The sequence below is a fragment of the Halanaerobium sp. MA284_MarDTE_T2 genome, from assembly GCF_003337245.1.
Lineage (GTDB): Bacteria > Bacillota > Halanaerobiia > Halanaerobiales > Halanaerobiaceae > QPJE01.
On record NZ_QPJE01000009.1, the window covers coordinates 1 to 57,671 of the forward strand.

At 36.3% G+C, this 57,671-nt stretch carries 59 protein-coding genes and 1 pseudogene (1 of these 60 running past the window's edge); 1 reads left to right on the forward strand and 59 read right to left on the reverse strand.

Annotated features, from left to right (window positions below):
• The 47 genes and pseudogenes from DFR78_RS05685 to rpmE form a co-directional block, all read right to left on the reverse strand.
• Positions 1–165, reverse strand: a pseudogene (locus DFR78_RS05685) (reverse transcriptase domain-containing protein); the annotation flags it as partial.
• Between the two features lie 710 nt (positions 166–875).
• On the reverse strand, positions 876–1,808 hold the full coding sequence (locus DFR78_RS05690) for a hypothetical protein (RefSeq protein ID WP_114457877.1): 933 nt from the start codon (positions 1,806–1,808) through the stop codon (positions 876–878).
• Positions 1,809–1,826: 18 nt separating this feature from the next.
• The gene (locus tag DFR78_RS05695; RefSeq protein WP_114457878.1) at positions 1,827–2,834 is read right to left on the reverse strand and encodes a hypothetical protein; all 1,008 of its coding nucleotides are present in this window, start codon (positions 2,832–2,834) and stop codon (positions 1,827–1,829) included.
• Between the two features lie 475 nt (positions 2,835–3,309).
• Positions 3,310–3,933 (reverse strand): hypothetical protein, encoded by a 624-nt coding sequence (locus DFR78_RS05700; RefSeq protein WP_114457879.1) that lies wholly within the window; start codon positions 3,931–3,933, stop codon positions 3,310–3,312.
• 85 nt (positions 3,934–4,018) lie between these two features.
• Positions 4,019–4,456 (reverse strand): Holliday junction resolvase RuvX, encoded by a 438-nt coding sequence (gene ruvX / locus DFR78_RS05705; protein ID WP_114457880.1) that lies wholly within the window; start codon positions 4,454–4,456, stop codon positions 4,019–4,021.
• A gap of 1 nt (position 4,457) precedes the next feature.
• Entirely contained in the window at positions 4,458–5,783 is a 1,326-nt protein-coding gene (locus DFR78_RS05710) for a DUF3084 domain-containing protein (protein WP_233486991.1), read from the reverse strand.
• Positions 5,784–5,801: 18 nt separating this feature from the next.
• On the reverse strand, positions 5,802–6,902 hold the full coding sequence (locus DFR78_RS05715) for an LptF/LptG family permease (RefSeq protein WP_114457882.1): 1,101 nt from the start codon (positions 6,900–6,902) through the stop codon (positions 5,802–5,804).
• 16 nt (positions 6,903–6,918) lie between these two features.
• Entirely contained in the window at positions 6,919–7,638 is a 720-nt protein-coding gene (gene lptB, locus DFR78_RS05720; protein ID WP_114457883.1) for an LPS export ABC transporter ATP-binding protein, read from the reverse strand.
• A complete protein-coding gene (locus DFR78_RS05725; protein WP_114457884.1) occupies positions 7,628–8,257 on the reverse strand; it encodes an LptA/OstA family protein in 630 nt (209 codons plus the stop codon). The genes lptB and DFR78_RS05725 overlap by 11 nt, the downstream gene beginning before the upstream one ends.
• Positions 8,247–8,825 carry an LPS export ABC transporter periplasmic protein LptC gene (gene lptC, locus DFR78_RS05730; protein ID WP_114457885.1) on the reverse strand — a complete coding sequence of 193 codons (579 nt, stop codon included), beginning with the start codon at positions 8,823–8,825 and terminating at the stop codon, positions 8,247–8,249. The genes DFR78_RS05725 and lptC overlap by 11 nt, the downstream gene beginning before the upstream one ends.
• Positions 8,826–8,828: 3 nt before the next feature.
• On the reverse strand, positions 8,829–9,965 hold the full coding sequence (gene lpxB, locus DFR78_RS05735) for a lipid-A-disaccharide synthase (protein WP_114457886.1): 1,137 nt from the start codon (positions 9,963–9,965) through the stop codon (positions 8,829–8,831).
• Positions 9,953–10,795, reverse strand: coding sequence for an LpxI family protein (locus DFR78_RS05740; protein WP_114457887.1), 843 nt, complete (start codon positions 10,793–10,795; stop codon positions 9,953–9,955). The genes lpxB and DFR78_RS05740 overlap by 13 nt, the downstream gene beginning before the upstream one ends.
• Positions 10,796–10,807: 12 nt before the next feature.
• On the reverse strand, positions 10,808–11,620 hold the full coding sequence (lpxA, locus tag DFR78_RS05745; protein WP_114457888.1) for an acyl-ACP--UDP-N-acetylglucosamine O-acyltransferase: 813 nt from the start codon (positions 11,618–11,620) through the stop codon (positions 10,808–10,810).
• Between the two features lie 20 nt (positions 11,621–11,640).
• Entirely contained in the window at positions 11,641–12,090 is a 450-nt protein-coding gene (fabZ, locus tag DFR78_RS05750) for a 3-hydroxyacyl-ACP dehydratase FabZ (protein ID WP_233486992.1), read from the reverse strand.
• Positions 12,083–12,949: a UDP-3-O-acyl-N-acetylglucosamine deacetylase gene (lpxC, locus tag DFR78_RS05755; RefSeq protein WP_114457889.1), complete on the reverse strand. Its 867-nt coding sequence runs from the start codon at positions 12,947–12,949 to the stop codon at positions 12,083–12,085. The genes fabZ and lpxC overlap by 8 nt, the downstream gene beginning before the upstream one ends.
• Positions 12,950–13,031: 82 nt before the next feature.
• Positions 13,032–14,096, reverse strand: a complete 1,065-nt coding sequence (gene lpxD, locus DFR78_RS05760) for a UDP-3-O-(3-hydroxymyristoyl)glucosamine N-acyltransferase (RefSeq protein ID WP_233486993.1) — start codon at positions 14,094–14,096, stop codon at positions 13,032–13,034.
• Positions 14,080–14,487 carry an OmpH family outer membrane protein gene (locus DFR78_RS05765; RefSeq protein WP_114457891.1) on the reverse strand — a complete coding sequence of 136 codons (408 nt, stop codon included), beginning with the start codon at positions 14,485–14,487 and terminating at the stop codon, positions 14,080–14,082. The genes lpxD and DFR78_RS05765 overlap by 17 nt, the downstream gene beginning before the upstream one ends.
• Before the next feature lie 43 nt (positions 14,488–14,530).
• The gene (locus tag DFR78_RS05770; RefSeq protein ID WP_114457892.1) at positions 14,531–15,424 is read right to left on the reverse strand and encodes a hypothetical protein; all 894 of its coding nucleotides are present in this window, start codon (positions 15,422–15,424) and stop codon (positions 14,531–14,533) included.
• Between the two features lie 106 nt (positions 15,425–15,530).
• A complete protein-coding gene (locus tag DFR78_RS05775) occupies positions 15,531–16,022 on the reverse strand; it encodes an OmpH family outer membrane protein (protein ID WP_114457893.1) in 492 nt (163 codons plus the stop codon).
• Positions 16,023–16,166: 144 nt separating this feature from the next.
• On the reverse strand, positions 16,167–17,873 hold the full coding sequence (locus DFR78_RS05780; protein ID WP_114457894.1) for an outer membrane protein assembly factor: 1,707 nt from the start codon (positions 17,871–17,873) through the stop codon (positions 16,167–16,169).
• 27 nt (positions 17,874–17,900) lie between these two features.
• Positions 17,901–22,250 carry a translocation/assembly module TamB domain-containing protein gene (locus DFR78_RS05785; protein ID WP_114457895.1) on the reverse strand — a complete coding sequence of 1,450 codons (4,350 nt, stop codon included), beginning with the start codon at positions 22,248–22,250 and terminating at the stop codon, positions 17,901–17,903.
• 88 nt (positions 22,251–22,338) lie between these two features.
• On the reverse strand, positions 22,339–24,207 hold the full coding sequence (locus tag DFR78_RS05790; RefSeq protein WP_233486994.1) for a SpoIVB peptidase S55 domain-containing protein: 1,869 nt from the start codon (positions 24,205–24,207) through the stop codon (positions 22,339–22,341).
• A 22-nt stretch (positions 24,208–24,229) separates the two neighbouring features.
• Entirely contained in the window at positions 24,230–25,264 is a 1,035-nt protein-coding gene (locus DFR78_RS05795) for a rod shape-determining protein (RefSeq protein WP_114457896.1), read from the reverse strand.
• A 168-nt stretch (positions 25,265–25,432) separates the two neighbouring features.
• Positions 25,433–26,719, reverse strand: coding sequence for a cation:proton antiporter (locus DFR78_RS05800; protein ID WP_114457897.1), 1,287 nt, complete (start codon positions 26,717–26,719; stop codon positions 25,433–25,435).
• Positions 26,720–26,744: 25 nt separating this feature from the next.
• The gene (locus DFR78_RS05805) at positions 26,745–27,200 is read right to left on the reverse strand and encodes an HPP family protein (RefSeq protein WP_114457898.1); all 456 of its coding nucleotides are present in this window, start codon (positions 27,198–27,200) and stop codon (positions 26,745–26,747) included.
• Positions 27,201–27,203: 3 nt separating this feature from the next.
• The gene (locus DFR78_RS05810) at positions 27,204–28,154 is read right to left on the reverse strand and encodes a 1-phosphofructokinase family hexose kinase (protein WP_114457899.1); all 951 of its coding nucleotides are present in this window, start codon (positions 28,152–28,154) and stop codon (positions 27,204–27,206) included.
• Between the two features lie 102 nt (positions 28,155–28,256).
• Positions 28,257–29,507, reverse strand: a complete 1,251-nt coding sequence (locus tag DFR78_RS05815; RefSeq protein WP_114457900.1) for a UDP-N-acetylglucosamine 1-carboxyvinyltransferase — start codon at positions 29,505–29,507, stop codon at positions 28,257–28,259.
• Between the two features lie 103 nt (positions 29,508–29,610).
• Complete coding sequence (locus DFR78_RS05820; protein ID WP_114457901.1) at positions 29,611–30,171, reverse strand: YueI family protein; 561 nt, start codon at positions 30,169–30,171, stop codon at positions 29,611–29,613.
• Between the two features lie 120 nt (positions 30,172–30,291).
• Positions 30,292–30,729: a F0F1 ATP synthase subunit epsilon gene (locus tag DFR78_RS05825; RefSeq protein ID WP_114457902.1), complete on the reverse strand. Its 438-nt coding sequence runs from the start codon at positions 30,727–30,729 to the stop codon at positions 30,292–30,294.
• Positions 30,730–30,732: 3 nt separating this feature from the next.
• Positions 30,733–32,145, reverse strand: coding sequence for a F0F1 ATP synthase subunit beta (gene atpD / locus DFR78_RS05830; protein WP_114457903.1), 1,413 nt, complete (start codon positions 32,143–32,145; stop codon positions 30,733–30,735).
• A 24-nt stretch (positions 32,146–32,169) separates the two neighbouring features.
• Positions 32,170–33,057, reverse strand: coding sequence for an ATP synthase F1 subunit gamma (gene atpG / locus DFR78_RS05835; protein ID WP_114457904.1), 888 nt, complete (start codon positions 33,055–33,057; stop codon positions 32,170–32,172).
• Between the two features lie 2 nt (positions 33,058–33,059).
• Positions 33,060–34,679, reverse strand: a complete 1,620-nt coding sequence (atpA, locus tag DFR78_RS05840; protein ID WP_114457905.1) for a F0F1 ATP synthase subunit alpha — start codon at positions 34,677–34,679, stop codon at positions 33,060–33,062.
• A 1-nt stretch (position 34,680) separates the two neighbouring features.
• Entirely contained in the window at positions 34,681–35,241 is a 561-nt protein-coding gene (gene atpH, locus DFR78_RS05845) for an ATP synthase F1 subunit delta (protein ID WP_114457906.1), read from the reverse strand.
• Positions 35,238–35,738, reverse strand: coding sequence for a F0F1 ATP synthase subunit B (gene atpF / locus DFR78_RS05850; protein WP_114457907.1), 501 nt, complete (start codon positions 35,736–35,738; stop codon positions 35,238–35,240). The genes atpH and atpF overlap by 4 nt, the downstream gene beginning before the upstream one ends.
• A gap of 172 nt (positions 35,739–35,910) precedes the next feature.
• On the reverse strand, positions 35,911–36,168 hold the full coding sequence (gene atpE / locus DFR78_RS05855) for an ATP synthase F0 subunit C (RefSeq protein WP_114457908.1): 258 nt from the start codon (positions 36,166–36,168) through the stop codon (positions 35,911–35,913).
• Positions 36,169–36,205: 37 nt separating this feature from the next.
• Positions 36,206–36,613 carry an ATP synthase subunit I gene (locus tag DFR78_RS05860; RefSeq protein ID WP_114457909.1) on the reverse strand — a complete coding sequence of 136 codons (408 nt, stop codon included), beginning with the start codon at positions 36,611–36,613 and terminating at the stop codon, positions 36,206–36,208.
• A 14-nt stretch (positions 36,614–36,627) separates the two neighbouring features.
• Positions 36,628–36,885 carry an ATP synthase F0 subunit C gene (gene atpE / locus DFR78_RS05865; protein WP_114457910.1) on the reverse strand — a complete coding sequence of 86 codons (258 nt, stop codon included), beginning with the start codon at positions 36,883–36,885 and terminating at the stop codon, positions 36,628–36,630.
• Positions 36,886–36,915: 30 nt separating this feature from the next.
• On the reverse strand, positions 36,916–37,575 hold the full coding sequence (gene atpB, locus DFR78_RS05870) for a F0F1 ATP synthase subunit A (RefSeq protein ID WP_114457911.1): 660 nt from the start codon (positions 37,573–37,575) through the stop codon (positions 36,916–36,918).
• A 66-nt stretch (positions 37,576–37,641) separates the two neighbouring features.
• Complete coding sequence (locus tag DFR78_RS05875; RefSeq protein WP_114457912.1) at positions 37,642–37,860, reverse strand: AtpZ/AtpI family protein; 219 nt, start codon at positions 37,858–37,860, stop codon at positions 37,642–37,644.
• A 231-nt stretch (positions 37,861–38,091) separates the two neighbouring features.
• On the reverse strand, positions 38,092–39,135 hold the full coding sequence (locus tag DFR78_RS05880) for a glycosyltransferase family 4 protein (protein WP_114457913.1): 1,044 nt from the start codon (positions 39,133–39,135) through the stop codon (positions 38,092–38,094).
• Positions 39,136–39,257: 122 nt separating this feature from the next.
• A complete protein-coding gene (gene upp, locus DFR78_RS05885; protein WP_114457914.1) occupies positions 39,258–39,887 on the reverse strand; it encodes a uracil phosphoribosyltransferase in 630 nt (209 codons plus the stop codon).
• 91 nt (positions 39,888–39,978) lie between these two features.
• On the reverse strand, positions 39,979–40,476 hold the full coding sequence (locus DFR78_RS05890) for a low molecular weight protein arginine phosphatase (protein ID WP_114457915.1): 498 nt from the start codon (positions 40,474–40,476) through the stop codon (positions 39,979–39,981).
• The gene (locus tag DFR78_RS05895) at positions 40,473–41,546 is read right to left on the reverse strand and encodes an L-threonylcarbamoyladenylate synthase (protein WP_233486995.1); all 1,074 of its coding nucleotides are present in this window, start codon (positions 41,544–41,546) and stop codon (positions 40,473–40,475) included. The genes DFR78_RS05890 and DFR78_RS05895 overlap by 4 nt, the downstream gene beginning before the upstream one ends.
• A 155-nt stretch (positions 41,547–41,701) precedes the next feature.
• A complete protein-coding gene (gene prmC / locus DFR78_RS05900; RefSeq protein ID WP_114457916.1) occupies positions 41,702–42,559 on the reverse strand; it encodes a peptide chain release factor N(5)-glutamine methyltransferase in 858 nt (285 codons plus the stop codon).
• A gap of 2 nt (positions 42,560–42,561) precedes the next feature.
• Complete coding sequence (gene prfA, locus DFR78_RS05905) at positions 42,562–43,635, reverse strand: peptide chain release factor 1 (RefSeq protein WP_199505565.1); 1,074 nt, start codon at positions 43,633–43,635, stop codon at positions 42,562–42,564.
• Between the two features lie 5 nt (positions 43,636–43,640).
• Complete coding sequence (locus tag DFR78_RS05910; protein WP_114457918.1) at positions 43,641–44,219, reverse strand: thymidine kinase; 579 nt, start codon at positions 44,217–44,219, stop codon at positions 43,641–43,643.
• A 104-nt stretch (positions 44,220–44,323) separates the two neighbouring features.
• Positions 44,324–44,539, reverse strand: coding sequence for a 50S ribosomal protein L31 (gene rpmE / locus DFR78_RS05915; RefSeq protein WP_114457919.1), 216 nt, complete (start codon positions 44,537–44,539; stop codon positions 44,324–44,326).
• A gap of 253 nt (positions 44,540–44,792) precedes the next feature.
• On the opposite strand from rpmE, the gene DFR78_RS05920 reads away from it, so the two are divergent.
• Entirely contained in the window at positions 44,793–46,343 is a 1,551-nt protein-coding gene (locus DFR78_RS05920) for an L-lactate permease (RefSeq protein ID WP_114457920.1), read from the forward strand.
• Positions 46,344–46,437: 94 nt separating this feature from the next.
• Here DFR78_RS05920 and rho read toward each other — a convergent pair whose 3' ends face one another.
• From rho to DFR78_RS05980, 12 genes are all read right to left on the reverse strand, one after another.
• Complete coding sequence (rho, locus tag DFR78_RS05925) at positions 46,438–47,697, reverse strand: transcription termination factor Rho (RefSeq protein WP_114457921.1); 1,260 nt, start codon at positions 47,695–47,697, stop codon at positions 46,438–46,440.
• Between the two features lie 64 nt (positions 47,698–47,761).
• Positions 47,762–48,775 carry a sodium:calcium antiporter gene (locus DFR78_RS05930; protein WP_114457922.1) on the reverse strand — a complete coding sequence of 338 codons (1,014 nt, stop codon included), beginning with the start codon at positions 48,773–48,775 and terminating at the stop codon, positions 47,762–47,764.
• Between the two features lie 87 nt (positions 48,776–48,862).
• A complete protein-coding gene (locus tag DFR78_RS05935; RefSeq protein WP_114457923.1) occupies positions 48,863–49,717 on the reverse strand; it encodes a class II fructose-1,6-bisphosphate aldolase in 855 nt (284 codons plus the stop codon).
• Between the two features lie 19 nt (positions 49,718–49,736).
• Entirely contained in the window at positions 49,737–50,393 is a 657-nt protein-coding gene (locus DFR78_RS05940) for a hypothetical protein (protein ID WP_114457924.1), read from the reverse strand.
• Positions 50,394–50,777: 384 nt separating this feature from the next.
• The gene (locus DFR78_RS05945) at positions 50,778–51,500 is read right to left on the reverse strand and encodes an HAD family hydrolase (protein WP_114457925.1); all 723 of its coding nucleotides are present in this window, start codon (positions 51,498–51,500) and stop codon (positions 50,778–50,780) included.
• Between the two features lie 15 nt (positions 51,501–51,515).
• On the reverse strand, positions 51,516–52,292 hold the full coding sequence (locus DFR78_RS05950; RefSeq protein WP_114457926.1) for an enoyl-CoA hydratase/isomerase family protein: 777 nt from the start codon (positions 52,290–52,292) through the stop codon (positions 51,516–51,518).
• 102 nt (positions 52,293–52,394) lie between these two features.
• On the reverse strand, positions 52,395–54,002 hold the full coding sequence (locus DFR78_RS05955) for a CTP synthase (RefSeq protein ID WP_147267754.1): 1,608 nt from the start codon (positions 54,000–54,002) through the stop codon (positions 52,395–52,397).
• A 58-nt stretch (positions 54,003–54,060) separates the two neighbouring features.
• Entirely contained in the window at positions 54,061–55,728 is a 1,668-nt protein-coding gene (gene argS, locus DFR78_RS05960; RefSeq protein ID WP_233486996.1) for an arginine--tRNA ligase, read from the reverse strand.
• Positions 55,729–55,903: 175 nt separating this feature from the next.
• Positions 55,904–56,335, reverse strand: a complete 432-nt coding sequence (locus DFR78_RS05965) for a DUF1934 domain-containing protein (RefSeq protein ID WP_114457929.1) — start codon at positions 56,333–56,335, stop codon at positions 55,904–55,906.
• A gap of 71 nt (positions 56,336–56,406) precedes the next feature.
• Complete coding sequence (locus tag DFR78_RS05970; RefSeq protein ID WP_114457930.1) at positions 56,407–56,814, reverse strand: DNA-binding response regulator; 408 nt, start codon at positions 56,812–56,814, stop codon at positions 56,407–56,409.
• Positions 56,815–57,285: 471 nt separating this feature from the next.
• Complete coding sequence (gene trxA / locus DFR78_RS05975) at positions 57,286–57,606, reverse strand: thioredoxin (RefSeq protein ID WP_114457931.1); 321 nt, start codon at positions 57,604–57,606, stop codon at positions 57,286–57,288.
• A gap of 42 nt (positions 57,607–57,648) precedes the next feature.
• Positions 57,649–57,671, reverse strand: the 3' portion of a protein-coding gene (locus DFR78_RS05980) for a thioredoxin family protein (RefSeq protein WP_114457932.1). It continues 643 nt past the right edge of the window; 23 of the gene's 666 nt are visible here — the last part of the coding sequence; the start codon falls outside the window, past its right edge — the gene reads right to left on this strand; its stop codon occupies positions 57,649–57,651.

Here is a 57,671-nt window from a genome sequence, read left to right on the forward strand (position 1 = left end):
AATAATTTCTTTAACTACTTCATAAGCTCTTTTAGCTTTCCTTTTTGATTTCGTCATTACCACAAAATCATCAGCAAATCGCACCAGTTTATACCCTCTTTCTGTCATTACTTTATCGAACTCATGCAGAAAGATATTTGCCAGCAGTGGCGATATTACGCCACCCTATATTATCAGCCACGTTTTAGGTTATCACCAATCGCCCCCTCTGACATATTACTACTGAGGTTATGGTGTTTCTGACCTATCACCTTTGAGATTAGATTTCTCCCTCCGGCTACCAGCCTGACCCACTGCTTTAAGCAGTGTTTAAACCATTAAAATCTGTCTACCACTCCTGTATTATCTTCAACTTCGACTGCGCTGGCTGTCCTTTGCTAAACTGGCTTTATCCTCCTGCAGGTCACCCTGTTATCTAAGGACCAGTCATCATAGCTACTATTGACGCCATCTGAACTCTGTATCTACTTTATCTTGGTTTTCCCGTTCAGGTTATACCGCGACTTACTAAAACTAGTTTTAGTTTTAGACAAATACAGAACTCCTCCGGTCAATTATTCCATCTTTCTGTCATTCCAACCCTAATCACATCTGCAAATCCAGCCTAGATTGCATGGTTGTTATGCCGGCATTGAGCTTCTTCGATTTTTTGGCGAATCGCCATTTACAGATGCCACCTCTGGTTCACATAATGTTTTGGACTAACAGCACGTCTCAGACTCTTCAGATTCCACCTCACGGTGAACACCCTGTCACTGTTGACTTCTACATGATACATGCCACAACATAGATAGGACTTTCACCTATTATCAGAATAATTTACGGAGCACACAAAAAACAAACCTGCCCGCAGTTTCCCCGGACAGGTTTTTTGTCTAGTCATTATTTACGAGGAGGCCAAATGCTTCCTGGCTGCCGTTGCTCTGTATATAAAATTCCGAACCAGCTGGAATTTTTTCTTCTTCACCTTCTACAAAATAACCGGCAACTACACCGGGAAGTCCAAAGAGTGCTGTTCCCAGCAGACTAGCTCCAATAGCAAGCTTTTGTGATTTATTCTCTTCCTGTGCCTCTTCATTTAATTCAACAGAAAGATAATTTCCATCCAGCTGCATAAGTTTTTTAAAACTTATTTTAATATCACCATCTTTACCCATTTTACCGGCGGATTTTATATCAGATACCTTCAGATATCCTTTCATGCCAGATGGAATTACCAGGCTGTCTTCTATAGTAATATCATTAACTACTTCATAGGGAATAAGCTGACCTGTATAAGACTGACCAGAGTCTATACTTTCGAGCAGTTTTATTCTTATCAGCTGATCATCAGGAATAGTTACCTTTTTAACCGGTATTTCTTTACCACTTATACTCACCTTATATAAATTTTTTATTCTGTCCCAGAGTGGACCTTCACCTTTTGTACCGGTTATCATCATCTCCAGATTTTCCAGCCGCTCTACAATTGTACCTCTTCCCACTCTGCCGTTTAAAGACCAGCCAACTGTATTGAGTAAAAAGAGGAGTGATGGCTCACCTTCTGAACTTATCATCACATCATTTATAATCTTTTCTGCTCTTTCTACAATAGAACCCGACTGTTTTTCACTATAAACTGTCTGCTCAATATCTGCTATTCTCTTCACCATCGGTATATTCTGAGGACTACCATAGAGAAGTTTTTCTACTTCTCCAATTTGTTCTAAAGGAATTATACCTGTGGCTGCAGTCGAGGAGACAGCAGTTACAAAACTTAATACAAAAATTAAAAATACAACAAAAAATGACTGTCTGAAAAAATTCAAATAACTTCACCTTCCCTATTAAAATTTAATTTCAAATGCTGCCTTAATATTGGATTCATTTTCTTCAGATTCATCTTCACTTTCTGTTACCTCATACCCAAGAGAAACTTTAGCCGCTTCATTTAAATTAACACCCAGACCAATATTCCAGGAGCTTTTTTGTGTATTTAGTGCAGATTCTATCTGAGCTGGATCAAGCAGCTTATATGATGCACTAAAAGTTGCTAGATCCTTAAAATCAAGTTCAATACCTGTTATCTGCTGTTTTACATTATTGGCTGTATCCAGCTGAAAGTTAGCCCTTATCGCTCCCAGGTCATCTGTAAAACTTACACCAAATATGGTGGAACTGCCTAAATAGTCTTCAAATTCATTGTTGCGTATATAATCAGCAGAAACAGTTATTCTATCATTTGTCTGATAGGCAATACCCAGACTCTGCTTCCTGTTTAATTCTTCATTGTAAACCGCAGTTTTATTCCCCAGTGGTGGTTCACTCTCGGTTATACTTCTTTCTAAAGGCTCAAAAGCTGTCTGCTCTATATCAAGACTGCCTGATTCCGGCATTGTAATACCATTTACATCCCACCATTCCCGACTGGCCAGAGAATATCCAGCTCTTATCAATGTATGGGAATTAACTGTATATTGAATATTAAGGTCTGTTTGAGTTTCAAGTTTATTATCATCATCAATCTCTTCACTATAATCTGCATCCAGCATAAGGTTAGGAAGAAGATTTAGCCCTTCTTTCATAGTTCTGCTCATGTTTTCTCCTGTCAGATCAAACGGTTCAGTTTCAACTTCTATTTCATCCACATTTATATTACTGTCAAACATAGATGCAATACCAAGCAGCTCTTTTCTTCCTTTATCCGAAAAAATTTTATCTTCTTCATCAGGCAGGTCGAGAGTTTTTAAATTCTTTTCAGCAGCTTTATCAAGTTTTTCAATATTTTCAGCTAATACACAAGAAGAAAAGCTCAGCAGCATTATAATCAGCATAAATATAACTGTTTTTTTCATCTCTCCCCACCTCCATTTAATACATATTTGTACATATTAATTATAACAGAAAAGGACAAAATTATCCAGAGAATAGTACAAAAGAATAATTTTAAAGTAATATTTGATGTGTCCACAAAAAGGGTATTTGCGGAACATTAGGCATTTTTCGTTAATCAATCTTAATGAGTAGAGACGCAAATAACCTTTTTGTGGGAGAATCATATTTAATTACTTCAAAATTAGGCACTATTCATCTGTGAGGGCAGACAAGCCCATCGGGTTTTCTTTTAATAAAATCTATAACTATACTGGCTTTAAGCCGGACACCATCTATTGATGCAGTTCTTTCGCCAAAATTATCACAGATTATATTGATATAATCAACACCATCTTAATGTGATATATTAAGTTTAAGTAATTTGATTTAAATTAAAAGTTATAAACTAATCCCAGATTATAGGAAAAACCATTACTGTACACATTACCTTCTTCTTCATCCATTAAAGCCCCAGTTTGCAGTAATCTCTTTTTCATAACCAACACCAAATCTGTAGCTTATTCCATCCAGGTCATATTTCTCATGATTTGGAGTCGGATTATGATCATTTACAGGGTCAACGGCCAGTAAATTATTTACTAAAATATCACCTTCAAAATCCTTTGTTTTGCTGCCATTATATACCCCTATTCCTCCACCAATAGTCCAGTTCTCATTAAGTTTATAATCTGCCATACCAACTATTCCATGCAATTTAACATCTATTTCTCCACCATGTTTCTGTAGTTTTCTTGATGAAGGACTCTGCATTATCGCTTCTCCCTCTACTGTACCAAAAATATATTCATATCTAATCTCTGTCGTCCATTTTTCATTAATATTTTTTCTTCCACCTAAAAATAACATTGGAACTTTTTCTATGTTATCCATTTCTTCTGTATTGACACCCTTATTTAAAACTTTATTTAAATTATCAATAGATTCATTCCAAACATCGAGGGTGGTATTTGTAATAGCCAATCCACCTGTCATTTCCCAGTCACTTTCTGCCTGTACTGTCACTGCAAAACTCCCAATAAACAACATAACCATAATCAATAAAACAATTGAACACTTCACTTAGAATTTCCTCCTTTAGTTTAATTTACCATTTTATTATTTTACACACAAAAAACCCCGAGGGAAATCCCCCGGGGTTCTTATCTTATTTGTTATTGTAATCATTTTTCTTTTGCTTGTCAAGTTTTGCAAGATATTTTTCTGCAATTATCACCGCTGCATAGTCATCTACGGGTGTTTTGGGCCGCCAAGAAACAAATTTGTGCAGCAGTTTCTCCAGCCTGGACTTGGGCTTTTCTTTAATATACCTTGCTTCTGCTTCTTCTGTGGTAGAACTTTCATCTATTATATGAATTTTTATATCTTTTTTTATATTGCTTATCTTTTTTTCTATTTTTTCTGCCTCTGTCCCATTTCCCAGCACTATCTCATCTATTCGGTAGTGTTTAAAAATCGCCTTTAAATGCTGACTCAATCTGTCGGCTGGAATTATCAACTGCTCTTTTACACCTGTAGTACTGTCAACAACAGCAACTCCAACCTTATCTTTACCGGGATCAACAGCTATAATCTGTTTATTCATCTCAGTCGATCTCCTTAATATTAAAGTCCAAATTGTTTGTCAGCCTATCTACTCTCCAGATATCCTCTGCAGCTCTGATGCTGACTTCTACCCTACCAGACATTGACTTGATTTTATTTAATATTTCATAAAAGTAGCTGAAGTTTATACTGCCAACCTGTCCGGAATTATTTGGCAGAAGGCCCTGGTTTATAGCCTTGTTGTTAACCTTATCCAGCAGAGCTTCAAGTTCTGCTTCTATCTGGTCTGGTGACTGATCTGCATCAATCTCCCTGCTCACAATAAGCTCATTTTTTTCGAAGACTATAAAATCCTCATTAAGGAGAAAATTGGCATAAAGCCAATCGTTTTTGGGAACATTGACTCTGGCTACCAGACTTACTATTACCCTGCTGCCTGGATCCATATTATATATAATTCTCGCTGCATTTAAAATATCCTCTGTCTGCAGTCTGAGAGCCATACCTGTCTCTTCATTTATCTCAATATCCTTCTGTTTTGCAACCTTATTTGCTTCCTGCAGATATTTATTCAGAGCAGAAATTGTCTCCTGTTCACTGCGCCCACCTTCCATGACATCGGTATAGATAATATCACCTTTTTGATAGACCATCTCCTCACCCATATAGTAAATGACACCTGCCTGAAGCTGGCCTGCCAGTTCTTTTAGCTCTTCATAATTAGCTGTTAAATTATTTATCTGCTCCTGAAGATCAGCTACTTTTTCCTCCAGACCTTTCCGCTGTGTATCCAGCTCTGATACTCTTTTTTTGAGGTCATCTCTGTTTGCCTCCAGCTCTTTTATCTCAGCTGCTGCCGTTTGTAAATTGCTGTTGGCTTCTTTCAGCTCCTGCTGCAGATTTTCCAGTTTTGCCTGAAGCTCATTGCGCTGTTTTTCCAGTTGATTAAGTTCTTTTTCACTTGCCTTAATTTCCTTATCTTTCTGCTGTATTTCCTGATCTTTTTTTTCTATAAGGGCATTTTTCTTATTTATTTCCTGCTGTCTTTTTTCTATTTCACTTTTTAGAGAGCTGAGCTCACTATCTCTTTCTGCAAGCTCTTTGTTTAGATATTCGAGCCTGTATAAAACATCATTAATATTAAATAATGCCTGTCTCAATTCTGAATAAACCGAAAGCAGTATAGTTACAGATATAAGTGCGATTAAAATTCCGGTAACAATAGTAATAATTATAGATGAATAGCGCGGGCGGAGACCAAAAAGTGAAACGCGTTTTTTCCCCATCTTCATACCTATTCTGTCGCCCAGATAGGCTATCAGTCCACTCAGAAAAGTAACAAGGACTAAAATTAATATACCATTCACCAGCCTCCACCTCCTCATTTAAGTTCTGGCTGTTCTGTAAATCATATAAGTGCCAAGTAGGAAAATTACAATATTCTGAAGCCAGGCCCCAAACCATGGTGGAATAGTTCCCTGACTTCCGAGAGCATCTCCCACTGTCATCAAACTGTAATAAATAAAAATAATGATAATACTTATTCCAAATCCTGTTGCAGAACCACCAGAACGCTGTGGCTGAATTCCCAGTGGAGCTGCCAGCAGTGCAAATATAAAGCTGGCCATAGGAATGGCAAATCTCTGATGCCACTTCACTCTTTCTTCATAGGCTTCCTTTCCCTGCTGCTGCTGCAGATCAATATATTCCTTAAGTTCTCTAATATTCATATCATCTATTCTTTTACCTAATTTGGAAACTTCCACCGGTGTATGAATAGCCTCTTCCAGCCTATATTCTGTAAACATCAGAGCTGGAGATCTATTTTCTTTATCCAAAAAATATATTATACCATTTTTGAAGTTCCAGCCATTTTCCAGCCAGACAGCACTATCGGCTTTGAGGACACTCTGCGGACTGCCATTATCAAAACTCTGTACAACAACATCGCTCATAGTTCCATTATCAGAATCAAATTTATGTGCATAAAGAATATAATCAGGTCTGCCGCTTTCATTATCAAGTGGAGTTAAAAAAAGATCATATTGTGTTTCCGGCCGTTTTTCTCCATGTTTGAATTCATATATAATCTGTTCTACCCGGTAATTTGCACCTGGCACCACAAATTCTGTAATACCAATTGTAAAAGCACTTGTTACAAGTCCCATTATCAAAGCCGGCAGTATAAGTGTAAAAATACTGATACCACCACTCCTCATAGCTGTTATTTCACTATCTCCAGAAAGACGGTTAAAAGCCATTATTGTACCAAGCAGGGCTGCCATGGGGAAGGTAAGTACAATAATTTCCGGCAGACTCAAAAAAAATAACTGTATAAGAGTAAGTGTATCAACACCCCATTTTGTATGATATTCTGTTAAGTCAAAAATAAGATTGGTTCCCACAAAAATTCCTGTAAAAGCTGCCACACCAAAGAAAAAAGGTGCAATCAGTTCTTTATAGATGTATTTGTTAATTATTTTCAAGAACATGCACCTCACTCTATATAGTAAAATTATTACCCAGATAAAATTTTCTTGCCAGCTCACTTTCTGCAATTTCCTGCGAACTGCCGGAAAGGAGTATTTTTCCCTGATACATAATATAGGAGCGGTCAGTGATAGAAAGTGTTTCCCGCACATTATGATCTGTAATCAGCACTCCCAGACCCCTTTCTTTGAGGTAGTTTATTATAGCCTGAATGTCATTAACAGCAATTGGATCTATCCCTGCAAAAGGTTCATCAAGAAGTATAAATGACGGTTCAGCTGCCAGAGCTCTGGCAATTTCTACCCTGCGCCGTTCTCCACCGGAAAGTTGAAATCCTTTTCTATTTTTTAAGTTTTTAATATGCAGCTCATCCAGCAGCTCATCTGTCATTTCTTCTATTAATTGTTCAGAAACATCCTGATATTCAAGAATGGCTTTTATATTATTTTCTACGGTCATTTTGCGGAAAATGGAGCTTTCCTGCGGCAGATAACCTATACCAAGACGGGCTCTTTTGTATACCGGCAGATGAGAAATTTTTTTGTCATCAAAAAAAACTTCCCCTGCATCTGGCACAATCAGACCCAGAATCATATAAAAAGTTGTTGTCTTACCAGCACCATTTGGTCCCAACAATCCTACTATTTCTCCTCTTTTAAGGTCTATATTCACCTCATTAACCACTTTTTCTTTGTTGTATTCTTTAACCAGACCTTCTGCTTTAACTGCCATCTGATTTTTCCTCCTGAGGAAAGACCACTGTGGCCTGTCCTTCCATATTAACTTTTTCTTCTACCAGGTCAACAGTCACTTTTTCTGCAGAAAATTTCTGGCCATTTCTGGTACCTTCTACATTACCTTCGAGTATAATTATTTCTCTATCCATATAATAATCTATCTTTTCCGAATAGGCCTGCAGATTTTGATAATCCAGATAGGTGTTTTCCCTTACTTCTATCTTTTGTTCAGCTCTGTAGACATCTATTTTATCACCTTTTAGATGTGAATCAGGTCCCAAAATTTCCGGATTTTCTCTCAGATGAAATACTTCTTGTTCTATATTACCATAAAGCAGATCTGAATAAGCCTCATAATCAAGATAAAAGAGTTCTACTTCATCTTCAAAATGAATATCACCTGTGGTCTGATCATAGCTCCCTCTGCCGACAGATCTAAGAGTGATATCATCATAAATTAATTCCACATTACCAACTGCAGTAAAAGAATAGCCTTCACCAGTAGGTATAAAGTCCAGCTTATCTCCGCTGAGTTCTCTTTCTGCCGATACTGAAAAAACAGCAGCTGTCATTATTAAAAATGTAAATAAGATGATCAGGCATTTATTCTTCATTTCTGCTCTCCTTAAAATTTATTACCGCTTTTTTCTCTTTACTGCGGAACAGTTCAAGATCTTCAATATTCAGATCAGACTTAAATCTGTGTCCCTTCCCTACAAAGTTTGGACCGTAGATTTCAACATCTTTTTTTCCTTTTAAAATATCTTCTTTAAGATCATATACTATTTCCATACAGTAAATAGTATACTTATTTCTATCAAAGTCCACCGGACCCTTAATATTTAAAATTTTATTATCAGTATAATAAACTCCGCTTTCACCATCCATAATATAAAGGAGTTCCCCTGTATCATCATTATATACCTCAACATGAACAGGTTTCAGCTCCATAAGTTTTTTTTGACTGTAATTTTTTAGATCTTCTGTCTGCAGTTCAAGGCGGTGACTTTCATCACTGTCATATACTGTAAAAAAAACTTCTGCCAGCTGCTGCTGTGGTTTTTCCGCTTCCTTTTCTATTTCGGGCTGACTGCTCATAGGATCCTGCCTTAAGCTGAAATAAATACCAAAAACAGTAATTAAAATCAAAATTATGGCTAAAATAAATCTGCTGTTTTTCAACTGTTATTTAAGGCCCCCTTTTTTGACAACCAGTTCAGCTGTCCGCTCAACAGCACCTCCACCACCGAGCTTCTTTCTTACTTTTTTAAGTCCATCACATATCTTATCTAATTTGTCGGGACTTTCTATAAACTCAGCAGCTTTACTGTAAATATTATTTACCGTAAAATCTTCCTGTACAAATTCTGGCAGCAGCTCATAGCCGGCAATAATGTTCGGCATGCCAATATGGTCAATTTTAAAAACTTTCTTTCCCAGCCAGTAAGAAGTTTTACCAGTCTGATAGCAGATTATCATGGGAGTATTTAAAACAGCTGCTTCAACAGTTGCCGTTCCAGAAGCAGTTATAATAAAATCCGCCCCTTTCATGATCTGATAGCTGTAGTCTTTTACAGTTTTAATATTGGAACCTGCTTCCATTTGATATTTCTCTATCATCTCTTCAGCAGCTCTATCAGCTGCTGCAATAACAAAATTAACTCTATCATATGTTTTTTTTAGCTTTTCTGCTGATTTAATCATTTTACAAAGCAGTCTATCTATTTCCGATTTTCTACTTCCGGGAAGAATGCCAATTAAAAACTCATCTTCTGCACAGCTGAGTTCAGCTCTGATCTCTTTTCTGCTTTCATCCACTTTAACCATATCTATCAGTGGATGGCCGACAAAAGTAACTTCTGCCCCTGCTTTTTCGTAAACATCCCTCTCCATAGGAAAAACAGCAGCAATTTCGGTTCCATATGCTGCCATTTTATCTGCCCTTTTTTTGCGATAAATCCAGGCAGTTGGTGGGAAATAATCAACAGCTGGTACACCAAATTTGCTGCAGGCTTTTGCCATTCTCATATTAAAAAATGAATAGTCAACCAGAAATACTACATCCGGTTTTCTTTCTTTAATCAAATTTTTCATCGTTTTTAAATTTTTTAGATGGGTCTTTAAATTCTTTACTGCCTCCATATATCCAATTGTGCTTACTTCAGTAGGATCTATAATAATTTCTGCTCCAGCTTCTCTAAGTCGGGTAGATCCCATACCAAAAAATTCACTGTCCGGGACTATATCCGATATTTTTTTCACTACCTCTGCCGCATGCATATCTCCAGATACTTCACCGGCAGATACCATTACTCTCCCCATGGTATTATCAGTTCACCTTCTTCTGTAAAAGAAGCGGCCACTACTTTAAGACCACCTTTTTCTGCCCTTAGGCAAAATTCTTCTTTATCAAGCAGAAAGGTTTTTCCTGCTTCAATTATCAGTCCATCTGCCCCTGCTTCAAGCAGCAGATTGAGTGTTTTTAAACCAACAGTCGGTATATCAACTCTGATATCCTGCTGTGGTTTGCTTGCTTTTGCCATTACTATTCCTCTGCCGCCGAATTTAGCAGCTCTTTTGATGGCTTCATCTGTTCCTTCAATAGCTTCAACAGCCATAACTGCTTTATCTTTAACAAGAACAGTCTGGCCGATATCCAGCCTACCCAAATTATGGGCCATGTTTAATCCATATTCCATATCGGCAGCGACTCTAAAATCAGGCTTTTCTGAAGTAATAAGACCTGCTTCAGGCAGCATATCTTCCAACAGATATGACTGTGGTAATACATCAATTCCTTCTTTTATGAATTCTTCAACAACTGCCCTCATTATTGTATCATCATTGTAATCTTCAAGTTCGGACAAAATAACCTTCATTCTGTCATCCAGACTGATACCGCTAAAAAGATGCGATTTCCTCACCTTACCAATCATTAGAACTTTTTTGATATTATTATTATGAATGAGTCCGATCAGCTTATCAATATGGCCGATATTTATACTTACTGTTTCTAATGATAGGTCAGCAAAGGATACTGTCTCTTCTTCAGCAAGTGTAAATACAGCTATGTCCAGCCCTGCTTTAGTTGCTCTTTCTGCCCACACAGCAGGAAGTTCTCCCCAGCCTGCTATCAGTGCTATTTTTTCCATATTTTTATCATCCTAACGACAGATACCGCGCTGTACATTTCTCAAAAATCTCAAAAAATGTTCTATTTCTTCACTTGCATCAAGCTCCTGATCCATCTTTTTAATTGCTTCATCTATATTTAGTTTTGATCTATACAAAATTTTGTAGGCTTTTTTGATTTCTCTCCTCAGTGCAGGTGTTACCCCATTTCTGCGCAGTCCTACTACATTGATACCATTTACTCCAGCTGGATGACCATCTACAAGTACATATGGAGGCACATCTTTTACAACTTTGGAATGTGCACCTGTCATACTCATTTTTCCAATTCTCACAAACTGATGAACTCCTACCATACCAGAAATTACTACATTATCTTCTATGATAACATGTCCTGCCAGATTGGTGGCATTAGACATTATAATATGATTTCCTAACTGGCAGTCATGGGCAACATGACAGTAGGCCATAATTAAATTATCATTTCCAATTCTTGTCTCCCCACCACCTTCAGCAGTCCCCCGGTGAATGGTCACATTTTCTCTTATCACATTTTTATCACCAATAAAGAGATAGCTTTTTTCCCCATCAAATTTTAGATCCTGGGGTTCCAGTCCTATTGAAGCTCCATGAAAAATCTTGTTATCTTTTCCTAGCGTTGTCCATCCATCAATAACTACATGTGGTCCTATTACAGTGTTATCACCTATCTCTACATGTTCTCCAATAATAGAATATGGTCCTATCTCTACATTTTTTCCTAATTTTGCTCCTGGTGCAACTACCGCTGTTTCGTGAATATTTCCCAGCCTGAGTAGTTTTGCTTTTTGCCCTGCTTCAGCCAATACTTTCGCCTCCTTTTCCTCTATTCTGCTTCAAAAGCAAACATTAGTTCCGCTTCTGCAGCCAGCCTGTCTTCAACATATGCTTCAGTTCTTACTTTAGAAATTTTACTGCGAAGTCTCATTACATCAACTTTTATTACCAATCTATCACCAGGTACAACTGTTGTTCTAAATTTGGCCTTATCTATACCGGTCAAATAGGGATATGTCTCTTTCATATCTTCAAAACTGTAATAAATTAAAACACCAGCGACCTGTGCCATTGCCTCTACTATTAAAACTCCAGGCATAATGGGATGGTCTGGATAATGACCCAGAAAAAATTCTTCATTAATTGTTACATTTTTTATACCTACAACGTGTTCTCCCTTCTGCAGTTCTTCTATCTTATCTACCAAAAGCAGTGGATAACGGTGAGGCAGAATAGAACGTATTTTATTAATATCAATAATTTCGTTTATATCACCCAATTTTTTTCTCCTCCTCAATCATTTTTTCTCTTATCAGTGCAGCCAATTCAACATGCAGGCTGTGACCTGATTTAACAGCAATTATATGCCCCTCTATTCGTCCATTCAAAGCCATATCTCCCACAATATCCAGAACCTTATGTCTGGCAAATTCATTTTTAAAACGCATCGGATTTATCGCTTTTTCATTACCAATCAAAACAGCATTATCCAGGCTTCCACCAAGTGCAAGTCCATTTTTATGCAGTCTTTCTATCTCCCTTTCGAAACCAAATGTTCTGGCCCGGCTTAGATCATCTCTAAAATCATCTTTTTTACTATCATATTCAAAAAAGCTTGTCCCTACAGCAGGATGATCATAATCCAGCGTATATGATATTTTAAATCCATCATATGGTAAAATTGTAATATAGGAACCACCATTTCTGGCAAACAAAGGTCTATCTATAGAAAATACAAACAAATTTTTTTTCTGTTCTTTTTTGCCTGCTGACTGCAGAAGATCGAAAAATGGTGCTGCACTACCATCTGCAACAGGTATTTCAGGTCCATCAACTTCTATCATAAGGTTGTCCAGATCTGATGCCCAAATTGCTGCCATCAGATGTTCAACAGTACTGATTCTCACATCTGTCTTATCTTTTCTCCCCAGAGTTGTACATCTGCGTGAATCTACAACTGAAGAAGGTTTTACCTTCAAATATGGCTTCCCCTGCAGATCCATTCTCCTAAAAATAATACCGCTGTCTGCCGGAGCTTCTTTTATCTTAATATATGCGTCAGCACCTGAATGAAGTGCTATTCCTTTATAATCTATTTCATTTTTTATCGTATGCTGTCTGTTTTTTTCTATAAACAAATGCTTCATCCCTTTCAAAAAAGAAACCTTTCAATATTATATTATATATTTATATCTTTTATAATTCAATAAAATATTTAAATTAATTGTTTTTTTCCAGTTCAGCCAGCTTTTTTTCCAGATTTTTTACCCTTTCCTGTAGATTTGGCAGCCTGCGGAGTAAAGCTCTTTCTTTTAATTCCTGTCTGTGGTTCTGGGCTGGAGCTCCTGATATAAAATCTCCTTTTTTGGTATCTGAAGTAACCATGCTTCTGGCTGCTGCTGTTGTTTTTTCCGCCAGAGTGATATGTCCTACTACTCCAACCTGGCCGGCAAGTGTTGTTCTTTTTTTAATTACTGTACTACCAGAAATTCCTACCTGAGCAACAATTAAGCATTCTGGCCCTATTTTTACATTATGGGCTATTTGGACCAGATTATCTATTTTAGTTCCTCTACCTACAATCGTTGAACCACTGGTGCCTCTATCAATGGTAACATTTGCTCCTATCTCAACCTCAGATTCAATTACAACATTACCAAGCTGTGGGATTTTATGATGTCCCTCAGAATCACTTGCATAGCCATAACCATCAGAGCCAATCACTGTAGAAGCCTCTATGGTAACATTATCTCCTATAATACTTCCTCTCTCAACAGTAACAGTGGGGTGAAGCAGACAATTTCTGCCGATCTCTACATTCTCAGCTATTACTGTTCCAGGAGCGATAACAGTACCCTCACCAATAACAGTATTTTCTCCAATAAAAACACCAGGATGAATCGACACATTTTTACCAATACAGGCTGTTTCTGCTATAACAGCTTTTCCGGATATTTTCCCATTTTTATAAGGTGTTTTAAAAAATAGTGAAGCAATTTTTGCATAAGCGGTGCGGGGATTTTCTGTCAAAAGAAGCGTTTTTTCTGTTTTAAATTCCATTTCATCCGGCACAATAATAAGATCTGCCGCTGAGTTTAATGCTTTTTTAAAAAACTTTTTGTTATCGGCAAATGTTATAGAGTTTTTCTCTGCTTCATCTATCCCTCTGGCAGAATTTACTCTAATATCCCTGTCTCCTATTATTCTACCGCCAACATAATCTGCTAATTCGGCTGCGGTATATTCTGAATTTTTTAACTCACTGCTGCTAACTTTCAACTTCAACTTTCCCCCTTAAATTTTTATCAAGCTCCATAATAAGTTGATCTGTAATATCAATTCCACCACTGTGTATAAATCTTTTGTATAAAACCACATTATAATTTTCTTTTTCGGCAATAGTATTAACCTTTTCTTCTATGTTGCGGCTGATCTTATTTTCTATATCATTTTTAAGATCCATAAACTTTTTATATTTTTCTTCTGCATCACCACTGGAGTTCTGCAGTTTTTTACCTTCAAAGCTGAGTTTATCCTGCAGTGAAGAAGCAAAACTACTTTCATTTAAAACTCTTTCTAAATCCACTACTGCTATTTGTTCCGGTTTTTCCAGAAAAAATCCCAAAAATAAAGCAGTTAATGCTATAAAAATTGCCGCTGCTTTTCGAATGGACATTATAATTTCACTCCTGTCTGTAAAAAAATTTATCTATCAAAATTTAGAAATATTTTTTTAAAGATTTTTCAGCCAGTTTATTTAAATACTCGGCTTTTTCTTCTGTTTTAAGATTCATAGACCGCCTCTGTTCTGCAATAAAATTATTGAGCTCTTTCTGCAGTCTAGACTCATGTGCCGCAAGTAGGCGGCTGTGTTCTGCTTTAATATTTTTCTGAAATTCCAAAAAATCCTGATTATAATTGTTGATAAGGACATTGGCTCTCTTTTCTATCTCCTGATTATATTTCTGGTTTTTCTGCTCCAGAATCTCATTCTGTTCTTCTCTTATTTTCTGAAGTTCACTTTTTAATCTCTCCACCTCATCCTGACCCTCAGCAACAACCTCAATTTTTATTCTCAAATTTAATATTTTATTATAGTTGTTTAAAAGAATCTGACTGTCACGACTTTTATATTTCTGTTTCAGCTCTGTCCTCAACTCCTCTAAATCTTCCATCAGTTTTTCTTCCAGCTCCTTTTCTTTCTCTGCTGTCTGTTCTTCATAATCTGCTGCAAGAAAATTTCTGTATTCATTCAGGCGGGCCTCATATTCTTCTCTTTTGCCTCTGATTTTCTCTATATGATTTATTGTAATAACAGATAGAGCAGAGTCTATAGCCGCCTGCATCAGTTTAGAATTTCTCTTTTTAACTCTATCTTTCATCAAAATCTGAACTTCTTTTCCTTCTGCTTTTTTCTGCATAAGTTGAGCAAATTGATCATCAGAATTTAAAGTTTCAGGTGCTGATGGTTTACCAATCTCCAGTGTTTTTAGATATATTCTCTCCTCTTCAACAGCTGGGAAAACAAATATTATCAGGAAGGCAAAGATGAGTCCAATTATACTGGCCGTCAGAAATCTAACAGTAATCATATGTTTTCCAAAATTTCTCATCTCCACCACCTCCACCTATATTTTTGCTGGGTTTTTAACTTAAATCGGCAAAATTTAACTCATCTGACCAAACTATCTGAAAAACAAAAAGATGGTTTTGTAGAGCTTAATTCTCTTCACTGCTTTCAGCTCTGTTTTCATCATTGTCTACAATATACTTTATTACTTCATCTGTCAGATCATAACCTCCATAAAGAACATTTCTCTTTTCCAGTACAAATTTGACCTCGTTTTGCTCAGCAACAGCTTTTATTGAGCTGTCTATTTCTTTAAGCAGATCTGACAGCAGCTTTGATTCTACATCTGTAAGCTGCTGCTGATATTCCCTCAGCATACTCTGCAGATTAGATCTTTCCACATCAGCTGACTTCTGCTCCATTTCCTGCTGCAGCTGAGAGGCTTTTTGATTGAGAAAACTCTCTGCTTCTTTTCTGAACGGGTGTGCATCAAATACAGCTTCCAGATCAACATATGCTATTTCTCCCTTATATTTACTGTCCAAAAAGATATTTTTTACAGGTACTAAAGCAGAAAGACCAGCTGCAATAAGCAGAATAACAGCAAATACTATTATCCATACATTTTTTCCCCATTTCATATTTCAAAATACCTCCTGTGATTACTGAATTATCGACTATTTAATTTATTTGTACATTTAATCTGTTCACCTATTTTTAAAAAATAAATACTGCTGTTATAGCTTTAGATCGTTCTCGGTCTTAATTAATTCAGACTGCAGATTCTAAAATGTATTTCCTATACTGAAATGAGGCATTCCATCTCCATCTTCATCCCAGCCGTAATCAAGCCGCAGCTGTCCAATAGGTGTATTCATCCTCAGACCAACACCTTGACCATAAAACATGTCTCCCAGATCAATATTATCTCTGTCATCCCAGGCGTTTCCTGCATCTGCAAATATTACACCACTGAAGTTATCACTGACCGGAAATCTGTACTCTAAATTAAAGAGCAGCATATTATCCCCTGTAAATGATTTGTTTTCATAACCGCGGAGTGATTCCGACCCACCAAGTTTATATTTTTCGGAATAAGGTATTTCTCCAGAATCAGCATAACCCAAACCTGCCTTCATTCTCAGTGCCCAGGCCTGTCTACCTTTAAAACCGGGGAAAAATCTCCTCATCTCCAGATTGTATTTTGTGAAATCATAATCTCCACCGAGAAAATTACCGGCATATTCTGTAGACAGCATATCAATACCACCATGTCTTGGATTGAACGGATGATCTGTTGTATCACGATTAAAGGCCAGTCTAATTGAGCTAATAGAACCGGATTCATTTACCCTATTGACAAGCGGATCTTCTTCTTCCCAGACCGTTTCTGTATCTTCCAGTCGGTATCTAATAGAAGTTCTCCATTCTTCGGTAATGGGATAGCCAAAGGTAATACTACCACCTTTATTATTTTCTTCATAATTATTACCATCAATATCTTCACTTTCAATATTTTCATCATAGACACTAAAGCCAAAAGATAATTTGGTGTTCATTAGCCATGGTTCATAAAAGTTCAAAGAATAAGTTGTGTTATCACCAAACTGCCACCTCAGTCCTATATTCTGTCCATTTCCAAAAAGATTTTTCTCACTGACATTTACAAAACCAAGCATGCCATCTTTTGAGCTGTATCCGCCACCAAAGTTGAGGCGACCTGTTTTACCTTCCGAAACTTTTATAATAAGATTTACCGTATTTTTATCTCTGTCAACGCTCTCCAGTTCTGGATTAATTTTATCAAAATATCCCAGCCTGTATAGCTTTTGGTATCCCTTCTGTATAACTTTAATATTTACAATATCACCTGATTCAACAGGCATTTCTCTTAAGATTACTCTATCATCTGTCTTTGTATTTCCTTCAATTTTTATTTCATTTATATAGCCGGGATTCATTTTAATACTTAAAATCCCCTCTTTGGATATGCTTACATCTGTATAGCGGAACAGTATATATCCATTATCCTGTGCTTTCTCCTGAATCTTTTTTAGATTTTCATTCATTTTCTTAACATTAAGTACTGTCCCCATTTTTAGGTCCAGCATTTTTTTTAATTTTTCCTCTGAATAAACATCCGCATATCCACTGAAGTTAATTTCCTTTAAAATCGGATTTTCTACAACTTCGAATATAACATGCAGTCCATTCTGATAGTTTTCAAATGTAATATTCACATCAGAAAAATAGCCCATATCATAAACTGCTCTCATATCTTTACGCAGTTGATCCTGATCAAGTGTATCTCCCACTTCTGTCACAACATTTGATAAAATTTCGAATTCACTTATATTTTCATTACCTTCAACACTAATTTTCTTTATTTCATCAAAAGGTGACTGTGCAGCCACAGATGGTGTTATAGCTACCATTAGAGCCAGCACAAGTGCTGCCATCATAGATATCTTAAAATAATGGTTATGCCTCATAATTTGCCTCCTAAATATAATTGGATTCTAAAATTCAAAACCTGTTTCTATACTTATTCTGTATTCGTCATCACCAAGCCAGCTCCCTTTAAGCTTTGTTTTCTCTGTAAGCAGATACTGAAAAGACCACTCCCGCTCACGTTCATCTTCGGTAAAAATAGAAGCATATTCTAAATAAAATTTATCTGATAAGTTTTTTCCTAAATAAACTGCAAACTCTCTCTCCAGGCCGTACTGATAGGTATTAATTTCCAATCGGTCCAGAGAAAGTGCAGATTCCATATCTGTTTCCAGCCTATCCACCACATCTGTCTGAAAGGCTGAATTTACAATACGTATTAATTCCTGCCTGATTACTGACTGCACTTCTATTTCTTCTCCAGTAATAGCAGAACCAAGTGCTCCCCTGCTTGTCAGGAGATTCAAAATCTCCTGCTGACTCAGTTCAGGACTGGAACTGAAGGTGGTCCGCATATTATCTACAGGTCCATCTAAATTAACTGTAATTTCTGTCCTACCGGCAAAGGTTCGGGCCAGGATCTGCAGAGAAGGAATATCATCTTCAGCAAATGGAGTAAATGTTAAAGTCCCACTCTGAAGTTCAAATCTATTGCCATAATAATTGAAGACTCCTCTTTCTGCAGTAAGTCTGCCTTCCATCCTCAGATCACCATCAGCCAGAAAAAGTCTCAAACTCCCACCAGCCACTGTAACATCAATATTAGGGTTTTTAACTCTGACATTTTTTCCAGGTGTTATATTTAAATCAAGTCTTATCTCAAAATTGTTTTCCCCACTTGAACCACTGTTGTGCGGCCACTTAAACGGAATACCAACTATAAAATCATAGGTTTTTAGATCACCGGAAACAAGTGGATTAAGCAGAGGTCCTGTCATTGAAATATCAGCATCAAAATTCCCTTTAAGTGAGCCTACATCAAAGTACAGCTCTTTTCCATTAAGATTTAGATTCCAGGCTTCATTTCCTCCGGTAAACGGCTTTATAAATCCACTGATTTTGAAATTCCCATCTCCAAATCTGCCGTTTAATGCGGAAATATCAATTTTATCACCCTTAAATTCTATATTTCCGGAATAGTTTTTAATCGGATCTGAAATATTAAGATCCAACTTCTGTCCATTAACATTAAGCTTACCTGACATTTTTGGTGCCAGTGGATCGCCACTGATTTTAACTTTTCCATCTATTAAACCATCAGTACTGTATTTTTGAGAAAAAAGAGACATAATAAGAGCAAGAGGAAATTTTTCTACCTCTAAAGCAGTATTTAGATTATTATCTTTTGGCATATATGTACTATCGACATACATATTTCCACCCTGTTTGATTGAAATATTTTCTCTGGCCGAAACTCTGGAAAAATTCTCAAGAACAATCTCTCCCTCAACTTTTTCTATAGCTGTATCATTTATTTTTAACTGATCTAAATTATGCTCCAACCTTAAAAGTGGATAATCGATACTGCCGTTTATCTGTCCTTCAAAATCGGCCCTACCTTCTGCAGAAATTTTTACTGCAGATCTTTTGTCAGTATAATTGAGCCATATATTATGGCCCTTTATATAAATTTCCAGATTATTATCGATATTTCCATTGAGAGAAAATTTACTTTTTGGAGAATCGGAAAAATTTCCGTCTAAATTTACTGCTGCCTCTGGTTCTAAAACTGTTCCTGTTATATCTACCTCTCCATTAAACAGTATTTCATCCCTAAATGGATCTATTAAAGAAAAACTGCTTAAAATACTGTTAACTGATGCTGAATCAACCATTAATTTAAGCTTTAACTCAGGCAGATCCAGCAGCTTGCTGATCTTTCCTTCTAAATTATAGTTCCCTTCAGCAGCTTTAAAAGAAAATTGGTCAAAATAAAGGCTGTTTTTAAAATATCTAAAATTACTATTCTCTATGTTTAAGTCCAGGCCATAATACTCCATTTCTTTTGAGTTTAGAGAAAATTTTACGGCCGGACTGCTTATCTGACCACTTATATTTCCATCAGCTGTGATAACTCCAGAAAATCCTTCTATATTTAAATAATCTGCAGGTACAATATTATCAATATTGAAGTTTATATCAAGACCACTGTTCAAATTATAGTTTCCAGATGCAGTCAAACTGATATTACCATCTGACACCTTCAGGTTATTGAGATTAAACTTTTCATTTTTCCTAATAACTGCTGCCTGAAGTGTTTTTAGCTCAAATTCGCGCTCAGCTGTCTTTAAAATTGTATTTTCAGAATTAATACTGAAAACTACTTTAGGATCTCTAATATTACCTGACAGATTGAGTTCAGCCTTAAGTTCTCCCGAAAAAGGGAGATCCAGCTTTAAAAAATCAGAAAGACTGCTGTAAAATAAATTTTCTGTTTTAAGTGTAATAGCAGCCTGATTGGCTGATTCGGAAAGAGGTTTATCAATATACCCTCTGCCGGTTATTTTTGCATCATCAACTCTCATTTCAAATTCTTCTATGTTTAATCTATGCTCATTATATTTAGTGCGCAGATTTATCTCTTCAATTCTATAATTTTGATACTCCAAAAAAGGCATTCTGGCCTGCAGACTTATTTCTGGATTTTTAAATTTACCACTAATTCCACCATTAACATATGATAACCTGCTGTCAAATGGTAAAACACCAAGTGAACTGAGTTCCAGCAGAGAGACATCTATTTGAGTTCCTGCATAGCGGATGGCAAAGATTTTATTGGCAAAATCTATACTTCCTATTATATCCAGTTTGCCAAGGGATGAATCAACTGCTGCTTTTCCTAAATAAATTGTGCTGTCTTTATACCAAAATGATGTGCTCAGTTTTACACTGTCATTTAAATTTTTCAGATTAAAATCCAGATTGACTTCTCCAGCAGCCGATAAATCGTTTTTACCATTATATATTCCGCCGACATTTATATCAAAATTCAATTTTTCTCCAGAAATCTGTTTTTTATAATTATCGGGAATATAATTTTGTAATCCCTCAGGTATATCAGAAAGCACTATATTATCTGCTTTAGAAGAAACAAGATATTTGCCTGAGTTAAGGGAATAATTTCCCTGCAGTGATATCTGAGCTGAAGCTGAAATCTGTGCTGAAAAATTATCTACATAAATAACTTTTTCTTCCATCCTTATGCTGGCTGCAGCCTTTTCTATATTTTTATCAAGAATATTAAATTTTTCTGCTTTCAAATCAGCTGTTATAGAAGTTAACTTTTCTCGATTACCTTCCAGTAAAGCTGATATATCGAAATTGCCTTTCTTTATATATTTATTGGATATATCCTCTGGAGAAATATCCTCTGCCTCCAGTTTTAACCTGTACCCACTCTCTTCCATATAGTCAAAAGCAGCAGTAAAAATACTGCCATTAACACTTACTTCTGTGCTGGCCATAGAAGACTTAAGCTGCGGGCCACTGAAAGCCAGCTTTGATTCCGGTATTTCTATATCCAGCTTCTGCTGCTCTAGTACAGCCTTCGGGCTGCTGTTTTCTATATCTGCCGACATAGAAGCACTGTTTAAATTTACTTCAACAGCATATTCTTCTACTGTTAGATTTTTCATCTCAAGAAAAGTATTTATATCAGCAGTTCCATTTAAAGATCGGAGATCTACCCTATAATCTGCATAAGAAAGCTGTTCTGCATTAATATAATCCTCCAAAAAATGCAGGGGTAAATTTCTACTTTCTGCTGCTAGAATTAATTTTCCATTTCTGTAATCTAAAGAAGCCTTCAGTTCATCCAGCTGCAGATCTTTTATCTTATTTTTCTGTCCTAAATTTAAATAATTTATTTCTGCCGTTCCGTTAAAATTAAGCTCAAACTCGGTTGTTTGAACAGCAGAAAGTGATAGACTAAAATTATTAAGCTTAAACTGATAATCTTCCAGTTTGGAATTTAATTTCCCATCACTTATATTAACTACAAGTCCACTAAAAAATTCAGGTAGAACCATCTCCATATCCCTAATCTCTTGATCCTTCTGAATTTCTTTATCAAAAAACAGATTATTAATTTCTACTGCTGGACTTTTGAGTTTAATTAAATCTAGCTCAAGCCAGTTTTTATCACCTGCAAAAAAATTGAAGTGATAGATAAGATTTACTTCTTCAATATCAATATTATTATGAAAGTCATCAGTAAAACTCACTTCAGTTAGATTTATCTTTGTTAAGGGCCAAAAAGAAATTTCTGCAACGGAAATCTCTCCTCCTATAATTTCCTCCAGAAAGTTTATTATATCTTCTTTTAAAAATTGAGGCACTCCTACTGCAATATTCAAAAAATAAACTGCTATAATAAAAACAGTAAGGACACCCAGCAGAAATTTCAACCGCTTATCCATATAAAAACCTCCACCGCAAAAATAAAATGGCTGCAGCCCGGGCGATATACCCGGGCATTTTAACTATTCATTAGAAAGATTAATATTTTTAGGGTTCATCTTTTGCGGATATTTCACCTTCAGAACTTTCTGCTGTATCTTTTTCTTTTATCTCTATTTCAAGATTCAGGCTCCCCTCAAGCACATGATCTGTACTAAAAATCTCCTTTATCTCCTCTTTAGATGAACTCCTGCCTTTTTCTTCCTTTTCAGCCTTTTCTTTCTGCATATTATCTTCTCTTTTTTCATCCTGAACCGTTTTTTCTGCTCCCTCACATTCTGGAGAAGGATAACTGCTTTCTGTATACTCAGATCCATTGTAGGCGGGATAAACCTGAACTATTAAATCATTGTTGTCCGGCTTTTTCATATACTCCTTAAGCATAGATTCAAAACTTTTATGGCCGGCAACTTCTGCTTCATTTAAAGGAGCAGACTGTGTTTGTGTTTCGGCATCTTCGGGCCGGGCAGTCTCTCCAGTGTAGCCTCCATCAATAAATAAAGTTGCCACCCCTTTTTCAACATCGTCCGGCAGTTTGATTGAAACATTTCTGGTAAATACATCGCTTCTATAGGGATGTAGAGTTACTTTCACTTCCACTTCATCACCAGGATAGATTTCGTCATTCAGCACTTTTGCTTCCTGAATCAGTGCCACACTATCAGTTTTTTGAAAATCTAATTCAAGCCTTATATCTATTAAATTTATATCTTTAAAAGGGTTTCTAGCAATCAAATTAAGCAGCTGATAAAAGTCATAAAGTGCCATACTCCCTATATCCTTCTGACTGTAGTACATATTTGTTGAGATTATCTGCAGATCAGGTAACCCTTTGCCCATTATCTTCAGCCTGGAGCGGGCGGTTCCTGGACCAATTCTGTCCAGCGAAGAATCCACAGCCTGAAGGGCTGCACTGTTTGCAAGTGAGGTCAGCAGAAATTCGTCATTAACTATCTGCAGAGAAATCTCCTCTTTAAGCTCATTATTTTCTGATATAGAGATGTGTAGAGGTATAATATGCGGATATTGACCCAGCCTTCCTGCTATACCTGCACCTCTATCCTGTGTAATTGAACCAATCAACCTTGAATATGGTGAACCCAGCTTAAATGGCTGTTCTTCACTGGGAACTATTCCATTAATATACGCCCTGCTGAGCAGATAATCGACCTCACCCCTGTTTGTAAATGGATGACCAAATGCTATCACTTTATTTTGATCAATATATGACAGAGTGCCAATTGAAGCCACATTGATATCACCTCTAACAAGCTGTACAGCGATAGCTTCGCCAGCTTCCGGTCGAACTGTACTTTTATCCGATTCTTTAATCCCATTATTGGGTAATACTTTAAGATTGAGATGGGATAGATCATCTTTTAGCATTTCCAGTGCTCTTCCATTAAGCCCACTTACCATCAATGGTGAGCTACTGGCAGCCAGATTTTTGGCTAAATTTAACCTGCTGTTTTTAAGATCCGTTCTGTTATCCAGATCAGAGTTTATCTCCTCTTCTAAATCAATCTTTTCCAGCAGATCCAGCATATCTTCTACTGGAGTAACAAGACCATAGCGGTGGTCACTAAATGACCAGCCATAGGCTATGGCTCCGACCATCCTGTCATCAATATAAACAGGACTTCCACTCATACCTGCAGCAATTCCACCTATCTTCTCTATTTTATCTCCATATGTTTTGACAAGTATCAGGTCACCACTGATACCTCTGTTTTTCAAAACATCAATAATTTCAACTGGAAATTTTTCTACCTCAGTCCCAGAAAAAACTGTTTTTCCATATCCCTGCATACCGGCTTTAACCTCATTTAAAGGCATAATTTCTTCGGCTGCAGATACTGTTATTGAACAAATGAGCAGTATTATAATAATAAAAAATAAAATCCTTTTTTTATTCAAAATATCAATCCTCTCCTTTATTTTAGGAGGAGATGCTGTGATCCGCGGTTCCAAGTACATCTGCCAGCCTATCTATCTCACTCAACGCCTGTCCTGTTCCTTCTGCAACACAAATAAGTGGTTCATCTGTCACAAAAACAGATACTTCTGTCACTGCACTTATATATCTATCCAGACCTTTAAGCAGAGACCCTCCACCTGTTAAAATAATACCCCTTTCAACGATATCTGCAGAAAGCTCTGGCGGGGTTTTTTCCAGAACCCTTCGGGCTGCATGACTTATATTTTCAAGCAGTTCTTTTAAAGCCTGATAGATTTCATTGGAAGAAATTTCTACATGTCTGGGCAGTCCTGTCATAAGATCTCTTCCTTTAACTTCATATATTCCATCAAAATCTGGAAGTGCACAGCCAATATTAATCTTTATCTCTTCAGCAGTAGACTCACCAATAATCAAATTATAATGTTCTCTTACATATCTTACAATAGCCTCATCGAACTTATCACCACCAACTCTAATTGATTCTCCTGCCACTATTCCACCAAGAGAAAGCACAGCGATTTCTGTTGTACCTCCACCAATATCTATTACCATATTCCCCTCTGCTTTTTCTATTTCCAGTCCAGCTCCAATTGCTGCTGCCACAGGTTCTTCTATTAAAAAAGCTTTTCTTGCTCCAACCTGAACTGCCGCTTCCAGAACTGCTCTACTTTCCACACCTGTTACACCAACAGGTATACATACCATAATTAGAGGTTTGATAAATTTGTTTTTTACACCAATTTTTTTGAGAAAACTTTTCAGCATCAGCTCTGCAACTTCAAAATTCGCAATCACCCCATCTTTTAAGGGACGAACAACCTCAATATTACCGGGAGTTCTCCCCAGCATTTTTCTTGCCTCATCTCCCACTGCAATTACTGTACGGTCATTTGTATCAAGAGCCACATATGATGACTCCTGCAGCAGAATCCCTTTGCCGTGTTCATAGATAATAACTGTAGCTGTACCGAGATCAATTGCAATTTTTTTGCTGAATTTGTTTAGGAATTTCAATATAAATACTCCTCTCGCACATTTCCTTTATTTTCCGATCATTTTATGTTTCAGACATTAATAAAATTCCAACAACCATGTATATTATATTTACAAAAAAAGTCACCAATAAATATTTCATTTCTTTAACATATTATTTCTATAAATGATCGGCAAATCCTGCTGCAGTTACTCTTTTGCTTCTCCAGACTTTATAACAGCATATTTTGTTGCAAGTGGTCCAATAACTTCTGTTATTGCTGCTGTAAGAAGAAGTGTATTAAAAATCAGCAAACCGACTTCCGGGGCTGCCGAAAACTGCCTCTGTACAGTATATGCAAGGGCAATAGCAACACCACTCTGTGGAAAAAGACCAAAACCTATATATTTCTGAACTGATTCTGGTGCACCGGAAATCCTGGCCGCCAGAGTTGATCCCCCCACCTTACCGATCATACGCGCTGTTAAGTAAGTAAAAGCTATGAGCAGAAAACTAAGGGAACCCATATTGGAAAAACGTATTTCTGTACCGGCCAGCATAAAAAACATTGCATATAAAGGTATTGTTATTGTATCAAGATATTCGGAAATCTGCAGATTTTTCTTGGCAAAATTTCTGACTGCAAAACCAACCGCCATATTTGCTATAAGTGGTGAAATATCAAAAAATAGAGATACAGCAGAAGTCCCGATTATTAATGCCACCACAGTCATTACTTTTTTGGTTTTTTCTTCAAATAATGTCAGCAGATACTGAGCAGTATATCCGGCTGCAAGCCCAAGAGCTATTGAAGCAAATATTTCAAACAGAGGCAGTAGTAAAATTTTCTGAAGCTCAATTTTGCCCCCGCCCTGAAAGCGCAGATATGCAGCAGGGCTGATTAAACTAAATATTATCAGAGCTGCAGCATCATCTATCCCAACTACAGCCATAATGGTTGAAGTTAAAGGTCCTTCAGCATTATATTCTTTTAATACCATAACTGTTGCTGCCGGAGCAGTTGCAGATGCAATTGATCCAAAAAGCAGGGCCATGTAAAGTGGCTTTCCTATTATGTAAACTGCTCCAGTTACCATAACAAAAGCACCCACTGCTTCAAAACAAACAATATAAAAAATACTTTTCCCCAGCCTTTTAAATGTCTTTATGGACAGTTCACTTCCAATTGTGAAGGCTATAAATGCTAGAGCAATTTCTGTCACATAATCCAGATTGCTGATAACAAATGTATACCAGCTGCTGATATCTTCAGTGATAAATGGCAGCATTTTTATTAAATCCGGACTGAGAAGAATACCCAAAAATACATATCCAACAACTATTGGTACTCCATATTTTTTTGCAAGAATCACAACAGACAGTCCGAGTATCAGGAAAATTCCAATTAGGTAAATCGATTTGCTGCCAACATTATTAAATACAATCCAGCTTTCCATCTGTTCTAAACTAAGCGAAATTTGACCAGCTGTATCCATGTTTCCACCTCATTTTTTACTAAAATTAATTTTTCTTTGCCTCGTCCAGTAAAAAATGAAGAAGGTCTGCCCTGGATATATATCCCCGCAGATATCCTCCATTATTTACTACAAACAAAAGAGATTCTTTATTGTTAAGCATAATGTCTGCAATTTTATTCATATCTTCATTTTCATTAACCACATCAGTGGCTTTCGACATATACTTTTCCACTCTCTCATCTCTTATATCATCAAGGTTTTCTACTGCCTGATTTACTTCATAAAAAATTCTGTGGCTTTCTATAAATCCAAACTGTTCTGGAATAATATTCTTTAATATGTTGTTGCTGTAAATTGTCCCAATAAATTTATTCTGATCATTTACCACAGGTAAAACCGACAGTTCAGATTTATACATATTTCTTATAGCGTCTTCAACCAGATCATCTGAACTTACTGAATTCATACTTCTCATCATATAATCTCTTACAATCTTCATCTATCAAACCTCCAGCTCTTCTATATGAAGTCTTTTTAGACAGCATTTAAAATCTTCTCCATTATTTAGAACAACTTTTTTGTTTTCAGCAATCCAGAGTGCAGCTGCACCACCATGTCTGTTTGCCTCTAGAAAATCAAAGCCATTTTGATATACATAATCCAAAAAGGCAGCATTATATGCATCACCTGCACCAAGCCAGTTTATTATACAGTAATCATCCGGTGTAAGTTTATATACTCTGCCATCTGCATCAAAAAGCAGTCTGTCACAGTGAAATGGTATCATCACATATTCTGCACCTCTATCCTGCATTTCCAATCCGGCTTTAATATAATCTTTTTTACTCTTGATTTCCTTATCAAGGATTGACTTGTGATGTTTAAAATATGGTGTGACAAATTCTGGTTCAGCCGAAAGGGCGAGCTTTAAGGCTTCTCCACTTGCCTGCAGATAAACTTTTTTGTCCATATTGTGGGCTATATCTATCAAAATTTTGTAGATATCAAAACCAACCCCTTCCGGAATTGATCCTGCTATTACAATTATCTCACTTTCTACAATTCCTCTTTTGTAACGTTTAATAAGATCTTCTACATCAATTTTATCCACTTTATATGTATAATCATTGTACTGTGTATAGGAAAAGGGGTTTTTACTAATGATTTTTACATTATTTCTTATTTCTTTATCAGTATAGATATAATTTGTAATTACCTTATATTTCTGAACCATCTTCTCGAAAAAAGATCCCTGTTTACCACCTACAAAACCAATGTTCTGAACATCCGGATAGGTAAATTTCTTTAAATTAATAGCTGTTAGGAGGCCTTTTCCTCCCGGATAAACCCTCAAATACTCTTCATTGTAGATAAACTGATTTTTTGTAATTTCGTTACTATCTACAAAATATTCTCTATCAATCGAAGGATTTAAAGTAACTGTTGTAATCATTAATATTCCCTCCTCATTAAATTAGCGTTACGTCAAATCAAATAGTTTTTTATGAGCCCAATTAAATCACAAAACCGCTGAAATTATTCAGCGGGCAGGAGACTAATCTGTTACTTTTTTTATTTCAGCACCAACTGAACAGAGTTTTTTTTCTATATTCTCATAACCCCGTTCAATATGGTGAATATCTCTCACCTCAGTTGTACCTTCTGCAGCCAAACCAGCCAGAATAAGAGCTGCACCTGCTCTGAGATCTGTAGCTGTTACTTCAGCACCTGTGAGGGGGCTAGGTTTTAAAAGTGCGCTGTGTCCATCAATCTTTATATCTGCTCCCATGCGTATTAATTCATCAACATGCATAAATCTATTTTCCCAGACAGTTTCTATTATCATACTTGTATTATCTGCCTGTGTAAGCAGTGCCATCATTTGCGACTGCATATCAGTTGGAAAACCCGGATAGGGGAGTGTCTTTATATCTACAGCCTTTAAATGGCCCGTTCCTTTAACTCTAACACCTGATATATCTTCCTTAAGCTCAATCCCCATTTCATGCATTTTTGCTATCAATGGTTTTACATGTTCTGTTAAAACATTACGGACATAAATATCACCACCTGTAATTGCACCTGCAATCATATATGTACCCGCCTCTATCCTGTCAGGTATAATCCTGTGTTCAGCTCCATGCAATTCATCCACACCATTTATTTTTATAACATCTGTTCCAACACCTTTTATCTCTGCCCCCATTACTGTTAAAAAGTTTGCTAAATCAACAATTTCCGGCTCTCTTGCGGCATTTTCTATTACAGTATTTCCTTCTGCCATAGTTGCAGCAAGTAAAATATTAATTGTTGCTCCCACACTGGGATAATCTAAATAAATCTGACTACCTTTAAGTTTATCTGCTTTTACCTCTACAACTCCATGCTCCATACGAACTTCAGCTCCCATTGCTCTAAATCCTTTTAAATGCAGATCAATCGGTCGGTTGCCAATATTGCAGCCTCCGGGAAGTGTTGTTCTGGCATGTCCATATTTGCTAAGCATTACCCCCAGTATATAATATGAAGCCCTCAATTTTCGAGCCAGTTCATGATCAGCTTCACATTTATTTACAGATGTTGGATCAATAATAATTGTTTTCTGCTTTACCTCAATATCTGCACCCATCTGCTCAATAATTGCACACAGATTTTTTACATCTCTGAGCTGTGGTATATCCTGAAGAACACTCTCTGAATCAGCTAGAAGTGCTGCAGCAATAATTGGCAGTGCTGCATTTTTTGCTCCACTTACTTTTATTTCTCCTCTAATAGATCTCTGTCCATTTATTATAAATTTCCCCACCTCTAAAAGCTCCTTTCTAGATTTTGCCTTTAAAGGCCGTATAATATCCTTATGCTAAATTAAATAACAAGAATTTCTCATTTGAAAATCAAAAATTCCCATATTATTTACGGCAGCCTATACAGCCTGTACCGGACAGCCTGTCCAGTATTCCAGCTTTACGGTAATTTATTTTTTCTTCCGGTGCTTTTTTCATTAATTCCTGCCAGCAGCTTTTGCACAAAACAGCTCCAGCATTCTTTATAATATTATCAGATAAACCCCGTTTTTGCAACTTTTCTTCTCTGTCAATTATCTTTCCTTTTTTTGTATTTACTGTATTTTTCCCTGCTACTGCAAGTGCGACTTCTCCTCTGAATTCTGGAGAACTTTTTCTAATAAATCTTACATCATTTTTTTGTGCCATTTCTATATATTTTTTGCTTTTATTTTTGGGAATATCTCCCCTTATTATTAATTTTTCTGCCTCAGGTAGTGAAAGTACTTCGTTTATTTCCGGATATACTGCTTTATCCATTACCTGATTATAATTGAGATAAGCTATAATTCTTTCTTCAAATTCACCTAAATATCTGTTTTTTTCTCCCTTTTTTATTTCTTTAGGACCAAAAGCACCATCTCTAACAGTCTGCTCCAATTTATTGTTATTATTACTTTTATTCATTAAAACTTACCTCCTGATATCATTTTATCACTTCTACAGCTTTATGCAAAATCAACTTATAAAAAAAGAGAGCTTCTCAGCTCTCTAAAGAATAATATATTTTTTTATTTTGCTTTATCTCTACCTGCCATAGCTGCCGAGAGAGTGCCCTTTATGCTGGGCTGCTTTTAATCTTGCAATAGCTCTCTCATAGGCAGCTTCTGCTCTAACAAAATCAATACTATCTTTTTCAGACTCCATTCTTTCTTTTGCCCGTTTTTTTGCTGCTTCTGCTCTTTCTACATCTATTTCTTCCGGCATCTCTGCAGTTCTAACTACAAGATTTATTCTATCAGGCTGAACTTCCATAAAACCTTCACTTATAGCTATTTCTGTATCTTCTCCATCTTTACGAATCTTTACAATACCTATCTTCATTGCTGTAACAAGTGGAGCATGTCTGGGTAAAATACCAATAAGTCCATCTATAGCTGGTCCTTCAAGCATATCAATTTTGTCACTGTAAACAAGTTTTTGTGGGGTTACTATATCAAGCTGAATTTTTGGATCAGCAGCCATGGACTACTCACCTTCTTCCAGCCGTTTGGCTTTTTCCTCAGCTTCTTCGATAGTACCTACCATATAAAACGCCTCTTCTGGCAGATCATCATAGCGCCCTTCCAGAATACCTTTAAAGCCTCTAATGGTATCATCAATTTCTACATAGCGGCCTGGTGTACCAGTAAACTGTTCTGCTACAAAAAATGGCTGAGATAAGAATCTTTCTATTCTTCTGGCTCTATTTACAACAATTTTATCTTCTTCAGAAAGTTCATCCATTCCCAGGATTGCAATTATATCCTGCAGATCTTTGTATTCCTGAAGAATCTCCTGTACCTGACGCGCAATTTGATAGTGTTCTTCACCAATAATCCGGGGATCCAGTATATTGGATGTTGAATCAAGAGGATCTACCGCCGGATAAATACCTTTTTCCACTATATCTCTAGAAAGTACAGTTGTAGCATCAAGGTGAGCAAAGGTTGTCGCTGGAGCAGGGTCTGTCAAATCATCTGCAGGGACATAAACTGCCTGTACAGATGTAATAGAACCCTTTTTGGTTGAAGTAATTCTCTCCTGAAGCGCACCAACATCATATGCCAGAGTAGGCTGATAACCAACCGCTGAAGGCATTCTACCTAAAAGTGCAGAAACCTCAGAACCTGCCTGAATAAAACGAAATATATTATCAATAAACAGAAGTACATCCTGTCCGGCTTCATCACGGAAGTATTCAGCCATTGTAAGCCCAGTCAGTCCAACTCTCATACGGGCTCCAGGCGGCTCGTTCATCTGGCCAAAAACCATGGCCACTTTATCCAGTATTTCTGCTTCCTGAAATTCCAGCCAGAGGTCATTACCCTCTCTGGTTCTTTCACCTACACCTGAGAAAACAGAGTATCCTCCGTGTTCTGTAGCAATATTATTAATCAGTTCCTGAATTAGTACAGTCTTTCCTACACCTGCACCTCCAAACAATCCAACTTTACCACCACGGGTATATGGTGCAAGAAGGTCAATTACTTTGATACCTGTTTCAAAAAGTTCGGTTGATGTCTCCTGTTCTTCAAACGTTGGAGCCGGGCGGTGAATCGGCATTCTTTCATCAGTAGTTACCTCTCCCCGGTTATCAATTGTCTCGCCCAGGACATTAAAAACTCGCCCCAGTACTCCTTCTCCAACCGGTGTACTGATTGGATCTCCCTGATCTACAGCTTCCATTCCTCTAACAAGACCATCTGTAGAAGACATTGCAACTGAACGAACCCGGTTATCGCCGAGCTGCTGCATAACTTCACAGGTTAAATCTATGTCGTTCTCTTCATTTTTTATCTTAATGGCATTATAGATTTTAGGTAATTTCCCGCCGGGAAACTCTATATCAACTACCGGACCGATTACCTGAATCACTCTGCCAATATTTTGGTCACTCACACAAATTCCTCCTTTATCAAAACTTTATTTTAAAGCTTCCGCACCGCCAACTATTTCGGTGATTTCTTTTGTTATTTCTGCCTGACGTGCTCTATTATACTTCAGAGTCAGATTATCTATCATTTCATTTGCATTTTCAGTTGCAGAATCCATAGCGGTCATCCTGGCGCCAAATTCACTGGCTTTTGATTCCAGAAGGGCCGAATAAATTACATTTATTAAATACTGTGGCAGGATATTGTCAAAAACTTCAGCAGGTGAAGGTTCAAATATATAATCAACATAATTTTTCTCCCCTTCAGCTGCTGCATTGTCCTCTACTTTTGGAGCCTCATCAGCAAATTTTTTTACCGGCAGAAGCTGCAGTGAGTTCACTTTCTGACTTATTGCAGAATTAAAATGTGTATAGATAATACTCACCTTATCTACATCACCTTCTCTAAAATGATGTATAATTTCGTCAGCTAGCTTATTTGCAAAATCATAACCAGGATAATCATCAAGCTGTACATATTCGGACATGATGTCAGCACTGCGTCGGCTAAAGTAATCTCTTATCACACGTCCCAGCAGCATTAAAGAAGCTTCTTTTTGTTTTTTCATTAATTCCTCTGTTTTTGCTATAACTTTACTGTTATATGCACCACAGAGTCCTCGGTCACCAGAAACAGCAATTATGAGATGCCTGTCACCCTCTCTTTCTGCAAGCAGAGGATGATTTAGACCTTCACTGGTTCTTGAAAAAACACCTGTTAAAACTTCAACAGTTTTATTGAAAAAAGGTCTGGCATCTTCTGCTCTATCCTGAGCATTTCTTAATTTGGCTGCCGCAACCATCTTCATGGCCCTGGTTATTTTCTGAGTGTTTTTTACACTACCTATTCTACGCTGTATATCGCGCATATTCTGCATTATTAAATCACCTCAGCTTCCTCTGCTTCGGTTTTTTCTTCTTTTTCTGCTTCATCTGATTTGCTGTCTTTGTCCAGATCTTCGGAATCTGTATCAACAATTTTATTCTCCCTTACCTGAAACATATTTTTAAATTCTTTTATTGCTGAATTTAATTTTTCTTTTAATTCATCAGATAATTTCTCTGTTTCTTTAATTTCTTTTCCAATCTCTGGATAATTGCTGTCCAAAAAGGACAGGAACTCTTTTTCAAATCTGCCCAGATTATCAACCGGAAGATCATCAAGATGACCATTTACAACAGAATATATAATAATTACCTGTTCTTCTACCGGCATTGGAGAATACTGATCCTGTTTAAGTATTTCCACTATTCTTTCTCCACGTGCCAGCTTCTGCTGTGTTGTTTTGTCCAGATCTGAGCCAAACTGTGAAAAAGCCTCCAGCTCTCGATACTGAGAAAGGTCCAGCCTCAGAGTTCCGGCAACATCTTTCATGGCCTTAATCTGTGCATTACCACCAACACGAGATACCGAAATACCTACATTAACAGCAGGTCTTACACCTGAGAAGAAAAGTTCACTTTCCAGATATATCTGACCATCTGTAATAGAAATTACATTTGTAGGAATATATGCCGAAACATCACCTGCCTGTGTCTCAATTATTGGAAGTGCTGTCAGAGACCCACCTCCATTTTCTTCATTAAGCTTTGCAGCTCTTTCAAGAAGACGGGAATGAAGATAAAATACATCACCAGGATATGCTTCACGTCCAGGCGGCCTCCTCAAAAGAAGTGACATGGCTCTGTAAGCAACAGCATGTTTGGAAAGATCATCATATATGACAAGAACATCTCTATCCTGCTCATACATAAAATATTCTCCCATTGCACAGCCGGCATATGGAGCAATATATCTGATCGGAGCTGGTTCACTGGCAGTAGCAGAAACTACTATAGTGTAATCCATTGCTCCTTCTTCTTTTAATCTTTCAGTTAGCTGTGCTACTGTAGAGTTCTTCTGACCAATAGCAACATATATACATATTACATCATTATCTTTCTGATTTATAATTGTATCTATACCGATCGCTGTTTTTCCAGTCTGTCGGTCACCAATAATTAATTCGCGCTGACCTCTGCCGATTGGTGTCATTGAATCAATAGCTTTTAATCCAGTCTGTAGAGGTACTTCCACCGGCTGTCTTTCAACAACACCGGGTGCCTCTGATTCAACAGGTCTGTATTTATCACTTTCAATTGATCCTTTACCATCAAGCGGCTGTCCAAGTGGATTCACTACTCTTCCCAATAGGCTTTCTCCAACTGGAACCTCTACAACACGTCCGGTTCTCTTTACATCATCACCTTCTTCAACTTTCTTTTCATCCCCTAGAAGAACAACACCAATATTATCTTCTTCAAGGTTAAGTGCCATACCAAAGACACCATTTGGAAATTCGAGAAGTTCTCCAGACATGGCATCATCAAGTCCATATACATGTGCAATACCATCCCCAACATCGAGAACAGTACCAACACCTACAGACTCTATTTTTTTTCCATAATTTTCTATCTCTTTTTTTATGATAGAACTAATTTCTTCAGGTCTCAATTTCAAATTAATTCACCCCTAACTTACTTACTGGTATCATTTTAAGATTTTCATGTAGCTTGTCCAGGTGATACCTGATACTGCCATCAATTATGTAATCTTCAATCTTCATTACCAGGCCACCAATAATATCAGGATTCACCCTGCTGTTAATTATAATTGTATAATCTAACATTTCGTCCAGTTTCGCCTTCAATTTTTCCCGGCTTTTCTGGCTCATTTCTACAGCAGTACTTACTTCAACATGCAGGATTTTTTCTTCTTTATCAACAAGTTTATTAAATTCTTTATAAATACTTTCAAAACTGTATTCCCTGCGTTTATCAATTAAAATAAATATAAAGTTAAGTACTTCTGCCTCTATTTGATCTTTAAATATTTTTTCTATTATAGTTTTTTTATCTTCAGGTAAAATTCTTTTATGAAACAAAACTTCTTTTAAATCTTCATTTTTCTCCACAGTTTCCCAGAAAGAATTTAGATTTTCACGAAATTTTGTTAATTTATCTTTTTCTTTCCCCAGAGAAAAAAATGCTCTGCTGTATTTAGATGCTATTTCATTTTTCATTTAATTTCACCCAGCTTATCACTATCTAATTCATCTATAAATTGATTTATCATCACTTCGTGTTTTTCTTCATCCAGCTGCTCCTGGATCAGCTGGCCGGCAGCAAGAACTGTAAACGAAGCAATTTTATTCCTCATTTCAGCCATAGTTTCTTTGCGCATCTGTTCTATTTCTTCCATCTTTTTCTCTTTTACTTTTTCTGCTTTCTCTTCTGCTTCTTTTATAATGTTTTTGGCTCGTTTATTAGCCCTGGTTTCTGCATTATCAATAATTTTCTGAGCTTCACTTCTAGCATCTTTCAATTTTTGCTCATACTGGGCCTTAAGATCTGCAGCTTCAGATTTCATTTTTTCTGCTTCATCTAAATCACCATTAATCTGTGCAGCTCGACTGTCCAGCATATCTTTAATGGGTGTATAAAGAAATCTTCTTAATAAAAAAAGTAATATAAAGAAGTTTAATACTTCCCAAAACATGGTAGCATTAATATTAACCAAGAGTACATTCACCTCCTGAACCTAAGTTCATATATTATAAAACCTAAACATCTAGGTAATTATATTCTCATCCCACCTATTCGGTGGGAAATTTGGTTCTGATCTTAATTATTCTGTGCTTTAAAATAATACCAGAAAGTCAGGAGAAAAATCTCCCGACTTAAACACAGACTTATATAGTAAAGATCAAAACAATAGCTATAACCAGAGAATAGATACCTGTTGACTCAGCAACTGCCTGACCAAGAAGCATAGTAGTAATAATATTACCTCTTGCTTCAGGATCTCTTGCTACAGATTCAACAGCTTTTCCAGCAGCATATCCCTGACCAACACCTGGACCAATACCTGCAATCATTGCAAAACCTGCTCCGAGCAGAGCTGCTGCTCTAATAATAGTTTCAGCTACTTGTGGTGAAAATTCTACCATTATAATTTCCTCCTTTCAATATTAAAAAACAAAAATATTATTTATACTCATCAATTTTACTTTGAAAAGTATCCTTAAATAAATCAATGACAGACCACAAAACAACAGTAAATTTCATCATAAATAATCCCACAGCTGCAGCCAGAAAATTAATTCTAGTATTTCTTGCAGATGTAAAAAGAACTATAAAATACAGGGCATATTCAATAAAATATCTGTTTCTGATAAATTTTTCTGCTTTTTCCATGTTCATATCAAGTGCCCTGCGGATATTATTATATTTAATTCTCAAAAGAAGTGTGCTGATAATGAGTCCAAATATAAATCCAAGAAAAACATCAAATGATCCTGCAATAAGTGATGAAATAATAGGAAACAGTGAAATTAAGTAGGTCTTTTTGATAATTTCTTTCTGCATTTTAACCGGATCCTGGATTTCTTTCATCAGCAAAACTCCCCTTAAGTATTAAAAACAAGAAAAATAGCGATTACAAGTGAATATATACCGGTTGAACCGGATATAATCTGTCCTAAAAGCATTGTTGTAATTATAGCGCCTCTGGCCTGAGGCTGCCGTCTTACCGCAGAGGTCGCCTTACCAGCAGCATATCCCATACCGATCCCGGGACCAACTCCTGCTATTAAAGCTGCTCCTGCACCAATTAATGAAGCAGTACGTATTACTGTTCTGATTACTTCTGGAGAAAACTCTATCATAAAGAAAAGCCTCCTTTCGCAAAAAACAAATTAAGATTTAGCAACAGAAATATAAGCAATTGCTACCATACCAAAAATAAGTGCCTGTATCATACCAACAAAAAAATCAAACCAGGCATGTAGTGGAACAGGTACAAGTGCCGGTGCTGCTTGATAAATCAATGTCATTATTATTCCCCCACCAACAATATTCCCAAAAAGACGGAATGAGTGAGAAATAGGTTTTGCAAGTTCACCAATAACATTGATAGGAAGTAGAAAAATAACAGGCTCGGCAAAACTTTTTATATATCCCCACACTCCATGCTCTCTCATTCCTTCTAATTGAACCACTATAAAAACCACTAAGGCAAGACCTAATGTTGTATTCAAATCACCTGTTGGACTCGTAACCCCTGGTACCAGACCAATTAAATTACTGAAACCAACATAAATAAATATTGTGGCTATAAAAGGTAAAAACCTCCATCCTTCATTTGGAAGCATAGGTTCAATCTGATCGTAGATGAGTTCAATTATCATCTCGGCAACATTTTGTTTTCCTTCCGGCCTCATTTTTAAATTTGAAGTTAAATATTTTGCCAGTATCAAAATTAAAATTACCGATACCCAACCAACTATCAAAGTATCTGTAACAGGCAGATATTCCTTATTGAAAAGGTAAAATTTTATCTGTGGTCCTGGATTCAAAATCAGCGCCTCCTTTCAAATTAATTAACTAAAAATTAAAAAATTTAATGTTGTAATGCTGAATATTCAATCTAATGTATTTAAAATCAGTTTATAAACTGCATAAAACCCGGCAATAACTCCTGTAATCAGCCCTGCTAATTTAAATAAAAGTTCAAATCCAATTAGATAATCGATAAAATATCCAATACCAAAACCAATTCCGGCTGAAACAACAATCATCAATCCAACCTGTGTCAAAAGAGACATTGCTTTAATTATACGACGCCAGTCTTCCTGTTTCATAATTATCTAACCTTTTTTAATATTGTATTACATAAAAAAACAACTTGCAAACAATATTTGTGAAAAAATTAACTATTTTTTTTCTCTTATTTGAAATTAACTACCTTTATGTTTTACTAATTAACTCTAAGATACTAAAACAGTTTTAATCTATTTTAAAGTTGAAAAATGGAAAAACTCCTTTTTATTGTATTACCGTTATTAAAAATTATCTGTTAAACGATAACATTTTTAACAGCTGTCTTCTAATGATTTCCCATCTACGGGCATTTCCACAGAAAAAATTCCCAACCTGCGGGCACCATATATAACTGCAGCAATAACTGCAGCAATAATAATTAAAGCATTCTCAAAATTGGATCCATTGACTATTAGTGCAACTATACCAAGAATTATACTAATTAAGTAAACAGACAGCACAGCCTGTTTTTGATTAAGTCCTATGGCAAGCAGCCTGTGATGTATATGTCCGTGGTCTGCTTCTCCAATCGGTTTTTTGTTAAAAAGACGCCTAATGATAGCAAAAGCTGTATCAAATATAGGTACACCTAAAGCTAAAACTGGAACAAAAACGGTAACTGCTGCTGCACTTTTTAAGGCACCGGTGATTGATATTGCAGCAATAATATATCCGGTAAACATGGCTCCTGTATCACCCATAAAAATACGAGCCGGATTAAAGTTATATTTCAAAAAACCAAGACAGCTTCCGGCCATTATTACAGCCAGCATAGAAGCTGTAAGCTGATTTTCCTGCAGTCCAACAGCAAAAAGTGTAAAAACAGCAATTACAGATACACCTGCCGCCAGACCATCCAGTCCATCTATAAGATTGATAGTATTTGTTATGCTGACAATCCAGAAAATTGTAAAAGGTGCTGAATAAATCCCCAGAAAAAGCAGCCCTCCAAAGGGATTTGTAATAAACTCTATTTCCACACCATAAAAAAGAAGAATAGATGCAGCTGCAATCTGGCCTGTAAACTTAACCAGAGCAGATAGTTCATATTTATCATCTATTAACCCCAAAATAAGTATTAAAGTTCCACCAATAATTATACCTTCAATAGTCCTGTTTAAAGGCATAAATAGTAGCAGAGTAATAATAAAAGAAAGATAAATTGCAATTCCACCTGCAGTCGGAACCGCTCTTCTGTTTATTTTTCTCTGCCCGGGTTTGTCTATAAATCCTGCCACAGGGGCAAACTTTATAACAAGTGGTGTAAAAATAAAGGACAGTATTAAGCTGATGAGAAGTGCAGAAAAATAAAACAAATCACTCTACCTCCAGTTTTTCAGTTGGTACCGTAGTTGGTACCGGGTACATATCGCCTTAGTTGGTACCGGGTACGAAAAGGCCTTTTCGTACCCGGTACAAGTGGCACAAGTGGCAGCAGTTATTTTGTACCATAAAGGCGGTCTCCAGCATCTCCAAGTCCTGGCACTATGTAAGCATGATCATTTAATTTTTCATCTATAGCTGCTGTCCAGATATCTATATCAGGATGCGCATCCTGAATTTTTTTGATTCCTTCTGGAGCTGCTATTAAAACCATCAGCTTTATATTTCTGGGGGCTCTTTCTTTAATAAATTTGATAGCTGTCATAGCAGAAACACCTGTAGCAAGCATAGGGTCAACTATTATAAGTTCTCTTTCTTCAACATCAGTGGGTAATTTACAGTAATATTCGACTGCTTCCAGAGTATCTGGATCGCGATAAAGTCCAATATGACCAACTTTTGCAGCTGGAATTAATTTTAATATACCATCCAGCATACCCAAACCTGCCCTCAATATTGGAACAATCCCTATTTTTTTACCAGAAATCATATTGAATTTTTGTTTCTTAATTGGTGTTTCAACTTCTATTTTTTCCAGAGGCAAATCTCTTGTTACTTCATATGCCATCAGTGTCGCAACTTCATCTACCAGCTCTCTAAATTCCTTAGGTCCCGTATTTTTATCACGAATTAAAGTTAACTTGTGCTGAATTAATGGGTGATCTACAACATGTACTCTGCCCAAATTAAAATCCCCTTCCTGTAAATTATATTTTTGTTTTATGCGTTGATAAAATTAATTCAATTTAAACTCTCTCATTATAAATTATTCTCTTTTACTGCTTCTTTTCCTTCTCAGAGTTATCAAATTTATCTATCATTTTTAATAATTTTTTTAATTCAACTTCTATTTCTTTTCTTGTTTCTCTATAAAAATCAACCGAACGTCCAAAAGGATCACTGATATCTTTTTCAGTTTCTGAGCCTGTATATTCTTTTAATGTAAAGGTATTATCCGCACAGGTAGGATAGTTTAGTATCAGAACTCGGCTGTGTTTGCGGGTCATCGTTAGGATCAAATTCTGCCTGTCCAGATCAATATCTTTAATATTTTTTGAGCGGTGGTCTGATGTATCTATTGAAATCTCATCCATAACAGTTTTTGCCTTTTCATTGATTTTGCTTCCGTTAACTGCAGATACACCGGCAGACTGTATATTCCACTTATCTTCCAAACCCCTATCTTTTATAAATTCTCTGAAAATATATTCTGCTATCGGGCTGCGGCAGGTATTCCCTGTACACACAAAAAGAATATTTTTAATGATCTTCACCTCCCTGGAATAAGATCATCATCTAAAGCAGCTTTTTTAATTCTGTTCATAACTGCTTCTCCAATACCTCTACTGCTGACCTTTTCTACATATATTTCTTCGATATTTTTATCTTCATCCAAACAGCGCAGAAGTGAAAATAATTTTTGGGCAAGCATTTCAGGATTTTTGCGTGAAAAAACTTTTAATATTTTCCATCTTTTTTGAAGTGCGGATGGTATTTTTGTTTCTTCAGCTGTTATGACAGCTGCTCTAATATTTTTAGATCTTTTTACCATCACCGAAAAACTTTCCTCATTGAATAAAAACACAGGTTTAGCAGGTGAATAATGCCTGTATTTCATACCAGGTGAAAGAACCTTCTGCTCTTCTTTTATTGCCACATCCATTCTCTCAATCTCAACATCTAAAAATTTACTAAGATCTTCTCTGGTGATTCCACCCGGACGCAGTATAACTGGTTTCTCTCCACGAATGTCCAGCACAGTAGATTCTAAACCAACACGGCAGGGTCCACCATCAATAATAACTGGAATTTTCCCGTTCAAATCATTATAGACATGTTCAGCCTCTGTGGGGCTTGGATAACCGGAAGTATTTGCACTTGGAGCAGCAATCGGCAGAGAAGCTGCTTTTATTAGAGCCAGCGCAATTTTGTTATCAGGCATTCTTACCGCAACAGTATCAAGACCAGCAGTTGTTCTATCAGGTAAAGTGCTGCTTTTCTGAAAAATCAGGGTAAGTGGGCCAGGCCAGTATTTATTGATAAGCTTTCGCGAAACTTCTGACAGTTCACCTTTAATAATCTGTTTTAGCTGTTTTAAATCTGCCACATGAACAATCAGCGGATTATCCTGTGGTCTGCCTTTAGCTGCAAAAATTTTCTTTACTGCATTAGAATTAAGTGCATCTGCACCAAGACCATAAACTGTTTCAGTTGGAAATGCTGCTAATTCTCCCCTTTTGATATATTCGGCAGCTTTTTGAATTACTTTACTTTCTGCAGCTAGTTCAATGCTGGTTTTTTGCATTATTGTGTTTTCGATTTTTAATATTTTAGTATTATACATCTTTATATCTCCATTTTTGCTTGAAATCAGCTTTTAATATTAAAATCTCGTTTGAAATATCATCTTAAATTATTATATTCACTTATTCTTTAGACTTTTATTTGCCTAATAACTTTTTAACTGTTTTTAAGATATTTCAGCTGTCTTTAAACTTTTTATCCTACAAATCTGGCACTAATTATCCTTTCTCTACCGGAATAATCTTTATACATTTTTTCTTCTTCCCATCTTTCTCCAAAAAATGACAGAACATCTTCAGCCTGTCCATCACCAATTTCGAAAAATATATGTCCATCTTTTTTTAATACTTTTTCAGCCTGTGGAATTATTTTTTTATAATAATCCAGGCCTTCTTTACCACCAGCAAGTGCAGATGTGGGCTCTTTTTTCACTTCTGGCGGTAGACTGGCCATATCTTCATCTTTTATATATGGAGGATTGGATACAATTATATCAACATTATTGATATCTCTCTTTATAAATTGTTCCAGAAGACTGCCCCTTACAATACTGACTCTTTCTTCAAGAGAGTGTTCAGCCAAATTTTTTCTGGCTACTTCTACAGATTTTTGGGATATATCTACCCCTACTGTACAAGCATCTTTCACATATTTTGCCAGACTGATGGCAACAGCTCCACTCCCGGTTCCAATATCGACAATATTTGCACTTTTTAATTTATTTTCTTTACAAAAATCAATAACTTTTTCTACCAGAAGTTCAGTTTCCGGCCTGGGAATCAGCACACCAGGTTCAACATAAAATTTCATAGACATAAATTCTTTTTTTCCCGTTATATAAGCTACCGGTATTCTTTTTGCCCGCTGTTTAACTCTTTCTCTATATTCTTTCAGTTCTTGAGAGCTAAGGGGGTAATCAAAATTTACATAAAGTTTTATCCGCTCCATATCCAGGAGATCTGCCAGAAGAACTTCGGCATCGAGTCTTGGTGAATCAAGTCCAACTTTATTGAAAAAATTATCAGTTTTAGAAAGTAATTCTTTAATATTCACGATTAAATCTTCTCCAGACGTTTAAGATTATCCTCCTCAATAAGTGGATCAATAACCTGTGAAAGTTCCCCATCAAGAATTTTATCTAGCTGATGAACAGTTAGATTAATCCTGTGGTCACTAACCCTTCCCTGAGGAAAGTTATAGGTGCGTATTTTTTCACTTCTGTCTCCCGAACCTACCTGAGACTTTCTTGCCTCATCTCGTTTTGCCTGTTTTTCCCGTTCCATTTTTTCCTGCAGTCTGGCCCGCAGTATGCGCATAGCCTTTGCTTTATTTTTGTGCTGAGATTTTTCGTCCTGACAGGAGACAGTTAAACCTGTAGGTTCGTGAGTAATTCTAACAGCTGAATCTGTGGTGTTTACACTCTGCCCACCAGGTCCGCTTGATCTGTAAACATCTATTCTGAGATCATTTGGATCTATATCTACATCAACTTCTTCCGCTTCTGGAAGTACAGCTACAGTTGCTGTCGATGTATGAATCCTGCCGCTTGATTCTGTTGATGGAACCCTCTGAACTCTGTGAACTCCACTTTCATATTTAAGCTTTTTATATATATCTTCACCTTCAATGGTAAAAATTATTTCTTTATAGCCTCCAATTCCGGAAGCATTTGCACTCATAACTTCTACCTTCCAGCCCTGTGATTCAGCATATTTGGAATACATTCTGTAAAGGTCTGCTGCAAACAGTGCTGCCTCATCTCCACCTGCTCCGGCTCTAATCTCAACTATAACATTTTTTTCATCATTTGGATCATCGGGAAGCAGCATTATAGGCAGCTCTTCTTCCAGCTTTTCTTTTACCGGCTGCAGTTCATCTATTTCCATCTCTGCCAGTTCTTTTATTTCTTCATCATCTGCCAATTCGAGCATTTCTTCTGCTTCTTCAAGTCCATTCAGAGCTTTTTTGTATTCTCTATATTTTTCAACTATTTGCTTCATTTTCGCATGCTTTTTCAGCAGTTTCTGATATTTATTACTATCACTAATCACTTTCGGATCACTTAGCTTTTTATTTAAATCCTTATATTTATTTTCCAGCTCATCGAGCTTTCTCTGTAAATCAAACATTATATTCATCTCCTCCTGACTTCATGACAGCTGCGGCAGCGTGCTTCATAAACTTCTTCTGCGCCAACAAAAATTACCGGGTCATCATATGAAGCCGGTCTGCCATCTATCAGCCGCTGAGTTCTACTGGCAGGTTCTCCACATTTAATACAGATAGCGTGAAGTTTATCTACATATTCTGCCCTGGCCAGCAGTTCAGGCATAGGCCCAAATGGTTCACCTCTAAAATCTCTGTCCAAACCAGCAATTATCACTCTCATTCCCATATCAGCCATTTTTTCACATATTTCAATGAGATCTTTATGAAAAAACTGGGCTTCGTCTACAGCAACAGCATCTGAAGAACTGTCTATCTTTTTAAAAATTTCTTCAGGATGATCTACTGGAACTGCCTGAATACTGTGCCCACTGTGTGAAACAACATTTTTTCTGCTATATCTGTCATCCAAAGCAGGCTTAAAAACCTTTACCTGCTGTTGGGCTATTTTAATTCGTTTGATCCTTCTTATTAATTCTTCGCTTTTTCCACAGTACATTGGACCAGTGATCACTTCAATCCAGCCGCTGTTAGTAATTTTGTACATCTTCTCATCCTCTCTGCAGTATTATTTAATTATGACAATTTATCTAAAAAAAAAGCAGAGCATCTAAGCCCTGCAGCAGAAAGTAAAATGATTTCCAATTGGATTTATTCAGAATCTTCTTCTGAAATTCCATATTTTTTATTGAATCTTTCGACACGACCACCTTTTTTGGCTTTACGCTGTTTACCTGTATAGAATGGATGACAGCTGGAACATACTTCAACCCGAATATCTTCTTTGGTAGATTTTGTATGATAAACCTCGCCGCAGGCACAGGTTACTGTTGTTTCCTTAACTTCCGGGTGGATTCCTTCACGCATCTATATCACCTCTCTTATATGCTAATTTTATAAAATACCAGCAAAAAAGTCTCTATTTACTGTTGGCTTTACAGCCTATTCTTAAACTAAAACATATTATAACACAGCTAAACTGGCTATGCAAGCAGATTAAAAAAGTAGTTTAGTAGAATTTATTTTTAACTTACCACAGTATTATGGTATAATGTTTTAGGTGTATATTGGCTGTACTTATTTAAAAAAGTAGTAGAGAATTTAATAGGAGGAATAAACAATGAAATTTAATTTTTTTATGTGGTTAACCGCAGCATTACCTATCATAGTTTTACTTTTTTTAATGTCCTATCTTAAACTTAATTCGAGAAAGTCAGCACTAATAAGTCTTGTACTCACAGTAATATTTTCCGTATTTATATTTAAGTTGAGCTTTAAACAGCTGCTTATTGCAGCAGGTAAAGGTACTTCTTTAAGCCTTTATGTAATATTAATTATAATTGGAGCTGTTTTTCTCTTCAATATAGTTGATATTTCTGGTGGTTTTGAAACAATTAAGAAGTTTATGAAAAATCTCGGCGGCAACAGATCTCTCCAATTTTTAGGTTTAAGCTGGGCATTTTCCGGTTTTATTCAGGGTGTAACAGGATTTGGAGTGCCAATTGCCATTGTCGGTGCCCTACTGATTGGAATTGGATTTAATCCTTTAACAGCAATTACTGCTGTTCTTGTCGGCCATTCCTGGTCCATAAGTTTTGGTTCTATGGGATCTTCTTTCTTTGCTCTCCAGCTTGTTACAGGTCTCGAAGCTGTTAAACTTGGTGTAATCCTTGCTTCATTTTTCTTTATACCTGTTTTTACAACAGGATTGGCTGTAGCTCATATTTACGGTGGTATAAAAGAAGTTAAGAAAAATTTTAAATATATTCTGCCGATGAGTTTACTAATGTCTGCTGCTCAGCTGGGTGCGGCTGCCGGAAATTTTGCGCATGTTGGATCACTGCTGGCCGGCCTTATTGGAAGTACATATTTTTTATTCATATTATTTAAAAACTCCAAAATGTCTTTTGAAGATTTTATATCATTTAAAAATGGCGGTATGTCACTAATTACCGCACTATTTCCCTACATTGTTCTCATAGGATCGGTTCTTATTTTCCAACTGCCGTTTATTAAAAATATTCTGCCTGATATAAGTTTTGCTCTTTCATTTCCTGCTTTTACAACAGGACTGGGCTATGAAGTTGCAGAAGAAATCAATTATTCGGGAATCCATCTTTTTTCACATCCGATTTTCTTTTTGCTTCTGGCATCAATTAGTGGTGGGATAATGTATTTTGCAAAAAATCAATTTAAAGTAGAATATATATCAAGTGTTTTTAGCCGCAGCTTCCAGAAGGCAAAATCATCTGTTTTGACCGTATTCCTGCTTATGGTTCTTGCACTGATTATGAATGATTCTGGCATGATATTTACTTTTGCACGCGGTATGGCGAAAGTGAGTGGACCACTATTCCCACTGTTTTCTCCTTTAATTGGAATATTGGGAGCATTTTTAACCGGAAGTAATACAAGTTCCAATGTACTGTTTGGTGCTTTTCAGATAAATACTGCTGATTTACTTGGCTTTTCTCAAAACATTATTGCATCAACACAATCAGTAGGTGGATCACTGGGATCAGCGATTGCCCCGGCAAAGATACTGCTGGGAACTTCCGTGGTAGGTATACACGGGAAAGAAGGAGAGATAATAAAGCGCTGCCTGGGTTATACACTTATAAGCGGCACAATAGTAGGTTTTACAGCTCTTATTGTTGAGCTTATAATTTAAACTATTTAAATATCAATTATTGAATTCCATATATTAAAAATATTCCAACTTAAAACAGGTCATATCTTTCGCTGAACAGATATGACCTGTTTTTTTAATTTTTCAATATTTTCTGCAGCGCCTGCAGAAGCTCTTTATTATTTTCTGTATTGTTCATCTGTTTTAAAATCGTTTCCATAATGTCATATTCATTCATATTACTTATATACTGCCTCAGCTTCCAGATCACTTCCAGCTCTTCTTTACTCATCAGCATTTCTTCTTTCCTGGTTCCCGAACGATTAATATCAACAGCAGGGAAAATTCTCTTTTCTGCCAGACGCCTGCTCAGGTGAAGCTCCATATTACCTGTGCCTTTAAATTCTTCATAAATAACATCATCCATTCTGCTCCCTGTATCAATCAGTGCGGTAGCTATAATTGTAAGGCTCCCACCTTCTTCTATATTTCTTCCACCACCAAAAAACTTTTTTGGAAAATGCATTGCCGTAGGATCAAGACCGCCAGAAAGGGTTCTGCCGCTCGGAGGAATGGTAACATTTGCTGCTCTAGCCAGTCTTGTAATACTATCCAGGAGTATTACAACATCATATTTATGTTCAACAAGTCTTTTTGCTTTTTCTAAAACAAGCTCTGCCACCTGTATATGCTCTTCCGGCGGCTCATCAAAAGTTGAACTAATAACTTCTGCGTCTACTGAACGGCGCATATCTGTAACTTCTTCCGGCCTTTCATCAATCAGCAGAATCATCATTTTTGTTTCCGGATAGTTGTGGCGTATACTGTTGGCAATTTTTTTTAGAAGAACTGTTTTCCCAGCTTTCGGTGGTGAAACAACAAGACCTCTCTGGCCTTTCCCGATAGGCGAAATTAGGTCTATAAGTCTTGACGATTTTTCATTTTTATGATATTCAAGTTTAAATCTTTCTTCAGGATAGAGCGGAGTAAGATCTTCAAAATAGGCTCTATCTCTGGCCTTTTCTGGATCCTGATAGTTGACAGCTTCAATTCTAAGCATTGCAAAATATTTTTCGTTATCTTTAGGTTCCCTCACCTGCCCTGATACAACATCACCGGTTCTCAAATCAAAACGGCGAATTTGTGAAGCTGATATATAAATATCATCACTGGACGGAATGTATTTTGATGGACGGAGAAATCCATACCCTTCATTTGCTATTATCTCAAGCACACCTTCGGCAAAGATATGCCCTCCTTTTTCTGTTCCTTTCTTTAAAATAGCAAATATGAGATCTTTTTTACGCATCTGTGAATAACCAGAAACATCCATATCTTTTGCTATCTTGTGTAGTTCGGTAATTGTTTTTTTCTCAAGTTCACTAATATTTAACACATTTAAGACCACCTTTCCTTTATTAAAAAGTTAAAATAAACTGCATAACTGATATAAATTAATATTATACTGAAAGTCCAAGCTGAAAAAGAAGATAAACTCCGATAAAATAAATAATGCTGACAAATATTGAATCCCAGCCCAGAAAAAATAGCGAGCGGCGTGAGCGGTAAAACAAACCAATTAGTATTATTGCTGACATAGAAATTCCAACCATAGCTGTAATGATATGCACTATCTTAGCATCTGCCAGCAGTATTCCGTCTCGATAAAATAAATCTGCAAAAAAAATTACGGTCATATTGAAAATATTGCTCCCAAAAACATTTCCCACTGCCATATTATATGCATTAAGTTTAATTGCCGAAATTGAAGCAACCAGTTCCGGCAGAGAAGTAGCTGCTGCAACAAGGATGGAACCGATAAAACTCTGATCAATACCTGTCATATCAGCAATTAAATTTGCTGTTACTGTAAGCCTTATTCCGCTGAGCACAATAATTAGTGCACATATACCAAATCCAATCAATGCTCTATTTAAAGTAAAATCTGAATGGAGATCTTCTCTTACTTCATCTTCTTTATCAAGCGGATTTTTCTTCTCATATCTGTATATTAATCTCATCCCAAAAATGTAAACTGACAGCAAAATTATACTGTCAATTCCAACTCCAAATATGCTTAAATCCAGGTTCATAAAATGAGAAACAATTAAACTAAAAACTACAATTACAGAAAGAAGAATACCAAACAGGCCCGAAAGAATGTGGCTGTAGTTTACCCTCAATAAAAGAGGTCCAGGGCCCTGAAGAAGGTCGGAAAAAGCGAGGATCATGAGATTAAAAGTATTGCTTCCAAAAGCATTCCCAACAGCTATATCTGGCGCACCAACAACTGCAGAGGTAATACTTGTGACCATCTCAGGTAGTGAGGTGGCCATTGCAATCAAAACACCTCCAATAAATGCCTGACCAAGCCCTGTCTTATCTGCAATTATATCACCATATCGAGATAAATATGTTCCGGATATTATTATGAGTAATGCCATTAAACAAAATTCCAGCCATATCTGTGTCAATTTTTGCTCCTTTCGTACAATTTCACAAACAAAAAGAGAGGAATTCCTAAATTAAGGAATCCCCCACTTATAGATTAAAATTATAAATTATGCTCTATCACTACTTCCTAAAATCATAATTTTTTCTTTAACTTTTTCTTTAATGGCATCCCGACCAGGTCCACAGTATTTACGGGGGTCATAGAGATCAGGATCATCAGCAAAAAGCTCTTTTATTTTTGCAGTAAATACCTGCTGAAAATCAGTATTAACATTAACTTTGTTAACACCTAATTCTACTCCCTTTTTTAAATCAGCAGCTGAAATACCAGAAGCACCGTGTAAAACAACAGGCATATCGATAAGTTTTTTAATTGTATCGAGTCTTTCAAAATCGAGTTCAGGCTCTCCTTTATATACACCATGTGCTGTCCCAATTGCAACTGCAAGGGCATCTACACCTGTAGCATCAACAAATTCTTTAGCCTGTTCTGGATCAGTGTACATTGCATCTTTTCCTTCAACTTTGTGGTCATCTTCTGTACCACCAATTGTCCCCAGTTCAGCTTCAATACTGACACCAACCGAATGTGCAGCTTCTACAACTTTTTTTGTCAGTTCAATATTTTCTGCAAAGGTCAGTTTAGAAGCATCTATCATCACTGAAGAAAACCCGTTCCTTATACACTGCATTACTTTTTCGAAACTGCTGCCGTGATCAAGATGAAGTGCCACAGGAATACTGGTATTTTTAACTGCTGCATCTACCATCCCAGCAACATAATCCATTCCCATATATCTAATTGCACCTTCGCTTGCCTGAAGTATCAATGGTGAATTAAGTTCTTCAGCAGCCCAAACTATTCCCTGAAGAAATTCCAGGTTATTAATATTAAAGCCACCTACTGCATATCCTTTTTTATGTGCATCATTAAGTATTTCTGCCATTGGTACTAGATTCATAAAATATTTTCCTCCTCAATCAAATATTTATCCAGGGATCTCTCGAATTATGAGGTTTCCCCTTTAAAGAATGCAGATGCACTCTTCCCTCTTTTTTTAGCTCTGTTAAATCATCTCTTGTCTTAACAGAAATGTCAATATATGCCTCACAATTATTACATCTCAGTTCAAGTCGATCATTAAATAATTCTATATTAATATCATGACTGCCACATTCACAATTTAATCTCCCCTCTGCAGCAATATCATGCAGATAATCTAATACTTCCAGCATCAATTCTGGATTAACAAAATCTTCAAAACCAAGTTCATCAGCCATCATATTAAGCTCTTCCTTCTGCCGCTGAAGTTCTGATTTTATCATTTCTGTTGATCCAAAATATCCAAGGTTTAATCCAGTCTCCTTACACAGCAGAGGAGTAACTCGATCTGAATGCCAGAATTTTTTTGGTGAAACTATTTTTTTATGTATACTACTGCAGAGCAGACAAAAATAGTCTATCTGAATATATCCTTTTTTTGTTCTCTTTATAGACACTTTTTTTGCTCCACAGCTGCTGCATTTTAACTGGTGGACTGTACCACCTGACAGCTGAAATATATTAATTTCGTCTGTACTCAGGCGCCCACAGGCAGAACAGCTTACAGCAATTGTGGTGGACAGTTCTAGTAACATTTTTAATCCCGGCCTGCAATATTTACGACCAGGTATTCACCTCCTTAATCTAACTATTCTTCATTACATAAAAAAATCCTTTTTTCATTTATATTTTGTATACTAAAAGCGATAAATTTAAAAATAAAATATCAATTAACTGATATATGTTTAGAATTATTCAATCAAAAAAATAATCTATTTTATATCAAAATTATTTCCTGTTTTCTGCTGAAGTTATATAATTTCCCACTAAATTAAAATAATCTCCCACTGCAAATGAGAGATTATCCCTATTAACCGTCTGCATTTTAAAATTTATATATAAGTTTAAAAATATTACTTCATAATTAAGCACTATTCATCCGTAAGGGCAAGCCCGTAAGGTTTTCTAGTGATTAACTTCTATAACTCCTTTTTAAGCATCTCTAAAAATTCCTTTAGTGAACCCCGCCAGTCTGGATTCCCGGTAGAACTCCCCCTATCGATAATATAATCTTCTATTATATATGTAGTAATACCGACCTCTGCTGCAGCCATATCTTCCTGTATGTCATTGCCAATCATTACAGTTTTATCTGCTTTTTCTCCAATTTTATTAAGTAAATCCACAAAATATTTAGGATTTGGCTTGGCAGATTCCATATTTTCATAACTGCTAATAAAATCAAAATCCCCTTCTCTTAGCCCCGCCCATCTGAGCCTTTCCACAACTGCTTCACGAGGGAAAATTGGATTTGTTGCCAGCACAAGTCTTTTATTTCTGCTTTTGAGATAATTTATTATTTGAGGTGGTGTGCTGTCATCTATATCAAGCTGTTTTTTTAATTCTGGAAAAATATTTTTATAAAAATTATTAAATTGGGAAATTATTTTATCTCTGTTGCCAGTTTTGATCTTCTCAAAAAAATTTTTCATAAAAACTTCCTGATTGCTCTTTTCCCCACTGTTCTTGATCATTTTCTCAGTAGAACTCATAAGAATTTTGATAAATTCATCTCGAGAAGAAGTTATATTTGAAAATTCCTCTGCCAGTGCATTAAAATAAAGTTTTAAAAATTTATCAAGTTCAATTGTTAAAAGAGTACCATCAAGGTCAAAAAGAAAGGTTCTTTTTTCTGCCAGCAAATTTTCTCCTCCTTGCTAATTGTCGTCATCTTTAATTATATCTTTAATCTTTTTCATTCGATCTCTGTGTTCCTGTGTATCAAAACAGATGCTGAATGCTTTAGTCTCATAGCTGCTGCCGGCTTTTGGCCCATCTATGTAAGAATGATTGATAGCTTTTTTTATCATTGATACTGCACGGGCAGAGCGCTCAGTAATTTCTATAGCCATCTCTCTGGCAGATGGAATTAATGTTCTTGGAGTAACTACCTTATTAATTAAACCCAGTTCATAAGCAAGGGTCGCATCAACAATATTTCCGGTAAAGAGCATTTCTTTAGCCTCGGCAACTCCAATCAGACGGGGAAGACGCTGAGTACTCCCAAATCCAGGTATAACTCCCAGCTTCACTTCTGGCTGCCCAAAGCGTGCCCTTGTGGTCGCAATACGTAAATCACAGGCAAGTGTAATCTCCATTCCCCCACCTAAAGCATAACCATCAACTGCAGCAATTACAACCTGATTGCTGTATTCAATTAAATCACATATTTTATGCCCTTTTAAAGAAAGTTCTTCTGCCTGTCTGCTGTTAAGTGTTTCCAGATAATCTATATCTCCTCCAACAGAAAAAGCTCTATGCCCACTTCCAGTCATAACAACAGCTTCAACCTTTTTGTTAGCAAATACCTCTTCCAAAGTATCATACAGCTCATCAAGCAGCTGCTCATTATATGCATTAAGAACTTCAGGTCGATCAAGTACAATAGTTGCCAGAGGTTCATCATATTCACATTTAACGAACTCCCTATCCATACTGCTCCTCCTTTTTGCCTATTCTAAGGCAAATATATTTGTTATATAAAAACAAATTCATTATAAATATTATTCAGATCCCTTAAAAATCCTTGGAAAAAATTACTTATTTTTTAAAACAGCCTCTACAAAACTTACAAAAAGAGGATGTGGTCTATTTGGGCGCGACTTGAATTCTGGATGGAACTGTACACCCACAAACCAGGGATGATCGGGAATTTCAATAATTTCAACCAGTTTTTCATCTGGAGAAAGCCCAGAAAAAATTATACCATTTTTTTTCATTTCACTTCGGTACTGATTATTAAACTCATAGCGGTGGCGGTGTCTTTCGTAAATTACCTCATTACTATAAGCTTTTCTGCTGATTGTACCCTCTTTTAGCTTACATGGATAAAGGCCCAGACGCATTGTACCCCCCATATTTTCAATATCATGCTGATCTGGCATAAGATCGATTACAGGATCACTGCTTTCTTCATCAAATTCTGAACTGTTGGCATCATCTAGATTAAGAATGTTTCTGGCATATTCTATCACAGCACACTGCATACCCAAACATATACCAAAATAGGGCACTTTATTTTCGCGTGCATATTTAACGGCAGCTACTTTACCTTCAATACCTCTGTCACCAAATCCTCCTGGCACGAGAATTCCATCTGTATCTTTTAAGATTTCTTCTACCTTTTCTTCTTCTTCCAGATCTTCTGCATAAACATATTTTATATTAACCCGGCAGTCATTTGCTATACCTGCATGTGTAAACGATTCTGCAATACTTATATAAGCATCCGGCAGTTCAACATATTTACCAACTATTGCTATTTCCACCTGATCAGAGCGATTTTTAATCTTTTCTATTAGATTTTCCCAATCTTCCAGCTCGGGAGCATGGACTTTTTCTTCTATTTCTAGTTTTCCTATTACATTATCAGCCAGGCCTTCATCTTCCAGCATAAGTGGCACTTCATAAATATAATCTGCATCAACAAGCTGAATTACATCTTCTTTTTCTACATTGCCAAATAGTGAAATCTTATCTTTAACATCCTGTGTAAGTTCTCTATCAGAACGACAGACAATAATATCAGGCTGAATTCCAATACTCCTCAGTTCTTTTACACTGTGCTGGGTTGGTTTTGTTTTAAGTTCACCGGCTGTAGCAAGATATGGTACAAGTGTACAGTGAAGATAAAGAATATTATTTTTGCCATAATCAGTCCTCAACTGCCTGATAGCCTCAAGAAAAGGCAAACTTTCAATATCACCAACTGTACCACCTATCTCTGTAATAACAACATCTGCATTTGTTTCCTCCCCGACCCGTGTAATTCTATATTTTATTTCATCTGTAATATGAGGAATAACCTGAACTGTAGCACCAAGATAATCTCCTCTCCTTTCTTTTTGGATAACAGAACCATATATTTTACCGGTTGTTACATTGTTGTTTTTGCTTAAATTTACATCAATAAAACGCTCATAATGCCCTAAATCAAGATCTGTTTCTGCTCCATCATCTGTAACAAAAACTTCTCCATGCTGATAAGGACTCATTGTACCAGGATCATAATTTATATAGGGATCAAATTTCTGAATACTGACCTGCAGACCTCTGCTTTTTAACAGTCTTCCCAGAGAAGCAGCTGTAATCCCTTTGCCCAGAGCAGAAACTACGCCTCCTGTCACAAAAATATATTTCGTCATTTTATCTATCTCCTCCTGAATATTTTATTATTATAAATTTTTCTATTTCTAAATAAAATTACATCTGATCGGGTGCTGTAATTCCCAGCAAACTTAGCACATTGCGCAAAACCTGACGGGCTGATTTAACCAGATAAATTCTAGCTTTACTCAGCTCTTCATCTTCTGTTAAAACCCTGCAGTTATTATAGAATCCATGGAACGCAGTTGCCAGGTCATAGGCATAACCTGTAATATGATGTGGCTGTCTTGCTTCTGCGCTTAGCTTAATTTCTTCTGGATAAGAGGCCAGTGTCTTCATCAGATCTATTTCTGTCTGATCTGTCAGAAGTGATAAATCTGCTTTATCTTCACTGAACTCTGCTGGAATATTTTCCAAAATACTGTGAATTCTAGCATGTGCATATTGTACATAATAAACCGGATTATTTGTAGATTCTTCTTTTGCCAGTTCAAGATCAAAATCAAGGTGGCTGTCCGTACTTCTCATTATATAATAATAGCGTGCTGCATCTGTACCCACTTCTTTATTTACCTCACGCATGGTTACAAAGCTGCCTGCCCTTTTTGACATAGGCATTTTTTTACCTCTGCGCAGAAGTGTTACCATCTGTACTATTATTACTTCCAGTGTATCTCTATCATATCCAAAAGCTTCTATAACTGCCTTCATTCTGGGAATATAACCGTGGTGATCTGCTCCCCAGATATTGATCAGTTTATCAAAACCCCGCTCCAGTTTATCAAGATGATATGCTATATCAGCTGCAAGATAGGTTGGAGAATTATCTGATTTAATAATTACTCTATCTTTGTCATCACCAAAAGCAGTTGATTTAAACCAGAGTGCCCCTTCTTTTTCATAAATAAATCCTTTGTCTCTCAGCATTTCTACAGCACTTTTTATTTTACCATCATGAAGGTCTCTTTCACTAAACCAGGTATCAAATTCTATTCCAAACTCTTTTAAATCCCTTTTTATATTTTTGAGCATTTTTTTATATGCAAATTCACGGCAGATTTCTATTGCTTTATTTTCATCTTTTGCTAAAAGGCTGTCACCATATTCTTCATATAACTCTTCTGCAATTTCTTTTACATATTCACCGGCATAAACATTTTCGGGCATTTCTATCTCTTCACCGAGTATTTCTCTGTACCTCAAAAGAGTAGATTTCCCAATTATATCCATTTGATTTCCCGCATCATTTATATAATATTCTTTCTCCACCTTAAAACCGGCTGTTTTGAGTATAGATGCCAGCACATCACCCACAACTGCACCCCTGCTGTGGCCAACATGAAGAGGTCCGGTCGGATTGGCACTTACAAACTCTATCTGCACCTTTTTTCCTTTACCATAATCTACTTTACCATAATCCTTTCCGAGCTTCTGAATCAGCTCAAGATTATCATAAAGCCATCTGCTGCTCATTTTGAAATTAATAAAGCCAGGGCCAGCAATAGAGACATCTTCCACCTCTGGTGCAGAAAGATTGTTAACAATAATTTCAGCCAGCTGGCGGGGATTCATACCAATTTCCCCTGCTGCTGCCAGTGCTATATTTGTTGCATAATCACCATGTTCTTTTTCTCTTGGAACCTCAACATTTACCTCAGGTATCTCTTCCAACTCTATTTCCCCATTTTTCACTGCTTTTTCTATACTTTCTTTAATGTGATTTATTAATCTATCCTCAACTTTTGCCTGTAAATTTTTAACCAAAACAAAAAACCTCCCCCATAATTTATAAATATTGATACTGCATCTTTTCCAGCAGCTAATTTTAATTATATTAAACATTTTACTCAGAATGAATATCGAATAAGTTTTATAAAATTAATCACACAGCTTACAAATTTTCTAGATAATGATCAGAACCTCATAAAACAACAGGTTTCTAATTATCGGTTCTGTACCTGATAGATAATTTATTTTCTGAAGTTAATTCTCTATTAAAATAAAGGCAGTAATCTACATTTATCTCTCCCGAATTCATATCTGCCTGTAGTGATATTTTCTCTGTATCTACAGAAATATCAAATTTTTGTTCGACCCTGCCATAATATCCATCTGTAATCTCTCCTTCAATAAATTTCTGTTTCAATGGGGCAGGATCATCCCTCATTAAAAGAAGCTGTTCAGCTTTAAGATCAATCCTTAATTTTGCTTCAGCCCCATCAACTCCTGGAGAATTATCATTATATATAAGATAATATTTATCATTTTTTAAAAAAAGTCTTCCTGTCACTACCTGTTCAATTTTATCTTTTTCGCCATTGTGAATAAACTCCTGCCTGCCCGTTATTTTAATTATAACTTCTTCTTCCATATTTCCACTCCATATTTTATCTAATAATTTCAAAAAGCCACAGCAAAATAAACTGTGGCTGCTTAAGCCGTTTATAGTTTAAGATCTCTTCCAAACTTTACTGCAGTTTTATAATCTTTAGCTTCAAAAAAAATTTTTACTGCACAACCTTCTTTTTCCAGCAGAGGCATTACATTTTTAAGGGCTTTGCCAGCAGCAAAAAATCTGGGGGCTGCAAAAGCTGCTGCTTCCTGGCCCGGTGTTAGTTTAAATTGTGAAAAAAATTTAGCCAGTGAACTGTCTATTTTACCCCTAAAAATTTCTTTTGTAGGACTTTCAGCAGCTGCTATATTAAAAGGAGCAAATGAGATACCTGTCCTATTATAGGCAGTATTGACCATGACAACCTGAAATTCTGCCTCCTCTACACCTTTTTTTAATCCCTCTGCCATTTTTTTGATATTATCATCTGGTGTATAAATTATTAATAAGCGCCGCAAGAAAATCCCTCCTCTTTTCATCAACCCTTATTTTATCATAAATATTTTATTTTTTACAGGTTTAATCATAAAAAAACGGTAAAGAGAGTGCACTCTTTACCATTAATTAAATGTTAAACCATACATTAATATCCTACTTATAGTTTATCATTTTTAAGCTGTAAACTTAAAAGCAATTTAGGAGTTTCCCCAAAATTTATTTTCAAGCTGCAAAAAGGGGGCTTTAGTCATCAACGAAATTTTTAGATTTATCTAAAACTCAATTCGGGTGTGAAATAGGACACACTAATCAATGAGTCCTCCTGACTCATGATTAGCTCACTCCATCCTGCAGTTCAACCCTATTTCTTCCTTCATTTCGTTAAGATTCATTGACTAAAAATTTCAATATTCCTGTATCTCCCCTTTTTGCAGCAGTATATAAAAAATGGGGAAAGTCCAGAAAAGCAATTGTATCTAAAAATTTAAGATTTATTTTAAGCCAATTTTACTGACAAGTTTACCTTTTGGCATATATCCAACAAGCTTGTCTTTAACTTTTCCATCTTCAAAAATCATCATGGTTGGAATACTCATAATTCCATATCTGGCTGCAGTTGACTGATTTTCGTCGACATTAAGCTTACATACTTTAATATCTTCACTATATTCTTTTGCAATTTCTTCTACAACAGGAGCCACCATTCTACATGGTCCACACCATTCTGCCCAGAAATCAACCAATACTGGTTTATCTGATTTTAATACCTCTCTGCTGAAATTTCCATCTGTTACTTTTTTTGGTTTGCTCATTTTAAAAATTTCCTCCTTGATAATTATATTGTGTCACTATACTTATACAGCAGCTTCCTGCTCAA

What these genes read in the sequence shown, in the direction of transcription:
- DFR78_RS05810 (WP_114457899.1), bottom strand. Translation starts at nt 28,154, where the DNA reads ATGATTACAACAGTTACTTTAAATCCTTCGATTGATAGAGAATATTTT.
- DFR78_RS05820 (WP_114457901.1), bottom strand. Translation starts at nt 30,171, where the DNA reads ATGAATAAAAGTAATAATAACAATAAATTGGAGCAGACTGTTAGAGAT.
- atpE (WP_114457908.1), bottom strand. Translation starts at nt 36,168, where the DNA reads ATGGTAGAATTTTCACCACAAGTAGCTGAAACTATTATTAGAGCAGCA.
- DFR78_RS05825 (WP_114457902.1), bottom strand. Translation starts at nt 30,729, where the DNA reads ATGGCTGCTGATCCAAAAATTCAGCTTGATATAGTAACCCCACAAAAA.
- DFR78_RS05775 (WP_114457893.1), bottom strand. Translation starts at nt 16,022, where the DNA reads ATGAAATGGGGAAAAAATGTATGGATAATAGTATTTGCTGTTATTCTG.
- DFR78_RS05785 (WP_114457895.1), bottom strand. Translation starts at nt 22,250, where the DNA reads ATGGATAAGCGGTTGAAATTTCTGCTGGGTGTCCTTACTGTTTTTATT.
- DFR78_RS05950 (WP_114457926.1), bottom strand. Translation starts at nt 52,292, where the DNA reads ATGGATAGGGAGTTCGTTAAATGTGAATATGATGAACCTCTGGCAACT.
- DFR78_RS05780 (WP_114457894.1), bottom strand. Translation starts at nt 17,873, where the DNA reads ATGAGGCATAACCATTATTTTAAGATATCTATGATGGCAGCACTTGTG.
- DFR78_RS05935 (WP_114457923.1), bottom strand. Translation starts at nt 49,717, where the DNA reads ATGAATCTAGTACCAATGGCAGAAATACTTAATGATGCACATAAAAAA.
- trxA (WP_114457931.1), bottom strand. Translation starts at nt 57,606, where the DNA reads ATGAGCAAACCAAAAAAAGTAACAGATGGAAATTTCAGCAGAGAGGTA.
- lpxB (WP_114457886.1), bottom strand. Translation starts at nt 9,965, where the DNA reads ATGGGGAGAGTAATGGTATCTGCCGGTGAAGTATCTGGAGATATGCAT.
- atpG (WP_114457904.1), bottom strand. Translation starts at nt 33,057, where the DNA reads ATGCAGAATATGCGCGATATACAGCGTAGAATAGGTAGTGTAAAAAAC.
- prfA (WP_199505565.1), bottom strand. Translation starts at nt 43,635, where the DNA reads ATGTTTGATTTACAGAGAAAGCTCGATGAGCTGGAAAATAAATATAAG.
- DFR78_RS05920 (WP_114457920.1), top strand. Translation starts at nt 44,793, where the DNA reads ATGAAATTTAATTTTTTTATGTGGTTAACCGCAGCATTACCTATCATA.
- DFR78_RS05770 (WP_114457892.1), bottom strand. Translation starts at nt 15,424, where the DNA reads ATGAGAAATTTTGGAAAACATATGATTACTGTTAGATTTCTGACGGCC.
- DFR78_RS05955 (WP_147267754.1), bottom strand. Translation starts at nt 54,002, where the DNA reads ATGACGAAATATATTTTTGTGACAGGAGGCGTAGTTTCTGCTCTGGGC.
- atpH (WP_114457906.1), bottom strand. Translation starts at nt 35,241, where the DNA reads ATGAAAAATGAAATAGCATCTAAATACAGCAGAGCATTTTTTTCTCTG.
- DFR78_RS05860 (WP_114457909.1), bottom strand. Translation starts at nt 36,613, where the DNA reads ATGAAAGAAATCCAGGATCCGGTTAAAATGCAGAAAGAAATTATCAAA.
- DFR78_RS05725 (WP_114457884.1), bottom strand. Translation starts at nt 8,257, where the DNA reads ATGAAGAATAAATGCCTGATCATCTTATTTACATTTTTAATAATGACA.
- DFR78_RS05875 (WP_114457912.1), bottom strand. Translation starts at nt 37,860, where the DNA reads ATGAAACAGGAAGACTGGCGTCGTATAATTAAAGCAATGTCTCTTTTG.
- DFR78_RS05940 (WP_114457924.1), bottom strand. Translation starts at nt 50,393, where the DNA reads ATGTTACTAGAACTGTCCACCACAATTGCTGTAAGCTGTTCTGCCTGT.
- DFR78_RS05805 (WP_114457898.1), bottom strand. Translation starts at nt 27,200, where the DNA reads ATGAAGATTGTAAGAGATTATATGATGAGAAGTATGAATTCAGTAAGT.
- DFR78_RS05740 (WP_114457887.1), bottom strand. Translation starts at nt 10,795, where the DNA reads ATGGAAAAAATAGCACTGATAGCAGGCTGGGGAGAACTTCCTGCTGTG.
- DFR78_RS05695 (WP_114457878.1), bottom strand. Translation starts at nt 2,834, where the DNA reads ATGAAAAAAACAGTTATATTTATGCTGATTATAATGCTGCTGAGCTTT.
- atpE (WP_114457910.1), bottom strand. Translation starts at nt 36,885, where the DNA reads ATGATAGAGTTTTCTCCAGAAGTAATCAGAACAGTAATACGTACTGCT.
- DFR78_RS05765 (WP_114457891.1), bottom strand. Translation starts at nt 14,487, where the DNA reads ATGTCCATTCGAAAAGCAGCGGCAATTTTTATAGCATTAACTGCTTTA.
- DFR78_RS05965 (WP_114457929.1), bottom strand. Translation starts at nt 56,335, where the DNA reads ATGGAAGAAGAAGTTATAATTAAAATAACGGGCAGGCAGGAGTTTATT.
- DFR78_RS05910 (WP_114457918.1), bottom strand. Translation starts at nt 44,219, where the DNA reads ATGTACAAAATTACTAACAGCGGCTGGATTGAAGTGATCACTGGTCCA.
- DFR78_RS05800 (WP_114457897.1), bottom strand. Translation starts at nt 26,719, where the DNA reads ATGGATACAGCTGGTCAAATTTCGCTTAGTTTAGAACAGATGGAAAGC.
- ruvX (WP_114457880.1), bottom strand. Translation starts at nt 4,456, where the DNA reads ATGAATAAACAGATTATAGCTGTTGATCCCGGTAAAGATAAGGTTGGA.
- lptB (WP_114457883.1), bottom strand. Translation starts at nt 7,638, where the DNA reads ATGGCAGTTAAAGCAGAAGGTCTGGTTAAAGAATACAACAAAGAAAAA.
- DFR78_RS05895 (WP_233486995.1), bottom strand. Translation starts at nt 41,546, where the DNA reads ATGTATAATACTAAAATATTAAAAATCGAAAACACAATAATGCAAAAA.
- rpmE (WP_114457919.1), bottom strand. Translation starts at nt 44,539, where the DNA reads ATGCGTGAAGGAATCCACCCGGAAGTTAAGGAAACAACAGTAACCTGT.